This is a genomic window from Streptomyces caniscabiei, from assembly GCF_014930365.1.
Classification (GTDB): Bacteria; Actinomycetota; Actinomycetes; order Streptomycetales; family Streptomycetaceae; genus Streptomyces; species Streptomyces caniscabiei.
Map to the genome: position 1 here is coordinate 346,030 of NZ_JABXWI010000009.1, position 56,134 is coordinate 402,163.

Consider the following 56,134-nt stretch of genomic DNA (forward strand, 5'->3'; position numbering starts at 1 on the left):
ACGCCACCACGTACATCGAGGAAGGTGGCTCGATCCTGCTGCTGACGCCCAAGACCGGGCGCGACGGCTATGTGGAGCCCAGCGACATTTCGGAGGCCGCGACGACTGCGGGGTTGTCCGCGTCGAAGAGTGTCAGCGTGGGCAAGGACTGGAGCGGCAGCCGGCTCGTGACGCCGAAGGCGGCGAAGTCCGGCAAGAGGTGACGTGACGCTGCCGCTGAGGTTCGGCAGGTTCGCCTGATAGCTCGGTGGGTTCTGCGCGACGGCGACCGCAGGTTCGTCGTGGCTTGTCGCGCAGTTCCCCGCGCCCCTCGAAGGTGCCCCTGCGGGGCCCTTCGAGGGGCGTCGTTTTAGGCTGGGTCACCCGAACAGTCCATGAAGGGACTCAGGTAGAAACATGTCGATCCAGGTCGGTGACAAGGCGCCCGACTTCGAACTCAGGGACAACCACGGCGCCACGGTGCGGCTGTCGGACTTCCGGGGCGAGAAGAACGTGGTGGTGCTCTTCTACCCGTTCGCGTTCACCGGGGTGTGCACGGGCGAGCTGTGCGAGCTGCGGGACAACCTGCCGAAGTTCGTCAACGACGAGGTGCAGCTGCTGGCCGTGTCGAACGACTCGATCCACACGCTGCGGGTCTTTGCCGAGCAGGAGGGTCTGGAGTACCCGCTGCTGTCGGACTTCTGGCCGCACGGCGAGGTCTCCCGGGCCTACGGCGTCTTCGACGCGGACAAGGGCTGCGCGGTGCGCGGCACGTTCATCGTCGACAAGGAGGGCCTCGTCCGCTGGTCGGTCGTCAACGCCCTCCCCGACGCCCGCGACCTGAACGAGTACCTCGCGGCCCTCGACACCCTGTGATTCTTCGGTTCCACACCCTGCGGGGAACGGGAACCCGTCACTAGGATCGACACGTTGATCCGACACCAACGCAACGCAGGGGCTCCCCGCCCCTGAAACCAAACGGAGGACTTCGTGGGAGTCAGCCTCAGCAAGGGCGGCAACGTATCGCTGACCAAGGAGGCGCCGGGCCTGACCGCGGTCATCATCGGACTGGGGTGGGACATCCGCACCACGACCGGTACCGACTTCGACCTGGACGCCAGTGCCCTGCTGCTGGACGCGTCGGGCAAGGTCAGCAGCGACGCCAACTTCATCTTCTTCAACAACCTGAAGAGCCCCGACGGCTCGGTCGAGCACACCGGCGACAACCTCACCGGTGAGGGCGAGGGCGACGACGAGCAGATCAAGGTCAACCTCGCGACCGTCCCGGCCGAGATCGAGAAGATCGTCTTCCCGGTCTCGATCTACGACGCCGAGAACCGTCAGCAGTCCTTCGGCCAGGTCCGCAACGCCTTCATCCGCGTGGTGAACCAGGCGGGCGAGGCGGAGATCGCCCGCTACGACCTCTCCGAGGACGCCTCCACCGAGACCGCCATGGTCTTCGGCGAGCTCTACCGGCACGGCGCCGAGTGGAAGTTCCGCGCCATCGGCCAGGGCTACGCCTCGGGCCTGCGCGGTATCGCCCAGGACTTCGGTGTGAACGTCTGAGTCGCGGGGGAGTACCCCCCTGGACTTGCCGACTCACCACACGTCCGGCGCCGCTGTCGTCACCGACGGCGGCGCCGGACGCGCTCGTACGACGGGGGCGGGCCGTCCACGCGCGTACGCACACAACTGAACAGTTGAGCAACTGAAGCTCGAAAATCGGGGAGGACCAGCACCATGGGCGTCACACTCGCCAAGGGAGGCAATGTCTCCCTCTCCAAGGCCGCGCCGAACCTCACGCACGTGTTGGTCGGGCTCGGCTGGGACGTCAGAACCACCACCGGAGCCCCTTTCGACCTCGACGCCAGCGCCTTGCTGTGCCAGGGCGGCCGGGTGCTGGGGGACGAATGGTTCGTCTTCTACAACAACCTCAAGAGCCCGGACGGCTCGGTCGAGCACACCGGCGACAACCTCACCGGTGAGGGCGACGGCGACGACGAGTCGTTGATCATCGACCTGTCGCGGGTACCGGTCAATGTCGACAAGATCGTCTTCCCGGTCTCCATCCATGACGCCGAGAACCGCGGCCAGGCCTTCGGGCAGGTCAGCAACGCCTTCATCCGTGTGGTCAACCAGGCCGACGGCCAGGAACTCGCCCGCTACGACCTCTCCGAGGACGCCTCCACCGAGACCGCCATGATCTTCGGCGAGGTCTACCGCTACGGCGGGGAGTGGAAGTTCCGCGCGGTGGGACAGGGGTACGCGTCCGGTCTGCGGGGCATCGCCCTCGACTTCGGGGTGAACGTCTCGTAGCGCTATATGCGCAAAAGCCGGGGCCGTGTGGGGTGCGAGTGGTGCCCGACTAGACTTCGGGTTCAAAGTTTCGTAAAGCCGCGCGCGGCGCGGGGGAACCCCGTACACACACGATTGGGTAGCCAGTGGTTCTGAAAACCTTCGGCTGGTCGTTCGCGGTCACCGCGCTCGGCTTGGTAGCAGCTGTTCTCTACGACGGATGGACGGCGCTCGGGCTCGTCGCGATCCTGTGCGTCCTGGAGATCTCGCTGTCGTTCGACAACGCGGTGGTCAACGCCGGCATCGTGAAGAAGATGAATGCCTTCTGGCAGAGGATCTTCCTCACCATCGGCATCCTGATCGCCGTCTTCGGTATGCGGCTGATCTTCCCCGTCGTGATCGTCGCCATCAGCGCCAAGCTCGGGCCGATCGAGGCCGTCGACCTGGCGCTGACCGACAAGGACCAGTACCAGCAGTACGTGACCGACGCGCACCCGTCGATCGCGGCCTTCGGCGGTATGTTCCTGCTGATGATCTTCCTGGACTTCATCTTCGAGGACCGGGACATCAAGTGGCTGGGCTGGCTGGAGCGCCCGCTGTCCAAGCTCGGCAAGATCGACATGCTGTCGGCCTGCATCGCGATGATCGTCCTGCTGATCACCTCGATGACCTTCGCGACCCAGGCCCACCAGCACGGCGGCACCCATGCCGACAAGGCGCAGACGGTCCTGATCTCCGGACTCGCGGGCCTCATCACCTACCTGATCGTCGGTGGTCTCTCCGGCTACTTCGAGAACAAGCTGGAGGAGGACGAGGAGCGCGAGCACGAGGAGGAGGAAGAGGCGGCGCGCACGGGCAAGCCGCGTTCGGCCGTCGCCCTCGCCGGCAAGGCCGCGTTCTTCATGTTCCTCTACCTGGAGGTCCTGGACGCGTCCTTCTCCTTCGACGGTGTCATCGGCGCCTTCGCCATCACCAACGACATCGTCCTGATGGCGCTCGGCCTCGGTGTCGGCGCGATGTACGTCCGGTCGCTGACCGTGTACCTGGTCCGTCAGGGCACCCTCGACGACTACGTCTACCTGGAGCACGGCGCCCACTACGCGATCGGTGCCCTCGCCGGCATCCTGCTCGTCACCATCCAGTACGAGATCAACGAGTTCATCACCGGTTCCGTCGGTGTCATCCTGATCGCCTGGTCCTTCTGGTCCTCCGTGCGCCGCAACAAGGCGCTGGCGGCCGAAGAGGGAAAAGCTGACGCCGACGACAAGGCGGAGGTCTCCTCAGGGGTGTGACCACCCGTGAGGTGAGGGCAGGCTCTGAGCGGGGCGGCCGACGAGGATGCGTCCTCGTCGGCCGCCCCGTCGGTGGTTGACGCGACGACACGGCAGGTGTGGGGCGGGCATGAGTTTTCTGGACAACCTGTGGCGCGGGCGGGCCTCGGAGTACGACGCGGGCAACGCGGCGACCAACGCGATCGAGCTGACCAAGCGGCACCAGAAGGTGTCCCTCTCCAAGCAGAACGCGGCGGCCGGGCATCTGCGCGTCAACCTGTCCTGGCGGATGCGGACCTCCGACATCGGCGCGCCCAAGCGGCAGAGCGTGCTGCGCCACCCCTTCAAGGCCCTCAGGCCGGAGGAGGTGCAGGCGCACAGCCAGAGCATGGTGAACGTCGACCTCGACCTCGGCTGCCTCTACGAGCTGGCCGACGGCACCAAGGGCGTCGTCCAGCCGCTGGGCGGCTTCCTCGGCGACATCAACGAAGCGCCGTACATGCGGCTGAGCGGGGACGACCGGTTCGGCTCCGGGTCCGGCGAGACGATGTACATCAACCTGGACCACCGCGACCAGTTCAAGCGGATGCTGGTCTTCGTCTACATCTACGACCAGACGCCGGCCTTCGACCGTACGCACGCGATCGTGACGCTCTACCCGAGCAACGGGCCCCGGATCGAGATAGGCCTCGACGAGCGGCACCCGCAGGCCCGGTCGTGCGCGGTGGTGCTGATCGAGAACGTCAAGGGCGAGATCACCGTCCGCCGCGAGGTGAAGTTCGTCTACGGCTTCCAGGCGGAGCTCGACCGGCTGTACGGGTGGGGCCTGCAGTGGGGCCGGGGGTACAAGACCAAGACCGAGCAGCGCTGACGCGGCTCCCGGCGCCCCCGGGCCCCGTACGGGGCGCCGCTCAGCGGCCGATGAACTGCGGGCCCTGCGGGGGCAGGCGGAAGTTCGGGTCCAGCGCCGCCGCCGTGGGCTGGGGGTAGCCGTAGGCCGGGCCGTTGGTGGTGGCGGGGGTCGGCTGCGGCTGCGGATAGCCGTACCCCGACTGCTGGGTCGCGGCCGCCGGCGGGTAGCCGTACGCGGGCTGGGGCGGGACGCCCGTCGGGGGCTGCTCGGGGGGCAGGGGGGCCGAGACCTCCGGGGCCGGGGTCTGGGTCGTGGCGGTCTCGTCGGCCGCCGCGGCCGCCTCCGACTCGTCGACCGAGATGCCGAAGTCCACGGCGAGGCCCTGGAGGCCGTTGGTGTAGCCCTCGCCCAGGGCCCGGAACTTCCAGCCGCCGCCCCGGCGGTACAGCTCGCCGCAGATGAGCGCGGTCTCGTCGCCGGTCTCGGGCTTGATGTCGAAGTACGCCAGCGGTTCGGCGTCGGACACGGTGGCGTCGTACAGCAGGATGCGCAGGGAGCGTACGCGGTCGAAGGAGACGCCCTCGGCGGAGGCCACGAGCAGAATCTGGCTGATGGCCGACTCGACACCGGCCAGGTCGGTCTGGATGGTGTCCGTGAGGCCTTCGGCCACCCGCTTCTGGCCGAGTCGCCACACCTTGCCGGAGGGGTGGCGTGGCTGGTTGTAGAAGACGAAGTCCTCGTCGGACCGTACGCGGCCGTCGGGACCGAGGAGCAGCGCCGAGGCGTCGACCACCGGGACGCCCTGTCCGGGCGCCCAGCGCAGCACGGCGCGGACCGCCGTGGCTTCGATCGGGACGTTCGACCCCTTCAGCATCGCGTGCGTCATGCGGTCATCCTGCCCTCTCGGTCCTGATCACGACAACGCGGGGGCGGCGAACCGCCGGTGAAACCGTCGAGCGCCGGACACGGCCGGGTTACCAGAACTTCACGCTCGGCGGGAACTGATGTCACACATTTGTACGTACTATTACCGGCCACGATCGTGACCGGAAGCCGAGCAGCCACGGGGGAACCACATGCGTCATTTCGGGCACATCGCCCCTGAGCAGCGGCAACGTCTCTTCTACCGCGAGCCCATGGCCTTCGACGCCGACTCCCCGGCCCGGGTCCTCGCCGCCGCGCTCGGCGCCACGCTCTACAGCCCGGCGACCCGCGAGCGGCTCGCCGACGACATCGTCAAGCAGGCCGGGCGCGGGGTGGTCTCCATGGTGCTGTGCCTGGAGGACTCCATCGACGACGCGGAGGTCGTGGACGCCGAGGAGAACCTCGTCCGGCAGTTCGCCGACCTCACCGGACGGACGGACGTCGAGCTTCCGCTGCTCTTCATCCGGGTCCGCTTCCCCGAGCAGATACCCGACCTGGTCCACCGCTTCGGCCCGGCCGTGCGGCTGCTGTCCGGTTTCGTGTTCCCCAAGTTCACCGAGGAACGGGGCGTGGCCTTCCTGGAGGCGCTCACCGCCGCCGAGGCCGCGAGCGGACGGCGGCTCTTCGGGATGCCGGTCCTCGAGTCGCCCGAGCTGATGTACAGGGAGACGCGCGTAGAGGCGCTCCAGGGCATCGCCCACACCGTCGACAAGTACCGCGACCGGGTCCTCGCGCTGCGCCTCGGCGTCACCGACTTCTGCTCCTCCTACGCGCTGCGCCGGCCACCGGACATGACCGCCTACGACGTCCAGATCGTCGCCTCCGTGATCGCGGACGTGGTGAACGTGCTGGGGCGCGCCGACGGCACCGGGTTCACGGTGACCGGGCCGGTGTGGGAGTACTTCCGGGTCCAGGAGCGCATGTTCAAGCCACAGCTGCGCTCCAGCCCCTTCCTGGCGAACCGGGCCGTGGAGCTGCGCGAGTCGCTGATCGAGCACGCGCTGGACGGTCTGCTGCGCGAGATCTCCCTCGACCAGGCCAACGGGCTGCTCGGCAAGACCTGCATCCATCCCTCGCACGTCCTGCCGGTGCACGCGCTGTCCGTGGTCAGCCACGAGGAGTTCGGCGACGCCCAGGACATCGTGCGGCCCGACCGGAACGGGGGCGGGGTCCTGCGCTCGGCCTCCCGCAACAAGATGAACGAGGTCAAGCCGCACCGCGCCTGGGCGGAAAGGGTTCTGCAGCGCGCCGAGGTGTTCGGTGTCGCCAACGAGGACATCGGGTTCGTGGACCTGCTGGCCGCGGGTCTGCCCGACTGACCGGCCATCCATTGCCGTCGGCCTGCCCGACCGACCATCCACTCGCCGTACCGACAAAGGAATCGATGATCAACACAGCGAACGACACGACCGGGCCGTCCGGCGAGGTCTGGTCCGGGGCCTGGGTCCGTGAGCGGCTCGGGGTCGAACTGGTCGGGGACGAGGAGCTGACGGGGCTGCTGGGGCTCGCGCTGCGGCGCAACCCCAAGCGGGCGCATCTGCTGGTGTCGAACGTCCTCGGCAAGCACGTCCCGCAGTCCCCGGCCGTCGTGTACGGGCACGGGTTCGCGCTGGGCGGCCGGGTGCGGGAGCTGCTGGGGGAGGACGGCGCGCGGGCCGCGGTCGTCCTCGGGTACGCCGAGACGGCCACCGGGCTCGGTCACTCGGTCGCGGACGGGGTGGGCGAGGCGCCCTACCTCCACTCCACCCGGCGCCCCGTCGAGGGCGTCGCCCAGGCCGGGGGCTTCGAGGAGTCCCACTCCCACGCGACCTCGCACCTGCTGCTGCCGGAGGACCCGGCCCTGCTCGCGGGGCCGGGCCCGCTGGTGCTCGTCGACGACGAGTTCTCCACCGGGAACACGGTCCTCAACACCATTCGCGCGCTGCACGAGCGGTATCCGCGGGAGCGGTACGTCGTGGTCGCGCTGGTCGACATGCGCTCGACCGCCGACCAGGGGCGGCTGGCCGCGTTCGCCCGGGAGATCGGGGCGCGGGTGGACCTGGTGACCGCCGCGAAGGGGACCGTGCGGCTGCCGGAGGGGGTCCTGGAGAAGGGCCAGGCGCTCGTGGCGGAACACGAGGGGGGTGCGGGGGCTGCGCCGGGGCGTGCGGCCGGCTGCACGCATCCCGGCGTCACGCGGGTCGAGCTGGGATGGCCCGCCGGGGTGCCCGACGGGGGGCGGCACGGCTTCACCCCCGCGCACCGGGCGCGGCTGGAGAGCGCGCTGCCCGCCATGGCCGCCCGCCTCGCCGAGGCGCTGCCGCCGGGGGCCCGCCGGGTGCTCGTGCTCGGCTTCGAGGAGCTGATGTACGCCCCGCTGGCGCTCGCGCGGGAGCTGGAGCGGTCGGTCGCCCCGGACGGGCCGGAGATACGGTTCTCCACCACGACACGGTCGCCCGTCCTCGCCGTCGACGACCCCGGCTACGCGATACGCAGCCGCATCGTCTTCCCCGCCCACGACGACCCGGCGGACGGCCCGGGGGAGCGCTACGCCTACAACGTGGCCGGCAGCGCCTTCGACGCGGTGATCACGGTCGTCGACTCGGCCGCGGACACCCCCGCGCTCCACGCCCCGGACGGCCTGCTGACCACCCTCGCCGCCCACACGCCGAACGTCCTCCTCGCCGTGGTCCCGGCCTACGTCCCGGCGCCACCGCCCCCGCACCGCCCCGAAAGGTCGTCCATGCTCCCCGAGCCCCTGCGCGGACCCGGTTTCTCCTCCTACGCGGCCGACGAGGTGGGGTGGTTGCTGCAGGATCTGTCGGACGTGACGCTGGAGGCGCCCACCGAGGAGCGGGAGGAGGCCATTCAGAGCGGGGGCGCGCACTACGCGGAGTCGCTGCCGGTCGAGTACCAGCCGAGCGAGCAGTACCAGGCCCTCTTCCACAGCGCCCTCGACGCCTCCGCCGAGCGGATCGCCGCCGCCGTGGGCGTGGTGACCGAGAGCGTGCTGGCCGAGCGGTCGGCGCGGCCCGTCCTCGTGTCGCTGGCCCGGGCCGGGACACCCGTGGGCGTGCTGATGCGGCGGTGGGCACGGCACCGGCACGGGATCGACGTGCCGCACTACGCCGTGTCGATCGTGCGGGGCCGCGGCATCGACGCCAACGCGCTGCGCTGGCTCGCCGCCCATCACGACCCCGCCGACGTCGTGTTCGTCGACGGCTGGACCGGCAAGGGCGCGATCACCCGTGAACTGGCCGCCGCGATCGAGGAGTTCGAGGCGTCCGACGGGATCGCCGGCTTCGACCCCGAGATCGCCGTACTCGCCGACCCGGGTTCCTGCGTGCGGACGTACGGCACGCGCGAGGACTTCCTGATCCCCTCCGCCTGCCTCAACTCCACCGTCTCCGGCCTGATCTCACGGACCGTGCTGCGCGCGGACCTCGTCGGGCCCGACGACTACCACGGCGCCAAGTTCTACCGGGAGCTGGCCGGCGTCGATGTGTCGGTGGCCTTCCTGGACGCCGTCTCCGAGCGGTTCGACGACGTCGTGGACACGGTCGACTCCCGCACCAAGGAGCTGCTCACCGCCGACCGCACCCCCACCTGGGTGGGCTGGGCGGCCGTCGAGCGGATCAGCGAGGAGTACGGGATCCACGACGTGAACCTCGTCAAGCCCGGTGTCGGCGAGACCACTCGGGTGCTGCTGCGCCGGGTACCGTGGAAGATCCTCGCGCGGGCCGGGGCGGGCGCGGACCTCGACCACGTACGTCTGCTCGCCGAACAGAGAGGGGTACCGGTGGAAGAGGTGGCCGAACTGCCGTACACATGCGTGGGGTTGATCCACCCGAAGTACACGCGGGGCGCCACCGGCGCCGACGGCAAGGCGGTGGCCCTCTGATGCCGGGCCCCCGCGTTCTCGTCGCGAGCGATCTCGACCGTACGCTCATCTACTCGTCCGCCGCGCTCGCGCTGACCATGCCGGACGCGCGGGCGCCCCGGCTGCTCACCGTCGAGGTGCACGAGAGCAGACCCCTGTCGTACATGACGGAGACCGCGGCGCAGCTGCTCGCCGAGCTGGGCGACACGGCGGTGTTCGTGCCCACGACGACGCGGACGCGCAAGCAGTACCAGCGGATCAATCTGCCGGGCCCGCAGCCGGCGTACGCGATCTGCGCCAACGGCGGCCATCTGCTGGTGGACGGTGTCACGGACCTCGCCTGGCACGAGCGGGTGACGGCCCGGCTCGCCGAGGAGTGCGCGCCGCTCGCCGAGGTGCGGGAGCACCTGGAGGCCACGGCGGACCCTCTGTGGGTGCGCAAGCACCGGGTCGCGGAGGAGCTGTTCGTCTATCTCGTCGTCGAGCGTGAGCTGCTCCCCGAGGAGTGGGTGAAGGACCTCGCGGTGTGGGCCGAGAACCGCGGGTGGACGGTCTCCTTGCAGGGGCGCAAGATCTACGCCGTGCCGAAGCCGCTCACCAAGTCGGCGGCGATGCGGGAGGTCGCTCGGCGGACCGGGGTGGAGCTGACCTTGGCTGCGGGGGACTCTCTGCTCGACGCGGATCTGTTGCTCGCGGCGGATCGGGCCTGGCGGCCGGGGCACGGGGAGCTGGCGGAGGCGGGGTTCATGGGACCCGGTGTGACTGCGCTGCCCGAGCGGGGGGTGCTGGCCGGGGAGCGGATTCTTCGGGAGTTCTTGCGGGCGTCTCGGGAACGGTGACCCGCCGGGGGACTGTGCCTGGTCAGGGGGTGGGGGTGCGGTGCGTTTCGGGCCGCGGGTCGTTCGTGGCTTGTCGGGCAGTTCCCCGCGCCCCTTGACCCTGGCTCCTGCGGTCCTTTTTCAGGAAGCGGACCAGTGTGAATGCCAGAACCGCTACGGCTGCCGCCCCCAGCACGATCTTCGAGTACGTCGAGACGATCGTCGTGACCTCGGTCCAGTTGGCGCCCAGGAAGTAGCCGGCCAGGACGAAGGCCGTGTTCCAGAGCGCGCTGCCCAGGGTGGTGAGGAGGGTGAAGACGGGCAGGGGCATGCGTTCCACGCCGGCCGGGACCGAGATGAGGCTGCGGAAGACGGGGATCATCCGGCCGAAGAAGATCGCCTTGGTGCCGTGCCGGAGGAACCAGGCCTCCGTCCGCTCGATGTCCGAGACCTTGACCAGGGGGAGCCTCGCGGCGATGGCGACCGTGCGCTCGCGGCCCAGGAGGGCGCCGACGCCGTAGAGGGCGAGGGCGCCGACGACCGAGCCCGCGGTGGTCCACAGCAGGGCGGCGAGGAGGTTCATCTGGCCGGTGCTCGCGGCGAAGCCGGCGAGGGGGAGGACGACCTCGCTGGGGATCGGCGGGAAGAGGTTCTCCAGCGCGACGGCGAGGCCGGCGCCCGGCGCCCCCAGCAGATCCATCAGACCGATGATCCACAGGGGTGCGCCGCTCATCGACTCCGCTTGCATGGCTGTCATGGGTGCACGCTAGGCGAACGAAGCTGAAGGGAGCCTGAGGGTGGTGAACGTTCGGGGGGCGGGGTCCGTTGATCGAGGTGTGTCGATCAACCGCAGCAGCCGCCTCCGCAGCACCCGCCGCCACCACCGCCCGCCCTGGGCGCCGGGGCGGACGCGGCGGCCGTACCTCCGACGGCTACCGTCGACAGAAGTTTGACCGTGTCGGAGTGCCCCCCGGGGCAGTCCGCGGGGGCGGAGGACTCGGCCATGGGGCGGCTCAGTTCGAAGGTGTCGCCGCAGGTCCGGCAGCGGTATTCGTAGCGAGGCATGGGGTCAGGCTAACCGGCGTCCGGGGGGCGGCAAGGGTGCCGCGTTTTGCCTGGTCGGTCACACTGGCCAAATTTTCACGCTACTGACAGAAGCAGTTGTGAAAGTGACTGATAATTTGTGGTCGCTGTGTGGAGACCGGAAGGTCAGGGGAACAGGGGGCTCACTGCCGCGGGTGTGGCGGCCGTGACCATCCGCGCAGCGGTGCCAAGTGGGGAGGGGGGACAGTAGTGACCGCTGTCCTTGGTCGATCGGGATCCACGTGTCCCGGTCGCATAGTCGCCGTGCGCGGGCGAAAGGTTGCCGCGCACCGCCGAATCGTTGCTGGGCATCGCTCGGGCCGTCCGTACCAGGGGGTCCGCCGTGGCTAGCCGGGGGAAGGGTCAGGAGGAGGGGGTGCCGGAGGAGTCCGACCTCACCATGCAGCTGAAGCTCCCGCCGGCCCCGGCGGACGAGACCATGCAGCTGCGGGTGCTCGAGCCGGGTACGTTCGACCTCCCGCAGGAGCCGTCGGCCTCGGGCAGGCGCGGCAGACGCAAGGCGCCCAGGCCGTCCGTTCTGGCCAGGTTCACCGCCGTCGCCGGCGCGCGACTGGCCCCGTTCGCCCCCTTCGCCCGCCGTATGCGTCCGCAGTACCCCCGTCCGGGCCGCGCCGACTGGCGCCGCTGGGTACCGTCCTGGCGGCAGTCGCTGGGGGCCGCGGGGCTGGCCGTGGGCGTCAGCGGCATGTTCCTGTCCGTCGCCTACGCCGCCACGGACATACCGGAGGACCTCAACACCTTCGCCACCCAGCAGGACAACGTGTACTTCTGGTCCGACGGCACCCCCATGGCCCGTACCGGCTGGGTGCGGCGCCAGGCGATGCCCCTGAAGGACGTCCCCGAGGACGTGCGCTGGGCGGTCCTCGCGGCGGAGAACGCGAGCTTCTACTCCGACCCCGGCATCTCGGTGAGCGGCATCACCCGTGCCCTGGTGCGCACCGTCGGCGAGGGAGACACCCAGGGCGGCTCGACGATCACCCAGCAGTACGTCAAGAACGTCTATCTGACCCAGGACCGCTCGCTCGGCCGCAAGTTCGACGAGGCGCTGCTCGCCCTCAAGCTCGACAACCAGATGAGCAAGGACGAGATCCTGGAGGGCTACCTCAACACCAGCTGGTTCGGCCGCGGCACCTACGGCATCCAGCGGGCCTCCCAGGCGTACTACGGCAAGGACGTCAGCCGGCTGAACGTCAGCGAGGCCGCCGTCCTCGCCTCCCTCCTCAAGGGCGCGGGCCTCTACGACCCCACCCTGAGCAAGGCCAACCGGGAGCGGGCGGTCGACCGCTGGGAGTGGATCCTGGACCGGATGGTCGAGATCGGGAAGCTGTCCAAGGCCGAGCGCGCCACGTACACGAAGTTCCCCGAGCCGATCGAGCAGTCGACCCAGTACGACACCGGCAAGCAGAGCGACTACCTGGTGGAGCTGGCCTCCCAGTACGCGAAGAAGGCGGCGAACCTCTCCGATCAGGAGTTCGACCGGGGTGGCTACCAGATCTACACGACCTTCGACAAGGACCGGCAGACCGCGCTGACCGACGCCGTCACCGAGGCGCGCAAGGACGTGCGGAAGGACAGCCCGAAGAAGGCGAGGACCGCGCACATCGGGGCGTCCTCCGTCGGTGCCGACGGGCGGATCCTCGCCGTCTACGGCGGCCCCGACCACCGCCGACAGGGCTTCAACGAGTCGAACGCGACCACCGTCCCGGCCGGCTCGGCCTTCCTGCCCTTCGTCTACGCGGCCGGGCTGGAACACGGTGTCGTCAAGGAACGGGACGGCGAGGCGACACCTGTCACCCCGCAGACGGTCTACGACGGCAACGACGCCGTGCCCGTGACCACCCCCGAGGGGCCCTACTGGGACCGGGACGGCGACCGGGTCTTCGCCCACAACGACGACAAGAAGTCCTGGGGCCCCATCACCCTGCACGACGCGCTCGCCGGATCGGTGAACACGCCCTTCATGCAGCTCGGCATGGACACCGGGCTGGCCAAGGTGCGCGGCACCGCCGAGGCGGCCGGACTGCTCCGCTCCAGCTTCGGCGCCCAGGTGCCGGCGCTCTCCGTGGGCAGCGCCACACCCAGCGCGATCCGGATGGCCAGCGGCTACAGCACCTTCGCCGCCCTCGGCAAGCACACCGAGCCGTACTCCGTGCGGAAGATGACCCACAACGGGTCCAGGGTCGCCCTGAACACCCCGAAGCCGAAGCGCGCGATGAGCGGCAAGGTGGCCGCCGAGGTCACCTCGGCCCTCACCGACGCCTACCGCGCCGCCCACCCCACCTCGCCCGGCGCCGCCTCCTACGAGGTGGCGGCCAAGGGCGGGACCACCCAGGACGACAAGGCCGCCTGGTACGTCGGTACGGCCGACGAGGTGTCGACCGCAGTCGTCGTCTACCGCATCGACCTGACCAAGAGCCTGGAGCCGCTGCGGCTCGACGGGATCGCCGGAACGCCCAATGCCGGGGTCCCCTTCGACGTCTGGTCCAGTGCGATGAGGATCGGCTGACACCGATGAGCACCCGCGCCCGCCACCCTCGCAGAATGAGCCGTACATGAAGTCTGGCAGCAAGCCGCACAAAGGCCGCCGTCGCAAGGCGCGTCCGCCGCGCCGCACCACCCGTCCGCAGTTCCTGACGGTGGCGGCGCTGCTCGTGGTGGCCTCCCTGGTCGGCGGCTACCTGGTGCTGAACCGTTCGGCCGACACCGCGCCGACGGCCTCGTCGGCCGGCAGCGGTGACAAGGGGGCCACGAAGAAGGAACCCGTCTGGGACGGCAAGACGAAGATCATCGGTGACGGCTCCACCTCCTACACGGGCCCCCAGAAGGGGCGGTTGAAGCCCGTGCGGCTCAAGAAGGGCGAGAAGCCGCCGCAGTTCGTCGTCTTCTCCTGGGACGGCGCGCTGGCGGGCGACGACAACCTCTTCGAGCACTACCGGCAGATGGCGAAGAAGTACGACGCCCACATGACGTTCTTCCTCACCGGCATCTACCTGCTGCCCAAGGAGAAGCGCGACCTCTACGACCCTCCGCAGCACGAGCGGGGCGCCGCCGCGATCAGCTACCCCACCGACGAACACGTCCGCACCACCCTGGCGGAGCTCGGCAAGGCCTGGAAGGAGGGCAACGAGATAGGCACCCACTTCAACGGCCACTTCTGCGGGAAGAAGGGCGGCGCCGACTGGAGCGTCGCGGAGTGGAAGCAGGAGATCAAGGAGTTCAACTCCTTCCTCGCCAACTGGAAGACCAACACCGGCGACACCGACCTCGACCCGCTGCCCTTCACCGTCGACGCCGTCAAGGGCGGCCGCGCCCCCTGCCTGGAGGGCCAGGGCAACCTCCTGAAGGCCGTCAAGGACTTCGGCTACCGCTACGACGCCAGCTCCCCGGGCGCCTTCCAGGTGTGGCCCGGCAAGAAGAACGGCATCTGGGACTTCCCGCTCCAGATGCTGCCGTACGACGACGACTACCAGGCCCTGTCGATGGACTTCAACTTCCTCTACAACCAGACCGACGGGCAGACCGAGGGCGATCCGGCCATGTACCCGACCTGGCAGCAGGAGACCATCGACACCTACATGGCCGGCTTCAACCGCGTGTACTACGGCAGCCGGGCGCCCCTGCTCATAGGCAACCACTTCGAGCAGTGGAACGGCGGCATCTACATGAACGCCGTCGACGAGGTCATCAAGACCGTGTGCGTGAAGAAGGACGTGAAGTGCGTGTCCTTCGACGAACTCGCCGACTGGATGGACGTCCAGTCCCCGGAGACCCTGGCCAACCTGCGCGGACTCGACCCCGCCCAGGCCCCGGCCGACTGGGCGACCGTCGTGAAATAGCGCCACAGATACCCATGTTGCGCACTTGTTACTCCCCCCGGCCTCACTTCGCTTGAGGAGGTCATGTAAAGATTCGCTCCCGGGTACGACCAACCCGGGGTCAAGGAGAAAACCAGTGAGATCAAGGACGTTGAGCCTGGCAGGCTCGACCCTCGCGGCGGCCGTCGTGGCCTCCGCTCTGCTGCCCGTCGCCACGGCCGGCGCCGCCGCGTCGACGCCCAAGGTCACCAAGGCGACCAAGGACGCCTTCGGCCGCGTGGCGGACAACGTGCTCACCGACCGGACGGCCGTCCTGCTCGGCAGCAAGGCCGCGCGCAAGTCGCTGAAGCCCACCGGAGGCGTGACGCTGTCCGCCGGCCAGAAGAAGGCCGAGGACGGCAAGCTGTCCGCGCTGAAGGGCACCAAGTCCCGTCTGGCGTCGCTGGGCGAGGCGTACACCTCGGCCGACACGAAGGTCACCGTCGACGGCGCCAAGGTCAAGGGCAAGAAGGCCACGGTCGAGGTCACCGAGACCACGACCCTGAAGTACAAGAAGATACGTGGCGACGAACCCGCCTCCACGGGCTTCGACGCGCACCACGTGCTCACCTTCACCGCCCAGGCGAACGGCACCTGGCAGTTGACCGCGATGCGCTCCACCGACGGCGGTGCCCCGCGCATCAACGAGCCCGTCGCCGCGCCCGCGGACGCCAAGCTCAGCCGTACGCCGATGGCCGTCATCCAGGCGCCCAAGGCGGCCACCACGCCCAATCCGGTGGCCAAGCCCAAGACGCTCACGGGCGGCGCCTACGACTACAAGGCGATGGCGACGTACACCGAGAAGTACTGGAAGAACTACAACCCGGCGTACCGCAAGTACAACGCGGCCGGCGGCGACTGCACCAACTACCTCAGCCAGGGTCTCCTGGCGGGCGGCTGGAAGCAGATCTCCACGGTCACGCCGGAGGAGTACGACACCTGGTACTACGCCTCCAACGGCACCGCCGACGCCTGGATCGGCGTGAACGAGTGGTCCTGGTTCACCCAGACCGCCAAGCGGACCACCGCGCTCGCGAACGTCTACCAGATGGACGTCGGCGACGTGCTCCAGGTCGACTTCAACAAGGACGGGTCCAAGGACCACTCCATGATGACGACCTACCGCAGCTCCAGCGGCGTCCCGTACCTGACGTACCACGACGCGGACACCTACCGCCGTTCGGTCGCGAGCATCATCGCCTCGTACCCGACCGCGAACTACTACGCGTACCGCACCTGAGCCCAGCCCCACGGTGCCTCAACCGGCGCCCTTCCCGTCGTCCGCGGCCGAGTCCGATCCGGTCCCCGCCGAGGCGTCGGGGAGGGCGTCGGTCCGTTCCAGCTTCACCATGCCCATGGCCGCCCTGAGCCGCGTCTCACGCTCCGACTCCTCCGGGTGGCGCGCCCGCCAGTACGGGTTGTCGTGCGGCAGCGCGGTGCCGACCCTGCCGTACATCCCGAACGTCATCAGCAGGATGCCGACGACGAAGCTGAAGAGGACGTTCTGGATCCGGAACGCCAGGAAATTGGAGTCGGTGTCCAGCAGGGCCATGTTGGCGAAGCCGCTGAGGATGAACAGGACGCCCAGTGTCATGTTCAGCGTGGAGGCGAAGTTGCCGCCGATCACCATGCCGACCAGCAGCAGCAGTCCCACGGCGATCGACAGGACGCTCAGCGTGCCGTTGGTGTTCAGGCCCGCGACCGTGTCGCCGTTCGTGTCGAACCAGCCCACCTTGTCGATGAGCCCGAAGATGCCGAAGACGAGCAGGAACAGGCCCATCAGGCCCGCGCCGATCCGGTAGACCCTGCTGAGGCGGTGGTCGACGGGCAGGTGCTCGTCGATCCTGATCCGCCGCCGGGAACCCGCGTGCCGACCCTTGCCAGGACGCAGCGTGTGCGTGGCGTGCGTGGCCATGTCCGCCTCCCATCCGGTGTGAGCGGAGGCCTGCGTACCCCTTCAGCATCCGCCGCGGGGCTCCACCGGGCAACCGGGTCGGGGGCCGCGCCATGGGGGCGCCGGGTGGTGCGGAGGGGGCGCGGGGGAGGGTGTCAGGCTCCGGCGCCGCGGTCCTTGCGGATCTGGTCGACCACCTGAGCCACCGTCTGCCGGACGGCCTCGGTCTCGGTCAGGAAGTGCCAGTAGTCCGGGTGCCGGCCCTCCAGCGTGGCGATCGCCCGGTCCAGCCGTGCCACGGACTCGTCCAGCGGGCGCGCGTGCCGCGGATCCGGGGTCGACCGCCCGGCCATCGCCAGCCGCTGCGCGTCCCGGATCGCGAACCGGGTCCGGTCGATCTCCTGCTGGGGGTCCTTCTGTACGGCGTTCAGCCGCCGCAACCGGTCCCCGGCCGCCGAGACCGCCTCGTCGGTGTGGTTCAGCAGCTCCCGCACGGTCGACAGCAGCGAGGTCGCGTCCGGCCACCGCTGGGCGTCCCGCGCGGCCCGCGCCTCGCGCAGCTTCAGCTGGGCCTGCTCGACGTCCCGCGCGGCCTGGTCCGGCACCTGCTGAAGGTCCTGCCAGCAGGCCGCCACGAAACGCCGCCGCAGCTCGCTCAGCACCCCCGGCACCTGCTCGGCCCGGGTGCCCAGCGCCTCCGCGCGGGTACGCAGCGACACGAGCCGGTGGTCGATCTCGGCGGCTCTCTCCGGTAGCCGCTCGGCCTCGGCCCGCACCGCCTCCGCCTCGCGTACGACCCGGTCGGCCCGCTCCAGCGTCTCCCGTACGCCGTGCTGCCCGGCCCCCTGGTTGAGCTTGGTCAGCTCGGGGGCGAGGGCCGCGAGACGGGCGGCGAGATCGTCCGCCTTCAGCCCGGAACCCCGTACGGCGTCCAGCGCGTCGGTGGCGGCGAGCAGCCCCTGCCGGGCGCGCTCCACCGCCGGGGCCAGCCGCGCCAGCTGGGTCTCGGCCGTGCCGAGCAGCGGCCCGAGCCCCTGGGCGAACCGGTCCAGCTCCTGCTTGACCCGGTCCAGCTCGTCCTTGGCGGCCGTCAGCTCGGCGCGGGCCCGGGACGCCGCGGACGCCTCCAGGTCGTCGCGGTCCAGGTCGTGGGCGTCGACGGCGTTGATGTACTGGCGGCTGACCTCGTCGATCCGCCGCCCCAGCGCCTCGAAGCCGTCGACCGCGCGGCGGGCGCCGGGGGAGTCGTCCACCGCCGTGATCGTCTCTATGGAGATCCGCAGATCCCGCTGCGCGGTGTCCAGCTCGTAGAACGCGGCCGCCGCCGCGTCCTTCGCCGCCTGCGCCTCCGCCCGCTGCCCCTCGGCCCGCCCGCCGAACCACCGCCGCGTCCCGCCTCCGGCGAACGCCGCGGGCAGCACGAGCCCGGCGACGAGCGGCAGAGCGAGAAGAACGACGTGGTCAACAGCCGCCGCCCGCAGCCGGGCCCGCCGGTTCCGCCGGGCGCCGGGGGAGCTCGTCCGTGGGGCGGGGTCGGTGGTTGGTCGTGGTGCACGGCTGTGGGGTTGTGGTGCGCTCGGCACCCTCGGTGTGTACGGCTCTGCAGGTGTCGCCGTCACTTCCCTCTCCCGTGCTGTCATCCACCCTGACCGCTGCCATTCTCCCACCGGTCAAGGACGAAAACACGGGCCGAGCGGTTCGAGGTTCGCGGCCGCCGTTCAGTCGACGTTGCGGACCGTCACCGAGCCGTCCTGGGTGTGGGCGGTCACCACATGGGCGCTGCCCTCGTCACGGGGCACCGAGACGTCCACGGAACCGTCGTCGCTGCCGGTCTCGATCCGGTACGACGTGTCCCGGGGCAGCCCGATGCTGATCGATCCGTCGTCACTGCGCGATTCCACCAGGTCCGGCACGACCCCGAGTTCGAGCGTGACCGAGCCGTCCTGCGTGCTCACCCTGACGCTCCGCGAGGCGACCCCGAGCGCCCGCACGGAGGCGTCGTCGGTGTGCAGCTCCAGCGGCCCGGTGGTGTCGCCGACCCGCACGGCACCGTCGGCCGACCGGACCTCCAGCGGCTCCGCGAAGCCCTTCGCGGTCACGCTCCCGTCGTCGCTCCGCACGGCGACCGCGACCCCGCGCGGGACCTCGATCCTCCGGGTCGCTCCCGGATCAGGGGTGGGGCTAACCGTTCCTGGGGACTGAGCATGAGTGAGCCCGCCCAGCCGCACGCCCCGAACGGTCTTGGGCGCTCCCCCACTGCCTTGAGGGCGTGGGAGGTGCCCCCTGGTCCCCGGCGTACTCAACCCCGGGGCGGCGACACGCATCCTGTGCGTGGTCCGATCCCGGGAGGCCGGTTCTCTCACGACCTGGCCTAGTGGGTACGGACAAAGGGCGACGGAGAGGCCCCAGACCTTCTCTCCGGAGGATAAGGGGGCTCCGCACGCTGGCTCCGTTCCCGGTGTTCACCCTTGTACGCACTCCCCGGCGAGCAGTTGGCAACCCCCGAGCCTGCCCCGATACGGGTTTGCTGGGCACGCCCCCGGGCAATGTAGGCTGTCGACTCGTACTCGGGCGTGTAGCTCAGGGGTAGAGCGCCTGCCTTACAAGCAGGATGTCGGCGGTTCGAAACCGTCCATGCCCACCGAGACGAAGACCCCGGCCGAGCACGGCCGGGGTCTTCGCGTGTCCGGGGCCCAGGGGCCTCAGGAGTCCCGCGCGTGCTTCAGATGGGTCCGGGCCTCGACCCTCTCCTCGGTGGCTGTCTCCGACCAGAAGCGGTGGCAGCTCACGAAGACCGCCAGTTCCCGCTCGCGCTCGCGGAGCTTCTCGACCTCGGCCTGCTCGTCGGGCGTCCAGCCCGGCGAGGCGGGGCGCTCGACCTTGCGCCAGCCGCTGTCGTCGCTGAAACCGTCCAGGGGCTCGACCGACCAGGGCAGCCGCTTCAGCAGCGCCAGGAGCTCGGCCCGGACCTGATGCAGCTCCTCCTGACCGGCGAGAAGGTCCTCTGGGAAGTCATAGGTCTTAGCCACACGGCAATGGTACGCCTGTTCGATTTTGGGATGCGAGTTCCTTCTGCCGCTTCGGGCCGGGGTTCATTCGAACGGGTGGATGGTGTGGAGGGCTCCCTTGGAGTGCAGATCGATACCCAAGGTGAGCCTTGGATATCGTCCTCTTCATGACCCTTGACGATCTCCGTGTCTTCGTCGCCGTCTGCCGGGCCGGGAGTCTCAGCGCGGTGGCCCGGGAGCTGGGGTGCACCCAGTCGGCGGTGAGCCAGCACGTGCGGCGGCTGGAGCGTGAGGTCGGGGTCGGGCTGGTGGAGCGGCAGGCCCGTGGCGTGGTGCCCACCCGGGCCGGCCGGCTGCTCCAGGAGGCGGCGGCCGAGGGCATCACCGGGCTCGACCTCGCGCTGCGCCGGCTGGCCGAGATGGTGCGCGGGGACGGCGGTGTCGTGCGGGTCGCCACCGGCGGCACGACCGTGCGGCACTTCATGGCGCAGGGCATCGTCGACTTCCGGCGCTCGTACCCGGACGTGGGCCTGGAGTTCCAGACCGTGCGGTCGAGCGCGGGCTGCTGTGACGCGCTGGCCGACCCGTCCCGGGACCTCGACCTCTCCTGGCTGACCCTGGGGCCCGCCGTCCGGGGCATCGAACAGCGGGCCGTGGCGGAGCTGCCCTGGGTGCTCGCCGTGCGCGCCGACGACGAACTCGCCGGGCGGGACCGCGTGGAGGGCCGGGAGCTGGACGGGATGCGGCTGATCGGGCTGCCGGAGAACTCCACCTCGTACGCCCATCTCGACGCCGCCTACCGGAAGTTGGGCATCTCCGTCAGCTCCTCCGGGGCCGGGGTCGCCGACTGGGACACCGCGATCCTCCTCGCCGAGCTCGGCGTCGGTCACGCGGTGGTTCCCGCGCTCCCGGGCTGGACGGGCCCCGGCCACCCCGGGCTGCGCTTCGTCCCGGTCCCCGACCTGCCCCCGCTCACCGTCGGCTGGGCCGTACGGCGCTGGGACGCGCTGTCGCCCCCGGCCCGCGCCTTCGCCGACACGGTGGCCCGGCACGCGGTGCGGGTGGGGGGTGGGGTGCGGGCGGTCGAGGGGTGAGGCGGGGGCGTCCGCGCCGGCTCAGTGCTCCGCTGTCCGGGGCTCCTCGGCCGTCCGTCGTTCCGCCGTGCCCCGCGGCTCCGCCGTCGTGCCCCTCGGCTCCGCCGCCGTCCTCAGCTTCGCCACCACCTTCGTCGCCACCGGTACATGTACGCCATGGCGTTCGGCCGCACGGAGCAACGCGCCGCCGATCGCGTCCAGTTCGAGGGGGCGGCCGGACTCGGCGTCGCGCTGCATGGACGACTTGGTGGCGGGCGGGAAGGCGTCGTAGCGGCGGAGCGTCTCGGCCGGGTCGACGGGGGCACCGGCGGCCGTGCCGACCGCCGCCGTCTCCTCGACGAGGGCGGTCAGTTCCTCGCGGTGGCGGGTGCGGATCTCGCCGAGCGGCAGACCGTGACGGGTCGTCAGCAGGGCGAACGGGGCCAGGAACGACATCTTCGCCCACAGCACGGCCGTCTCGTCCGGCAGGACGCGGGTGCCCACACCCGCCCATTCCAGCGCTCCGGCAAGGGAGTTGAGGTGTTGCGCCGGCGCCGTGTCGCCCGTGAGGTCGACCTCCGCGAAGGGGCTGCCGTGTGCGATGACGCCCGGGGCGACACGGGTCGACTCGACGCGGATGGTGGCGGGGGCGATGGGCACGGCGTCGCCGTAGTGGGCGCGGAGGTGTGCGGGGTGCTCGACGCCGTTCAGGAACGGGACGACCAGCGTGTCGGGGCCGAGGGACGCTGCCGGGAGGCGGTCCAGGGAGGCCGTCAGGGTGGTGTGCTTGACCGTGATCAGGGCCGCGTCGACCCGTTCGCGCAGCTCGGTCGCGGTCTCGACGCGGGCGGTGAAGTCGCCGAAGCGGGCGCTGGTGACCTGGATGCCGTTCCGCTCCAGGGTCTCCGCGGTGCGCTCGCCGGCCAGGCAGATCACGCGGTTGCCGGCGCGGGCCAGCAGGGCGGCGAGCAGTCCGCCCACGCCGCCCGGGCCCAGTACCGCCACCGTGAGCCGTTCCTTCGTCATGGTCCCCTCGTTTCCGCCGGGTGGGTCGTCCCGGCCTCGGTGATGATCACAAGGAGTGAGGGAGCAGTCAATCCTCGGGGGAACTTGCCTGTACCCAAGGTGGTGCTTGGGTCGGAGGGAGGCGTGCGCCCGGGTGCGGTCGTGACCTGCCGGGTTCCGGGGGTGGGGCCGGGCGGGCGTGCGCGGGAGACTGGGGACATGTGCCGCAGTATCAAGACGCTTCGACCGCCTGTCCTGCCCGAAGAGGCCACCGAGGACGACATCAGGGCCGCCGCCCTCCAGTACGTCCGGAAGGTCTCCGGCTTCCGTGCGCCCGCCGCCCACAACCGCGAGGTCTTCGAGCAGGCCGTGGACGCGGTCGCGGAGGCGACGGCCGCGTTGCTGGCCGGGTTGGAGGTGCGGGGGGCCGCCCGCCGGGCGGGGTAGAAGGTAAGTTGAACGACTTGCCATCGTGGTGGTGCGAGGGCTACCTTCCCCTCATGGTGAGTCCATTGACTTACCTTACGACTCGGCAAGGATCAATGAACATGACTCGTCTTGCGGGCAAGCGCGCCCTCATCACCGGCGGCACGAGCGGGATCGGTCTGGAGACCGCGCGGCGTTTCCTCGCGGAGGGCGCCGAGGTGCTGGTCACCGGCGTCACCCCGGCCAGCATCGACAACGCGCGGCAGGTCCTCGGGGACAAGGTGCCGGTGGTGCGGGCCGACGCACGCGATCTCGGCGCGCAGCGCGCCCTCGCCGAGCAGGTGGGTGAGCACTTCGGAAAGCTGGACGTGGCGTTCCTGAACGCGGGCGTCTCGGACTGGCGGTCGTTCGAGGGCCACACGGAGGACAGCTACGACCGGCTCTTCGACATCAACGTCAAGAGCGTCTTCTTCCTCACCCAGGCTCTGGTGCCGGTGCTGGCCAACCCGTCCTCGGTCATCCTCAACGCGTCCGCCAGCGTGCACGGCGGCTACGGCCAGGCGAACGCCTACGCCGCCACCAAGGCAGCCCTCAGCTCCCTGATGCGGTCGTGGAACGCGGACCTGCTCACGTCGCACGGCATCCGGTTCAACGCGGTCAGCCCCGGCCCGGTGGACACCCCGCTCTACTCCAAGCTCGGGATCGAGGACCCCGCGGTGCACGCGGCGGTCCTGGAGGGGATCAGCGCCGGCATCCCGCTGGGTCGCATGGGTCTGCCCGAGGAGGTCGCGGAAGCGGTCGTGTACCTGGCCTCCGACGCCTCCGCCTTCGCGGTGGGCCAGGACCTTATCCTGGACGGAGGCCAGACCGTCCTCTGACAGGGAGGACGCGGCGGGTGGACGGGCGAGGGGCGTGGGCATGTCGGTGGCGGACCGAGCGGAAGCCGGTGGCGATACGTGCCGGGCCGGGTATCACGCGCAGGTCAAGGAGGAGAACCGCGTGCGGATCATCCGTGCCGCCCGTGACCTCTTCCTCGCCCGGGGATACGACAAGACCTCCCTCGCCCAGATCGCCAGGGAGGCCCGCGTCTCGACGGGCACCCTCTTCAAGCGGTACCCCTCCAAGGCCGCGCTGTTCGCGGCCGTCACCGCCGAACAGTGGCAGCTGGACGTGGAGTGGGCCGCACCGCCCCCGCCCGGTGATCCCCGGTACGGCCTGGACCACATCGGCCGCGACTACGCCTGCCTGGTCGCGCGGCCCCACACGGCGGCGCTGTGCCGCCTCATCATCACCGAACTCCCCCAGATGCCGGAGCTCGCCGACATCGTCGGGACCGGCTTCGCCATGGACCGCGGGCCGTTCTTCGACCGGCTCCGCGACTACCTGGAGGCCGAGGAGCGGGCCGGCACACTCGACTTCCGTACGGCCGACGGGCAGTCACGGTCGGCTTCCGCGGTGGCGGAGCAGTTCCTCGGCATGATCTCAGGCCAGTTCCTCTGGCCGCAGCTCGTACGGACCGACTTCGTCCCGCCCAACCCGACCGACGCCGCGATCGTGGACGAAGCCGTCGCCCTCATGCTCGCCCGCTACGGCACCGGAGCCTGAACCCGGGAGCATCGCCCCCGTGTCACTCGGGCTGCGGGCGCCGCATGAAGTACGCGGCCGCCGCGCCCGCGCCGAAGAGGGCGGCCAGGGACACCGCTGTGGCGAGCCAGGTGGGGCCGAGCCACTGGGCGCCGAAGTAGCCGAGGGCCACGCTGTACGCGGCCCAGGCGAGGCCGGCCAGGGCGGACCAGGGGAGGAAGTCGCGGGCGCGGTGGCGGGCGGCGCCGGCGCCGAGGGAGACCACGGAGCGGCCGGCGGGGGCGAAGCGGGCGACGACGACCAGCAGGCCGCCCCCGCGTACGAGCGCGGCGCCGAGACGTTCCTGCGCGGTGGTCAGCCGGCGGGAGCGGGCGATGGCGCGGTCGAGTCGTGCGCTGCCGCGCCAGGCCAGCCGGTACGCCACGAGGTCACCGAGCACGGACGCGGTCGCCGCCGAGAGCATCAGCACCAGGATGTCGGGGACCTCGCGGGGCATCGCGCCCGCCGCCGTCTCCGCCGCGGCGGCCGTGGCCACCGCGACCACCAGGACACCGCTCGGGAGGACGGGGAGGAACACGTCCAGCACGATGGACACGCCCACCACGGCGTAGATCCATGGGCCGGCGGCCAGCCAACCCAGACTCTCAAGCACCGAGCACTCTCCTGTTGTCCCCCGACATCACGGCGACCCGTGACAGCCGAACAGCGTACGCCCCGGGTATGACGGACGGCTCACAGGGGCTCATGTGTCCGTCACACCGTGTTCATCGTTCGATCGGGCGGTTCGCGGTCGCGGGTTCGCGGTTCGCGGTGCGTGTTCGTGATGCGCGGTGCGCCGACAGGGGTCGGTGGGGGGAGACGCGCGGGGAGCGGGGCAGGGCTCGGGCCGGCCGCCGGGGTGGGTCAGGCCGTCACGGTGGCCTTGTGCGTGGCGGTGCTGTTCGCGGACGCGGCCTGGCGCTTGGCGAAGAGCTGGTCGAGGCCGAGTGCGCCGGAGCCGGTGAAGATCAGCAGGAACATGGCCCAGCAGAAGAACGCCGCGGCCTCGCCGCCGTTCTCCGCCGGCCACAGGGCCTCCGGCTGGTGGACCTTGAAGTACGCGTAGGCCATGGAGCCCGACGCGACGAACGCCGCGTAGCGGGTGCCGAGGCCGATCAGTACCAGGCCGCCGCCGACGAGTTGGATGACGGCCGCGTACCAGCCGGGCCAGGTGCCGGCGGCGACGGTGCCGCCCTGGCCGTCCGCGCCGCCCAGGACGCCGAAGAGGGTCATGGCTCCGTGGCAGGTGAAGAGCAGACCGACGACGATGCGGAAGAGACCGAGAGCGTATGGCTGGGCGCTGTTGAGGCGTCCGGTCATGGTGGGGGGCTCCTTCGGTAGTGTCACCCGGTCCTCGTGAGACCGGTGGGGACGGTTATTACCGGTGAGTCACCCACGTTAGGCAGGCCTAATCGATGCTTGCAAGTTCAACATCTGGCCAGCTCTTTACCTGCACTTGAGGGGCTTTCGCAGGTGTCGCCGCACGTAGAGCCGCTCGCGCCACGGCATCCGCATCCGAAAGTGTGACCGAATCCACCCCTGGCCGGGCGCCTGCCGCTGTGACCCAGTGCACGCCCTCCGTCGGCACCCCGAACGCGAACCTCCGTGCGTGCACGGCATTTTGACGGTCTATCAGGTGATACGGCCGCGGTGTGACGTCCAGTCCTCCGGTCTCGTAGCCGTTCACCCGGTGCGGACGGCAGCCTCCCTGCGCCAGCAGGTCGGCGAGCAACTCGTCGGCCGTCCTGCGCAGATCCGGCTCCGGGAGGCGCGCCTCGACGACCGTCGTCACACGGACCGCGGACCCCGGCACGTCGGGCGAGTCGGCCACCCAGGCACCGTCCTCCGGGCGCGTCCGCAGTCGGGGGCCCAGCACGGTCAGCACGCCCGCCTCGATCAGCGCGGACATCTCCTCGATACGGCTGCGCGGCGGGCCGATCGACAGGAACGCGTTCAGGGGGGTGTACCAGCGGTCCAGATGCTCCCGGCGTGACGCGCCCGCCAGTCCGCCGTGGTCCACGATCAGCCGCAACTCGTTGCGCAGGTCCCGCAGTACGTCCAGCGCGGCCTTCACCGCGCCCTCGACGTTCCCGAGGGCGGCCTGGGCGGCGTCCTCCCGCAGATACGCCAGCAGCCAGTCCCGCCACTCCGCCGCGCCCGCGAACTCCCGCCCCGCGTAAGGCCGCGAGACCCCTTCCCACGACCAGCGGTCCGCCTCCACGATCCCGAACTCGTCGAGCACGGCGCCCTCTTGGGGGGAGCCGTGGGGTGTGGCGAGGAAACGGTCACGGAAGGGGAGGGCTGCCCCGAAGAGGTCACAGGAGTGCCCGGGGAACGGCCCGTACACCGCACCGCCAACCGCGCCCCGGCCGTCCCGGGTCCAGCCGGGTGCCGGAGCCGATGGTGTCGCGGTCGGTGCCGACCGGTGGGGCGGTCGCGCCAACAGGCCCTCGTAGTAGACCGTTTCGACCTCCTTCGCGACCAGGGGCCATATCTCCGTCAGAAAGTCGGGGGCCTCGCCGGAGTCCGCGCGTTTGCGGAACGCCGCGATGACCTCGGGGGTCAGGACGAGCGGGGCGTGGCGGCCGTAGGGGCCCTTCGCGTTGTCGCCGCGTGCCTGGTACGGGACGCCTCGCCGCGAGCCGGCGTACAGACGCGGCTCACGGCCGGACGGCTCGTACCGCAGGCCCCCCTTTTCGGCGTCGTACACGAAGGAGCCGCCCCGCCCGGTCGTCAACAGGGCCATGTGGTCGAAGAAGTTGAGGCCGAGACCGCGCAGCAGGACGGGCTCCCCGGCGGCGACGGAGGAGAGGTCGAGGTCGGCCGGGTTGGCGGGCGGGAAGTGGCGCAGGCCGTGGCGGGCGGCGTACTCGGTGAGGTCCCGCTCGGCCCGGTCGGGAAGGGCGGGAAGGTGGCCCTGGGTGAGGACCACGGCGGCGAGGCCGGTGAGGACGCGGCCGGAGGCGAGCGTGAGCCGCTGGCCGCCGTCGGGGGCGTCCTCCAGACGGACCGCCCTGGTGCCGTGCACCTCGACCCGGATCCCGGGCGGCGCGCCCCGCACCACCTCGGCGAAGACCCACTCCAGATAGCGGCCGTACTGGGCCCTCGTCGGATAGTCGTCGGGCCCCAACCCGCCCAGCCCCTGAGGCCGGCCCGGCTCACCCGCCCCGCCCGGCGCCTGCGCCCCACCGCCGGCCCGGCCGCTCGCCCACTCGTACAGGCTGGGGCCCCGGCGTATCGGCCCCGAGCACTCCACGCTGTCGTCGGTGAACAGCGTGACCTGGGAAGCCACGGTGTTCATCAGCAGGTGGGGGGACTGGTCGGTGCGCCAGACGCGGCCGGGGCCCGGCGGCGCGGGGTCGACCACATGGACGGTCAGACGGGTGCCGGGGCGGAGCAGTTCGGGCGCGGAGGCGCAGAGGCGTTCCAGGACGCTGGTGCCGCGCGGGCCGGCTCCGACGAGAGCGATGCCGATGTCACTGATCCCTGGCCGTTCGGACAAAGGAGTAACTCCCGTGCGTGTGGGGCGCATCGTGGGGCGCGGTGCGGCGGACCGCCCGCCGGCAAGCGGACGGTCCGCCTCATCATGCCGTCGTACGCGACGGGATCGGAGCGTCGGGGCTCATCGGACGCGCCGGGTGTGGGATGCCTCACGAGCATCTCGGACAACAGGGGCAACAACCGTGCGCAATGGGTGGATTAGCGGGTGAGTACGGACTCCGCCGCCGTTTCGAGGTGGGCCCTGCCGCCCCGCCGGGCCCGTGCGCGGTCCAGCCGCAGCCGTGCCGAACGGCCGTGCAGCGTCAGCGTCATGAGGTGGTTGCCGAACCAGGGGCCGCCCGTCCTGCGCCAGTCGATGGAGGGCCGCGCGCCCCGGCCGTGCCGCCCGAACCACCGGCCGAGCGCTCGCCCCGTGCCGCTCCAGCCGAAGCGGAAGCCGAGCTTTATGGAGAGCGGGATGGAGTTGTGCACGGGGGAGCAGGTGAGCTGGAGCACGCGCGCGTCCGGGCCCCCGGCACCGCCCGGCTCGCCCTCCGGCCACGACGGTTCGGCGACGTACGCGTGGTGGACGTCCCCGGAGAGCACCAGCACGGTCGCCGGCGCGTCGGTGCCGCCGCCCGCTTCGGCGATCAGCCGGGTCAGGGCCTCGAAGGAGTCGGGGAAGGCCGCCCAGTGCTCCAGATCGGCGCCCCGGCGCAGCTTCTCCCCGAACCGGGCCCAGCGGTCCCCGCGCTCGCCCCCGCAGAGCGCGGCGCTCCAGGACTCGGCGTCGTGCACGAGGTGGGGCAGGAGCCAGGGCAGGGAGGTGCCGATCAGCAGATGGTCGTACGAGCCGCGCGCGTCCAGCGCCTGGTCCCGCAGCCACCGCGCCTCGCCGGGGTTCAGCATCGAGCGGCTGCCCTCGTCGAGGACCCGCGCCCCGCGTGAGTCGAGCATCAGCACCCGTACGCGGCCGAAGTCCCGCCGGTAGCTCCAGCGGACCGAGGCCGGGTCCCGGTCGGCCTCGGCGGCGTGGGCGCGCAGCGCGTCCGTGCCGTCCGGGGTGGCGCGCACGGCGGCGTGGACCGGGTCGGCGGCCAGTTCGGCGGGGGAGAGGTTGCCGAGGTGCTGGTAGACCCAGTACGACATCAGGCCGCTCAGGATCCGCTCGCGCCACCAGGGGGTGGCCCGCATGTCGGCGAGCCAGGACGCGCTGGTGTTCCAGTCGTCGATGACGTCGTGGTCGTCGAAGATCATGCAGCTGGGGACGGTGGAGAGCAGCCAGCGGATCTCGGGGTCGAGCCAGGACTCGTCGTAGAGGTGGGTGTACTCCTCGTAGTCCGCCACCTGGTCCCCCGGCGGCTCAGCGAGGTCGCGTCGCGCGGCCAGCCAGCGGCGGGTGGCGTCGGAGGTCTCGTCGGCGTACACCTGGTCGCCGAGGAGCAGGAGGACGTCGGGGCGCTCCGCACCCGGTTCGGCGGCCAGCCGGGCGGCCAGTGTGTCGAGGGCGTCCGGGCCCACCGGGTCCGGCTCCCCGCCGGGCGGCGCGGCCCAGCGGCAGGAGCCGAAGGCGATCCGGACGGTGTCGCCCTCGGCGGGCGTGCGGATCTCGGAGGGCGGGTGGGGGGAGTCGGGGAGGGGCCACACGGGCGTGCCGTCGAGGAGCACCTCGTACGCCGAGGCCGTGCCCGGCGCGAGTCCCGTCACCGGGACCAGCGCGTAGTGGTGGCCGGCGATCTGGAAGGTGCGGGCCTCACCGTGTCCGCCGCCGGCGCAGCGCACCTCGGCGACGCACGGTCGGGCCGTCTCGACCCAGACGGTCGCGGACGAGCCGTCCACGTATCTCAGCAGTGGTCCCAGACGCAGCCCCGTCATGAGCGATCACTCACTCCTTCTCCGCCGGTTCACCTGCGGGGGCGCGCCCTCTGCGGACCCGCCTCCTCCGTCGCCCCGTACGGTACGGAACGACGGAGGGAAACGGCGAGGTTCCCGAGCGGTTTCGCGTGCGAGAGTCAGCAGCTCGCCAGGTAGCTGGTGAGGGCGCTCTTCTCCGCGGAGTCGACCGAGAGGTCGTAGTAGTACTTCACCTGGACCCAGGCGCGGACGTATGTGCAGCGGTAGGCCGTGCGCGACGGCATCCAGGTGGCGGGGTCCTGGTCGCCCTTCGCCTGGTTCACGTTGTCGGTGACCGCGATGAGCTGCGGGCGGGTGAGGTCGTTGGCGAAGGCCTGACGGGTGGCGCTGCTCCAGCTGTCGGCGCCGGAGTCCCAGGCCTCGGCGAGCGGCACGAGGTGGTCGATGTCCAGGTCGGAGGCGAGCGTCCAGGTGGCGCCGTCGTACGGGGAGTACCAGCTGCCGCTGGTGGAGGCGCAGGCGGAGTCGGTGACGACGTTCGTACCGTCGCGCTTGAGGACCGTCTCGCGGGTGTTGCAGGTGCCGCTGATGGTGATCCAGTGGTTGAACAGGTCCCGGTCGTAGCCGGTGCGGTCCTCGGTCGCCACGGTGAGGGTGGCGAGGTAGGAGCGGGCGGTGGCGGCGCTGATGGGGGTGGGGAGGGCGGCGGAGGCGGTGGGAGCGTTGAAGAGCGCGGCGGAGGCTATCAATCCGCTGAGCGCCGCGAGTATGCTGACTCGTCGACGCGCGTAGAACCTGCGCATGTGAACTCCTTGTGGGGCCGGGGGTGTTGGGGAGCGGCGATTGAAGGGTCGCGGCGTGGTGTTACCGGCGGGTGTGCGTCGGGTGAGAAGTTAGTGACGTGCGCATGACACGACAAGGGGTGCGGCCGTGATTGTGGCCGACGCGCTCCGGGGTGGGGTGCGGGTTTCGGCGGCGGGTGCGGGTGCGTGGGGCTTCTCGCGCAGTTCCCCGCGCCCCTGAAAAGCAGGGGCCGCGCCCCGTGCTTTTCGCGGGATCCCCCCTCCCGAGCTGCGACGCGCCCCGCGTACCATGGACCGCGCAGAAGGGGAGTAGCTCTTCGCCGGACCGTCGACATACTGCTCAGCTCGTCTGAGCCGGCGCCCGGAGGCGGGTCCCGTGACCGGGACCGCGCCAGCGAGACCTTCGGCAAGCAGTGCACCGTCCGTGCCAACCGGCACGGGCCGACCGTGTGCTGCCGTGCCGAGGTGTCGCGTCAGCGGATGATTTCTCTCGGTGGGGCAGCCGACCGATTGAGGAACCTTGATCAGCTTCAGTGTCACGGCGCTCGTCTTCGGCGTCGTCTTTCTCGCCGAACTCCCCGACAAGACCGCGCTCGCCGGTCTCGCCCTCGGCACCCGCTACCGCGCCTCCTACGTCTTCGCCGGAGTCGCCGCCGCGTTCGCCGTCCACGTCACGCTCGCGGTGGCGGCCGGCAGCGTCCTCACGCTGCTGCCGCAGCAGATCGTGCACGCGCTCACCGGCGTGCTGTTCCTGGGCGGCGCGGCGGTGCTGCTCATGAAGAAGGACGAGGACGAGGAGGAGATCCGCAGGCCCGAGGACCAGAGCTTCTGGAAGGTCTCGGGGGCCGGCTTCATGCTCATCCTGGTCGCCGAGTTCGGTGACCTCACCCAGATCATGACGGCGAACCTCGCTGCCCGGTACGACGACCCGCTCTCCGTCGGGCTCGGCGCGGTCCTCGCCCTGTGGGCCGTCGCCGGGCTCGGCATCGTCGGCGGCCGGGCGCTGATGAAGCGGGTGCCGCTCGCACTGATCACGCGGATCGCCGCCGTGCTGATGCTGGGCCTCGGTGTGTGGAGTCTGTGGGAGGCCGTGGCGGGATGAGTGCGCTGTCGGGGTGACGGGGTGGCGGGCGCCCCGATTGTTTTGTACCGTAGGGGAACAAAGTGGCTCCCGCCCGCATTCCCTGACCGGTGGGCGGGGCCGCCTTGTTCCCTCCGGGCCGCCTCGCCGGGTGCGACCCCGCCCGCGGCCCCCTTCTCCGCGCCCTGGAGCTGCTGATGCCGGCCACGACCGTTCTGACCGCCCGCGCCCTCCTGCTGGACATGGACGGCACCCTCGTCAACTCGGACGCCGCCGTCGAACGCGTCTGGCGGCGCTGGGCCGAACGGCACGGGCTGGGCGGCGCCGACATCATGAAGGTCGTCCACGGCCGCCAGGGGTACGCCACGATGGCCGTCCTGCTGCCGGACCGGCCCATGGAGCAGAACCTCGCGGACAACGCGCGGATGCTGGCCGAGGAGACCGCCGACGTGGACGGCGTCGTCCCGATACCCGGCGCGCCCGAGTTCCTCGCCTCCCTCGTCGCCGGCGGTGTGCCGCACGCCCTCGTGACCTCGGCGGACGTCGCGCTGTCCACGGCACGGATGGGCGCGGCCGGGCTGGCCCTGCCCGACGTACGCGTCACCGCCGAGTCCGTCGGCGCGAGCAAGCCGGACCCCGAGGGCTTCCTGAAGGGGGCCGCCGAACTGGGCGTCGCGCCCGAGGACTGCGTGGTCCTCGAGGACTCCGAGGCGGGGATCCGGGCGGGGCGCGCCGCGGGGATGCGGGTCGTGGGCATCGGGGAGCGGGCCCGGCCCCACGGGCCGGACGTCGTGGTGCCGGACCTGACCACGGTGCGGGTCGAGACCGCCGCGGGTGGTCTGATCCGGCTCACGGTGGGCTGAGCTTCCTGGCCGGTCCAGGCTCGCTGGTCGGGGCTCGCTCGTGCCGGGGCTCGTGGTGAGTTGCGCTTCGTGATCGGTTGAGCCCCGTGCTCGGCTCAGCCCCGTGTCGCGGTGAGCCCTGCGGGTCGGTCGAGCCCTGTGGGGTCAGCTGTGGTGGTCGAGTACCTCTGTCAGCCTGGTGAAGCCGTCGGTGCCGTGGCCCTGGGCGATGGCGCGGCGGACGAATCCCTCGGCCGATCGCATGACGCTCGCGTCGATCCCGTGGGACTCGGAGACCTCGATGACATGGGTCATGGTCGACAACGCCGAGGTGAGCGGAGAGCCCTCGCCGGAGTGCCGGCCGCTGTCGACCTCCTTCGCGCCCTCCTCGAAGAGCGGCGGCAGGATCGCGGCGATCCCCTGCGCGAACGGGGTCAGCTCCTGAGCGCCGACACCCTCCGCCCGGGCCAGCGCCAGGGCATGGGTGTAACCGGCGATCGACGTCCAGAAGAGGTCGAGCAGCGCCACGTCGTACGCGGCCGCCCGGCCGATCTCCTCGCCCAGGTGGGTGTGGGTGCCGTCCAGCGCGTCCAGGACGGGCCGGTGGGCGCGGTACAGGTCCGCGTCGCCGCTGTAGAGGAACACGCCGTCCGGGGTGCCGATGACCGGCGTCGGCGTCATGATCGCCCCGTCCAGGTAGGCGACACCGTGCTCGGCCGCCCACGCGGCGGTGTCCCGGGCGCGGTGCGGGGTGTCGGCGGTCAGATTGACCACCGTGCGTCCCTTGAGGGCCCCGGTGACCGCCGGGGTGCGCAGCACCGCGTCCGAGGCGTCGTAGTTGACCACGCAGACGACGGTCAGCGGGCTCGCGGCCACCGCCTCCTCCGCCGACCCGGCGCCGATCGCACCGCGCGCCACCAACTCCTCGTCCCGGCCCGGCGTGCGGTTCCAGACCGTGGTCCGCAGCCCGGCGTCCAGGAAGGCGCCGGCGAGGGCCCGGCCCATCGGGCCCAGGCCGAGCACGGTGACGGAAGGGGCCTCGCCGGCGGTGTCGGGGGCGGCGGAGGTGGTGGCGGCGGCGGTGTGCTGTTCGGTGTGTGCGGGCATCGCTCGGTGACTCCTGTGCAGAATAGGTCGGTTCGTCGATTCACGACTGATGCGAGGGGGAGCGGGAATGAGGCGCAGGCGTGCCCAGGACACGAATGTGTGCGGGGTGACCGCGGCGGTCGCCGTGATCGAGGGGAAGTGGAAGCCGTCGTTGCTGTGGCGGCTGGAGTCCGGCCCGCGCCGTCCGGGTGAGCTGCGCCGGCTGCTGCCGGGGCTCACCGAGAAGGTGCTGACGCAGGCGCTTCGCGAGATGGAGACGGACGGGCTCGTGCACCGGGAGGTGCACGATGTGCTGCCGTTGAAGACCGTCTACTCGTTGACCCCGTTCGGCCGCGAACTCTCCGAGGCGCTGGGCCCGTTGTCGGACTGGGGGCACCGACGCCTGGAGACGCTCACCGGAGCGTCACCGTCGGCGACGTCGACGCCGTAGGCCTCACCGTCACGTCATCGTCTTGTCTTCCGCCCTGCTCGGTGGCGCGCGCCCCGTCGGCCGCTCCCTCACCACAAGGATGGTCCGACGCCGGCCGACCGCCAAGTACCCACAAAAAGGTGGGTACTTGGGGTGGGTACTTGCGGGCGCTCGGGGTGGGTGCCGGTGGGCCGCCGGGCAGGCGGCCGAGGTGGTGGGTGCGGCGGAGGGCGGCGTCGACGGGTGGCGGTCGGATGGCCCGATGGATCATCCGTGCCGACGTCGCCGAGGTCGTGGAGGCCTGCGATCAGGGCGACATGGGCGAAGCGCGGGAGGCCACGGCGCTCGTGCTCTCCCGTCTCGACGAGCTGCCGGCTCGCTATGCCAAGGCTCCGCATTCCAACGGCATCCTCTTCCCCTGCCACCAGGCGCCCTGACCCGCCTCGCCTCGGGCCCGGGAGCGCCGGGCCCCCGTCCGGATGCCGTCGCGGCTCGGGCGGGGGCCTTCGCCCCGGGGTGCACGCGGGGGTGCGTGCGTAGGGGGCGTACGGGGGAGGGCGTGTGCGGGGCGGTCAGGAGCCGGTCTTCGGGCCCGTCTGCTGGAGGACCTCGAAGGTCCAGACGGAGGAGTCGGAGGCGGCCGGCCGGGGGCGCTCGCCGCCGCCACCGCCCTGGTGGGCCTGCTTCATGGGGCCCTCCATCCACGCCTGGAAGGCGGCCTCGTCGCGCCAACGGGTGTAGACGAGGTAGTTGTCGGTGCCGTCGACCGGGCGCAGCAGCTCGAACCACTCGAAACCGTCGGAGTTCTCGACCACCCCGGCGCGGGAGGCGAACCGCTTCTCCAACGTCTCGCGCTGCTCGGCCGAAACCGTGAGGACATTGATCTTGACGATGCTCATGGCCTCATCCTGCATCACACGGGAGCATCGGGCACCGGTCGGCCCCGGCGTCACGGCTCCTTCGTCTCGGTCTCCAGGCGTTGGCGGGTCACCAGGCCGTAGACGCCCGGCTCCTCCTTGTCCTTCGTGATGCCGCGGGTGTTCTGGTAGACGATGACGGCCTGCTCGACCTGGTCGTCGAAGTTCTGGTCGATGTCGCCGGTGTAGATGCCCAACTGGCGCAGCCGGAGCTGGAGTTCGGTCACCTCGGGGTCGTCGTCGCCGACCCGGAGCGTCTTGGGGACCACGAGCCGGCTGTCGTCCGCCTCGTTCGCGCCCGCAGCCGAGGACCCGGTCGAGGCGCCCGCGCTCGGCGCGCTCCGCCCGGGGGACGGCGACACGGACGGCGACGGCGAGCCCGACGGCTTGGAGGGTGACGGAGAGGGCGACGACTCCTTCGTGGGGCTCGGCGACCCCGCGCCGCCGCCGCTCGACGGCGCCGGTGCGGGCGCCCCGCCCCCACCGCCGCCCTCCCCGGACGGCTCAACCGGCGACGCCTCCCCGTCGGGCGACGTGTCCGGCACGCTCGCCCGCAGGTCGTCCGGCAGCGCCCGGTCCCGCTCGGGGGCCTCGTACGAGAACAGCCCGCTCGCGAACCCGGCGGCCGCCATCACTCCGGCGGCGGCCGTGCCGGCGAGCGCGACCATCAGCCCCGTACGGCGGCGCCGCCGCCCCCGGGAACGCCCTGCCGACGGTACGGAGGACGGGGAGGAGGGGGAGGGGAAGTGGGTCGGGGGTGCCGCCGAGGTGGCCGGGCCGGCCGCGGCGGGTGAGTGCCATGGGTTCGACCCGCCGGGCGCCGTCGTCCCCGTAGCCACCGGCATCGCCGTCGTCGCCGCCGTCGCCGTGGTCATCGGCATCGCGGTCGTCGGGGTCCGGTCGGGGTTCGGCCCCGAGGCGTCGTGGTCCTCGCCCAGCTCCACGTAAGGGCGTATCCGGAGGGGGTCGAAGTCCTCCGCGGCCGCGGCCTCGGCCGTACGGGTCTCCAGCAGTGCCTCGGAGGCGCGGCGGCCGCACGCGCAGGACGGCGTGCCGTCCGCGGCCCGGGGGGTGAAGCACTCCGGGCATATGTGACTGGTCGGTTCACTCACGTGTCGGTCCTCCCCGCGAAGACTCCAGAGTTTAAGCAAAGCGTCGACACAGAATCTCCCAGGCGCCCCGGGAATCACGGGTTCCGGAAAGCCTCGACAGGCCATAACCGGTCACACCGACCACCATGGAACGGACATGGAGGAAGAGGAAGAAGGAGAGGAGACTGAGGGCGCTGTACGAGGCTCTCGGGTCCTCAGGAGGTCTGCATGACCGACGACACCGGCAACGAGCCCGCGCACGACACCGGGCGCGATCCCGCGCGCCGGGCCACCCGCGCGGACACCCCCGGCGGCCCCGCCGGCACCCCGTCCGGGCCCACACCCCCACCCCGCCCCCGTGGGCACGGAGTCCCCACGTCGGAGCGGGTGGGCGGCGGTGTGATGGTCTCCATCGGGGCCCTGCTGCTGGGCATGCTGCTGGCCGCCCTGGACCAGACGATCGTCTCGACGGCCCTGCCGACGATCGTCAGCGACCTCGGCGGGCTGGAGCACCTGTCGTGGGTGGTCACGGCGTACATGCTGGCGGCGACGGCGGCGACCCCGCTGTGGGGGAAGCTGGGCGACCAGTACGGCCGCAAGCGGCTGTTCCAGACGGCGATCGTGATTTTTCTCATCGGGTCGGCGCTGTGCGGGGCGGCTCAGGACATGCCCCAGCTGATCGGGTTCCGCGCGTTGCAGGGCCTCGGCGGCGGCGGACTCATGGTGCTGTCGATGGCGATCGTCGGGGACCTCGTCCCGCCGCGCGAACGCGGGCGCTACCAGGGGCTGTTCGGCGCGGTCTTCGGTGCGACGAGTGTGCTCGGGCCGCTGCTGGGCGGGCTGTTCACCGAGCATCTGAGCTGGCGTTGGGTGTTCTACGTCAACCTGCCCGTCGGCGCGGTCGCGTTGGTCGTCATCGCCGCCGCGCTGCGCATCCCGCGTCGGGCCGAACGGCACGTCATCGACTACCTCGGCACCTTCCTCATCGCCTCCGTCGCCACCTGTCTGGTCCTGGTCGCCTCGCTCGGCGGCACCACCTGGGACTGGGACTCGCCGCAGATCATCGGCCTGGCCGTGCTGGCCGTGGTGCTGGTCGTGGCGTTCGTGGCCGTCGAGCGGCGGGCCGCCGAACCCGTCCTGCCGCTCAAGCTGTTCGGCGTCCGCACCTTCACCCTGTCCGCCGTGATCAGCTTCGTCGTCGGCTTCGCGATGTTCGGCGCGATGACCTATCTGCCGACGTTCCTGCAAGTGGTGCGCGGCGTGTCGCCCACCATGTCCGGCGTGCACATGCTGCCGATGGTCTTCGGGCTGCTGCTGTCCTCGACGGTCTCCGGGCAGATCGTCAGCCGTACGGGCCGCTGGAAGGTGTTCCCGCTCGCCGGCACGGCCGTCACCACGCTGGGCCTGCTGCTCCTGCACCAACTGGACGCGGACAGCGGCGACGGTGAGATGAGCGCGTACCTCTTCGTCTTCGGTGCCGGGCTCGGCCTCGTCATGCAGGTCCTCGTCCTCATCGTGCAGAACGCCGTCTCCTACGAGGACCTCGGCGTCGCCACCTCCGGCGCGACCTTCTTCCGGTCCATCGGCGCCTCGTTCGGCGTAGCGGTCTTCGGTACGGTCTTCGCCGGGCACCTCGGCGACAAGCTCACCGACGCGCTCGACGGGGCCACGCTGCCCGCCGGCGTCACGGTGGAGGGGCTGAAGGCCGACCCGCGCGAGATCGCCGAACTCCCGGCCGCGCTGCGCCCGCCCGTCCTCGACGCGTACGCCTCCTCCATCACCGACGTCTTCGTCTACGCCGCCCCGGTCGCCCTCCTCGGGTTCGTCCTCGCCTGGTTCCTGCGCGAGGACCGGCTGCGGGCGTCCGTGACGGCGCCGGACGCCACGGAGACGCTCGCCAGCAACCCGGTCGAGCGGTCGTCGTACGACGAGGTGTGCCGGGCGCTGTCGGTGCTCGGGTCCCGGGAGGGCCGCCGCGAGATCTACCGGAAGATCACCGCACGGGCCGGGTACGACCTGTTGCCCGCCACGAGCTGGCTGCTGCTGCGGATCCGGCGGTACGGCTGGGCCGAGCCCGCCGTGCTCGCCGAGCGCAGCACCGTACCGCTCGACGTGATCATGGCCGCGACCCGGCAGGCCGAGGAGCGTCGTCTCGCCCGTCGTGACGGCATCGACCTCGTCCTCACCGACACCGGCCACCAGACCGCCGACCGGCTCGCCAAGGCCCGCGAGGACTCCCTCGCCGAACTCCTCGGCGACTGGTGGGGCCGCGACCGCCCCACCGACCTGATCCGCCTCGTCGAGGAACTCAACGCCGAGCTGTGCGGCTCCGACGAGGAACGCCCGCACGCCGCGGGGGCGATCACCCGCCGGCCGAACGTCGGGCGGGGCTCCGGCACACCGCCCGCACCCCCTGCGGCGCCCGGCCCTCCCGCACCGCCCGGCTCTCCTACGTCGCCCACGTCCCCGTCAGTGCCTTCGTGAACCAGTGGTCCGCGTACATGTGGTCGTTGTGCGGGGCGCTCTCCACGTAGCCGAGCCGTGCGTACAGCGCGCGGGCCTCGACCAGGTCGCCCCGGGTGTCGAGCACCATCCGCTCGGCGCCCAGCGCGCGGGCCGCGTCCTCGGCCGCCGCCACCAGCAGCGCGGCGCCGCCCCGGCCGCGGGCCTCCGGACGTAGGAAGACCCGCTTCAGCTCGGCCGTCGTGGCGTCCGCCAGCCGCACCCCGGCCGTGCCGACCGGCTCGCCCGCGTACCGTGCGACCAGCAGCACCCCGTTCGGCGGTGCCAGGTACTCCCCGGTGTCCGCCGCGACCTCCCGCTCCAGTTCGTCCGGGTCCGTGGCGTGCCCCTCGTGCAGCTGGTACCAGCGGTCGCTGACCTCCGTGTAGTACGCCCGCCAGAGGGCCGCGGCCACGGGGGAGTCGTGGGGCTCGGCGGCCACGGTCCAGCGTGCCGTGGTCGGTGTCGTGAGGGTCATGGCGGTCATTGTCGGGAGCGGGGGCCGGTGGCCCGCAAACGATTTACGCCGCCGTCGTCCCGTACGTCACACCTTCACCCCGCGCCTCGGACCGTCGTGCCGGGCGCCCGCGCCCGCCGGTCGCGCGCGGCCGCTTGCCGTTTGAACGACCGGGTTCGGGCAACCCGGTGCGAAACGGCCCGACGGGGCGAGACGCCCGGGCCGAGGACTCTGGAAGGCATTCATGTCCACAGGATTGATCATCGCTTTGATCGTGATCGTGGCGGTCGTGGTCGTCGTGGCCGCCGTCCTGACCCTGCGCGCCCGTAGGAGCGCGGGTGGCGGCGGCTCGCTGAAGCGGCGTTTCGGGCCCGAGTACGACCGGACCGTGGCCCGCCACGACGGCGACGAGCGGGCCGCGGCCCGGGAGCTCGCGGAGCGGGTGAAGCGGCACGGCTCGCTGGAGAAGCGTCCGCTGCCGAGCGCCGAGCGCGAACGGTACGAGACGCGCTGGGCCACCGCCCAGGAGCGCTTCGTCGACTCGCCCCGTGAGGCGGTCGCCGAGGCGGACCGGCTGCTCTCGGAGGTGGCCGAGGCCCGCGGCTTCCCGGACGGGAACCGCTACGAGACCCAGCTGGAGGCGCTCTCCGTCCACCACGCCCACCATGTGCACGGCTACCGCCGGGTGCACCTCGCGGCGCACACCACCGGCGACACCGCACAGGGCCGAGCGGGTGACGGCAACGGCGTCGCCGTCGGCACCGGCACCGAGGACATGCGCGAGGCCATGATCGAGGCCCGTGCCCTGTTCGAGGACCTGGTGACACCGGACCGCCGGGACGCACGGGCGGACCGTGACGCCTCGGCCGGACAGCAGGGCCGCGCCCACCACGACGGCTCGGCGCGACACGACGGGCGCGACGGTGCGGCCGCCGACGGCCGCCACCGGTCCCATCTGCCATGGGCGCCGGCCAGGCGCCACGCGAAAGGGAGTTGAGGGGGATGACTGACGACGTGACGAAGGGCGAGAGCATCCGCGAACGCGGTCCGCGGAACACGCGGGAAGCCGACGCGAGGCGGGACGGCACGCGGGCGAGCGCCATCCCGCCGGGCACCCGCGCGGCGGACGCGACCGGCGACGCGAAGGGCGGCACCGGCACCGGCACCGGGGCTCCTCTGGTGGCCGGCCACGACACCACCGAGGGCCACACCGGCGGCCGTACCGAGCACAGGACGATGGGCGGCCGCGACGAGCCCGGCCGGGGCCGCGGCGAGGACCCGGCCCGCGCCACCGACGGGGCCGGCTCCCGGTCCGCAGGTGGGGCCGGATCGTCTCTGCTGCCCCACGACGAGAGCGACAAGCTGACGCTGCGGATGCAGCACGCGGTCGGCGGGTTCGTCGACGGGCCCCGGTCCGCCGTCGAGGAGGCCGACCACGTCCTGGAAGAGGTCACCGCCCGCTTCACCGACGCGATGACCCAGCGGCGCCGCACCCTCCGCACCTCGTGGGAGACCACCGGCGACGACCGCGCCACCGACACCGAACAGCTCCGCCTGGCCCTGCGCGACTACCGCGAACTGACCGAACGGCTGCTGCGCCTCTGACGGCGACGGCGGCACACGCCGAGACCGCGCCCCGGGTCGTGCCCCGGGGCGCGGTCTCACGCGTGCCGGCACGGCGCGCCGCAGGGGAACCCCGGGCGGATGGTTGCGTTCCGGGGGCGCATCCACGGTGGACCACGGCCCGGTCGCTCCCGCGCTCCTAACATCCCCTCAGCTGCGTGAAATGTTCGAGGGGGCGGCATGGCACGAGTCGTGGGGATCGACCTGGGCATTAGGGGCGCGGTCGTCGCCGTGCTGGACGGTGGCGCCGGAGGGCAGTGGAAACCCTGCGTGGTCCCCAGCGCCGAGGGGTCCGGCAGCACACCGTCCGTGGTGGCGTTCACGGCGGACGGTACGACGCTGGTCGGCGAGGCGGCCCGGCGGCAGGCCCTCGTCAATGTCGTCGGCACCGTCTCCCGCGTCAAGCGGCACCTGGGCACCGACCGGCTCTACGTCCACGGCGGCAGGACCCGCGGGCCGAGCGGGATCACCGCGTTGCTTCTCGCCAAGCTCAAGCGGGACGCGGAGGCGTACCTCGGCGAAGAGGTCACCGGTGCCGTCGTCACCGTGCCGGCCCACTTCTCGCACGCCGCCCGCCTGGCCGTCAAGGAAGCGGGCGCACGGGCGGGTCTGCCGGTGCCGCGCCTGCTCAACGAGCCCACGGCGGCCGCCCTGTTCGACGGGATCGACCGCGACGACGAGATCGTCCTGGTCGTCCACTGCGGCGGTGGAACAGTCGCCTTCTCCCTGGTGGAGGCCGGGGACGGCGTCACCGAGGTCAAGGCGAGCCGTGGTGACGTCCGGCTCGGCGGTGACGACTGGGACAGGGAGACGGCCCGGCACCTCGCCGCCCGCTTCCGCGCACTGCACGGAATGGACCCGGCGGCCGACCCGACGTCCCTGCGCCGACTGTGCGAGGCCGCCGAGAACGCCAAGATCGAACTGTCGTCGGCCACCGAGACCACGATCGAGGTGCCCTGCGTCGCGATGTCCGCGGCGGGGCCGCTGCATCTGCACGACCGGCTGAGCCGGAACGAGTTCCAGCACGTCACCCGGCCCCTTCTCGACCGGTGCGGGGCAGCCCTGGCGGAGGTGTTCGCCGCTGCGGCCATCTCGGTGTCGGAGGTGTCCCGGGTCGTCATGACCGGAGGGGCGACCCGGATGCCCGCCCTGATCTCCCTGGTCCGGGACCACTTCGGCGACCACACCCCCACCGTGGTGACGCAGCCGGGCGAGGGCGTCGCGTTCGGGGCCGCGCTCCAGGCGGGCGTGCTCACCGGGATCGTCAGCGGCGCCCTGGTACTGGAAGCCGCCTCGCACTCCCTGGGGGTCGCCACCCGGGGCGGTGCGATGAACAGGCTCATCGAGCGGGACACCACCCTTCCGACGCGGCGCTCGGAGCTGTTCACCCCGGTCCGCGACGTGGACGCGGCGGACGGAGCGATCGTCCGGATCCCGGTCTACGAGGGCGAGGAGGAGAACGTGGCCGACAACGCCCTCATCGGCGTCCTGAACCTCACCGACCTGACCGTGCCCCCGGAGGGCCGGGCGCCGGACATCGAGGTGGCGCTCGATGTCGACGGCGACGCCCTGGTGCGCGTCTCGGCGACGGACCACGCCACGCGCACGACCTGGTCGAGGACCCCCGAGGGCACCTGCGCGGTGGAACACACCCCGCCCGTCCAGGGCCCGAACGCCCGCGCCCGCACACTGCTCGGCGTGCTGCTCGGTGTCCTGATCACCCTGACCCTCCTCGGCGGCATCCTATGGGCGTTGTGGTGACCAGCGGCTCACCCCTCCTGGCTCTGCCGTCCCTCGTGACGCTCGCGCCACTGGCGTACGGCCTCTTCGACGTCGTACGGCTTCAGGCCGAGCGGTGGTCCCGGCGGGGGCCTGAACATCATGTCGCGGATCTTGGCGTTGATCTCGGTGAGGATCTTGCGGACGACGCGTTCGGAAGGGGCCTCGGCGGCCGTCGCGAGGGCGTCCTCGGCCTCCTTGCGCAGGGCCAGGGTCGGGGGCAGGACGGACATGCCCTCGCGGGCCATCTTCCTTTTGATCCACCACAGTTCGTCGTACGTGGTGTCGTCGCCCTCCAGGGGCCGGCCCGCGCCCGGGAGGGCCTTGAAGTCGCCGCGCGCCTCGGCGTCGCGGATCTGTTTGTCGACGAAGGACTCGAAGCTGACACCGGGGGGCTTTCGCTCGGTCATGCGTCCATTGTGCCGGAGCCCGCACAACAGGACGATCCGGCGATTTATCATGCGGCGGCGGCGCGCCAAACGCGCCGTGCGCAGCGACAATTGGAGTTTGACCCGTTAGGAGCGGTACGTGCTCGAACTCACCATGGCCTCGGTCTCCGAGGCGGACGCCGGGGCGACGGCCGGCATGCAGATGGCCGACGCGCCCAGCGAGCCGGGCGGCGTGCTCCGGGTGGGCCGCGATCGGGCGGTGTGCCGGCTCGCGACACCGGACGACTGGCTCTTCGTCTCCCGTGTGCATCTGGAGTTCCTGTGCGCCCCCGACGGGAGCTGGCAGGTCACCTGGCTGCGGGGCTCGCACGCCGACCCGTCCTCCGAGGTGCGGCTGACCCTGCTCGGCCACCAGCCCTCGCCCCTGCCGTACGGCGGCACGGCGAAGCTCCCGCACGGCAGCTCCGGCGAACTCGTCATCCTCGACCGCACGGCCCCCCGCAGCGTCAACGTGGGCTTCTACCACGAGGCCTGACAGGGCCCGCCCCGGAGCGGCGGGGCCGATGCGGCGGCGGGGTCAGTCGGTGACCCGGGCCAGCGCGAAGCCGTCGTACCCCTTGGTGCCCACGGTCTGGATCGCCGTGCCGTTCAACCTCGGGTGTGTGGCGATGAGTTCGATGGCGGCCCGGGTGCCGCGGACGTCCGGCTCGGTGCTGTCGGCGTCGGCGACCCGGCCGCCGCGCACCACGTTGTCGACGACGATGACGCTGCCGGCGCGGGTGAGCTTGAGGGCCCACTCCACGTAGTGCGGGTTGTTGGCCTTGTCCGCGTCGATGAAGACCAGGTCGAACGGCTCGGGGTTCTCGTCGGTCAGCTTCGGCAGCGACTCCAGGGCGGGGCCGACGCGTACCTCGACGAGGGTGTCGAGTCCGGCGCGCGCGATGTTGCGGCACGCGACCTCCGCGTGCCGGGCGCTGTACTCCAGGGAGATCAGCCGGCCGTCGGCGGGCAGCGCGCGGGCCAGCCAGATGGTGCTGTAGCCGCCGAGGGTGCCGATCTCCAGGATGCGCCGGGCGCCCTGGATCTGGGCCAGGAGGTGGAGGAACTTGCCCTGGGCCGCGGCGACGTCGATGGCCGGGAGCCCGGCCGCCTCGTTGTCGCGCAGCGCCGCGCCCAGGGCCTCGTCGTTCGGGGCGAGGTGGGTGGTGAAGTAGGCGTCGACGTCGTCCCAGGTCCGTGACTCGCTCATGAAGCTGTGCCTCCCGCGCCTTCCGTCAGGCTGTTTACTTAGAAATGCTAAGTAGGTGCGCTAATGAATATAGGCGCGGGGCGGGCTCTCTGTCAGCGGTTCACCGATGTGTTTCAGCCGTTCGGTGCGGACTTGGGGCCGGCCGGGGCCCCGGGCGCCGGCGGCTGGGCCCCGGGCGGCATCGGAACCCCGGGAGGCATCGAAGCCCCGGGCGGCACCGGCGCTCCCGGCGGCAGATGCGCCCCCGGCGGATAGGCGCCCGGGGCCCCCGGCGCGTAGGCGCCCGGCGGGACGAACGCGCCCGGCGGGGGTACGGGCGGCAGTTGCCGCTTGGCGTTGCGCTTGAGCACGATCGCGACGGCCACCGCCTTGATCGCCAGCACGGCGATGCCGATGCCGAAGGACAGCACCCAGCCGGGGATGCCCCATACGGTCCACATCTCGTCCACGTGGATGACCTCTCGATAGGTGTCGTCGGCCGCGGCCCGCCGCAGCGTGTGGTCGCCGGAGATCCGCTCCGGCCGCGGGAAGTCCTGCTCGACGGCGGTGAGGAAGTCCGTGCCGCCCGCGGTCAGGTCGCCGAGCGCGCCGGCCGGTGCGCCGAGCCGGCCGGCGAACGTCACCTCCGGTTCGTCCCCGCCGATCGCCGAGCCCGGCTCCATCCGGTGCTCGGCGAGCACGTACAGGCCGAGCGCCTGCGGGGTGGCGGCCAGCCGCGACAGCCGCATCGGGTAGACCGGCTCGTCGCTGGCGAAGGTGAGGTGGAGCGGGTCGAGGGTGCCGGAGAGCGGGGCGGAGTCGGCCGTGTCCTCGGGCGCCAGCCGGATGGCCACGTACTCCCACTGCTGCCGGACGTACGGCTCCAGCGCCGTGTCCAGGCGGTCCGGAAGCCGGAAGCCGTTGTCGTCCAGCCAGTCGCCGAGCGCGCCGGAGTCGGTGGCGGTCAGCCGGGCCACGTCGAACGGGCCGAGCCGCTCACGGCCGACGACGTCCACCGAGGACCGCGGGTCCCCGGGCGCGGCGTCGCCCACCGCGCCGTCGCCCTCGAACATGTCGAACGGCCAGTCGTCCGAGCGCGGCCAGAAGTACTCCCGCTTCTCGTACGCGGGCGCGGTCTCCTCGTCGAGCTGGTCGAAGAGGGCCGCGTCGCCCAGCTCGACCGTCGCCCGGTTCGGCACCGGCATGATCCACGCGGCCGTCCGGGCGTCGCCGGAGACCGTCAGGCTCATCACGATCTGTTCCTCGCGGCCGTCCCAGCGCACCACGGACCGCTCGCGGCTCACGTACACGCTCCGCTGGTCGTCCGGCACCATCGCGCCGCAGCCGCAGGCGTACGCCGGTGCCACGAGCGAGGCCAACTGAAGCCCCAGCAGCGCAAGTACGACCACCACGAGCCGTCCGCGCACCCCGCGCTCCTCGTGTGTCCCGCGCGGTCCGTGCGCCTTTCGCGCCGGACGCGCGCGCCCCCGTACGAAACCCTTCATCCCCCGTGCCCTTTCCCTGCCCCGCCGACGTGCCGTACCGCTCGGAGCCATGGTTCCAGGTGTTTGTCAGTGGCCTGTCACCAGCGTGCCCGTGATGCGCATCCGTGATCCGCGTCAGTGATCCGCGTCCGTGATCGGCCTCGTGCCCTGAGCGGGTCGGCGGCCCTGCGCGGACTATCGTCATCCGGACAGAATCGGGGCGACTCACAGGTGAAGCCGGGGTTGCCCGCGTCTCCCCACCGGGACGAGTGCGAGCCTTCTCGGGGGGACGGTCGACGGGGCGGGAGGACGACGGCGCGTGGCGACGGAGCGGAGCGGACCGGGCGGTGCCGTGGGTACGGGTGCGACGGCGGCACGGCTGGGGGCCCTGCGCGCGGTGCTGTGGCTGGTCGCCGGCATCCTGGCGGTGCGTCAGATCGCGCTCGTGCTGCACACGCCCAAGGGCGAGCGGCTGACTGACCTGGAGACCTGGGTCGGGCCCAGCGGCGTCCTCCATGTGAACGGCTCGCTGTACGACTCGACGCGGTTCACCGGCACCCCCTTCGGCGGCCTCGTCCTCAAGCCCCTCACCCGTACGGCCGAACAGGCCCTCGGCTGGGGCTGGACCTTCGGCACCCTCCTGCTGGTCGTCGCCCTCGGCCTGGTCGCCGCCCGCGCCCTGCCCCAGCCCGTCACCCGCCGTACGGCATTGCTCGCCGCGCCCGTCGCGGTCACCCTGCTGATGCTGTCGCTGCCGGTGCGCAACACGCTCTACCTGGGCCAGACCAGCATCATCCCCGTCCTGCTCGTCCTCGCGGGCTGCTTCGCGGTGCGGGGGGAGCGCACCAGCGGGGCCTTCATAGGGCTTGCCGCGGCCTTCCAGCCGACCGTGCTGCTGTTCGTGCCGCTGCTGTGGTTCACCGGGCGCAGGCGGGCCGCCGCGAGCACGGGGATCACGTTCGCCGGGGCCACCGCGCTGGCCTGGGCCGCGATGCCGCACGACTCGTTCACCTACTGGGTGCACCACCTCGCGGGCGTCGGCCTCGGCGGCCGGGCGGACGACCTCGCCAACCAGTCCCTGCACGGCGCGCTGCTCCGGCTGGGCCTCGAAGGTCCGCTGGAGATCGTCGTCTTCTTCGCGCTGGCCGCCGCCGTCGCCGCGCTCGGCATGCGGCGGGCCGTGCGCTACGCCCGCGACGGACAGCTGCTGCTCGCCGTCGCGGTCACCGGCTGTGTCGTGGTCGCCGTCTCCCCGACGTCCTGGAAGCACCAGCTGCTGTGGGTGCTGCTCACGGCCGTCGGCCGGGTCGGCACCCAGGCGTCCTCGCGGTACGTGTGGCCGGTCGCGGTCGTCCTGGTGATGACCCTCCCGGCGAAGATGATGGTCCCGAACGCGGACGTCCTGCACCCGGTCCGTGACAACGTCGTCCTGCTGGCCGCGCTCGCCGCCGCCCTCGTCGTGCCGTTCCTCTCCCGTACCTCGGAGTACTACCGGGCGCCCGTCCCCACGGAGTACGCCCCGAGGACGGAGACCCGCTTCAGCTGGGCCCCGCTCCTGCGCCGGGTGGCCACCCGGCCGAACCTGTTCCTGGAGCTGCTGCTGATCCGCGTCACGTACGCGGCCTACCAGCGCACCCGCCTGGAGGCCACCGGCAGCCGCGGCACCGCCGAGGAGCACGCCCGGCAGATCCTCTCCGTCGAGAAGGCCCTCTTCCTCGATGTCGAGCACTGGTTCAACCACGCCGTGGTCCGGATCGACTGGCTGCGGGCCTTCTTCGACTTCTACTACACGTCGTTCCACTTCGTGGTCCCGCTGACCGTCCTCGGCCTGCTCTACTGGCGCCGGCCCGCCGACTACCGCTGGGCGCGCACGGCCATCGGCTTCACCACGGTCCTCGCGCTCGTCGGTTTCTTCTTCTACCCCCTGGCGCCGCCGCGGCTGATGCCCGGCCTCGGCATCATCGACACCATCCACGGCGTCCAGGACTTCTCCCGGCCGGACTACGGCCGGCTGACCGAACTCACCAACCAGTACGCGGCGATGCCGTCCCTGCACTTCGGCTGGTCCCTGTGGTGCGGGCTCACGATCGCGATCGTCGCCCCCAGGGTGTGGATGAAGGTCCTGGGCCTGCTGCACCCCTTCTTCACGGTCCTGGCGATCGTCGCGACCGGCAACCACTGGGTCCTCGACGCGGTCGGCGGGGCGGCCGTCGTGGGCGCCGGCTTCGGCCTCACCTACCTCCTGACCGGGCCCCGCGCGGACGCGGCCCGCAAGGGCGACGGGGAGCCGGGCGACCGGCCCCGGCCCACCGGCGAACTCGCCCCGGCCGCCCGGCGGAGGGAGGGATGACGTCGGTGGACACCGGGTCGCGGCACTAACCTGCCGTGGTGACCGGAAACGAGCTGGACGAGTTGATCGTCGCTGACGCCGCGGCGCTGCGCGCGTGGCTGCTGGACAACCACGCCTCTTCCCCTGGCGTGTGGCTCGCCCTGACCAGGAAGGGCGGCTCGGTCACCACGCTGACCTGGCAGCAGGCGGTCGACGAGGGGCTGTGCTTCGGCTGGATCGACGGGCAGGCCCGCAAGCGCGACGAGGGCAGTTCCTGGCGGCGGTTCACCCCGCGCCGGCCCCGCAGCGTGTGGTCCCGGCGCAACGTCGCCAACGTGGCCCGGCTGGAGGCGGCCGGCCTGATGCTGCCCGCCGGCCGCGCCGCGGTGGACGCGGCGAAGGCCGACGGGCGGTGGGCGGCCGCCTACGCGCCGTCGTCGGAGGCGGAGGTGCCGGCCGACCTGCGCGCCGCGATCGCCGCCGACCCGGCGGCGCAGGCCATGTTCGAGGTACTCACCAAGACCAACCGCTTCGCCCTCGTCAACCGGGTCAACGCTGTCAAGCGGGCCGAGACGCGCACCCGGAAGATCGCCGAGTACGTGGCGATGCTGGCCCGCCACGAGACGCTCCACCCGCAGCGCGCCAAGCCGGCGGACCCGCCGACGTCGTGACCGGCCGACGGCGCGGGGACGGGCTGGGCGGGGACGGGCCGACGGCGCGGGGGGACGGGCCGACGGCGCCGGGAGGCCGTCGGCCCGAGTACGGAGGGCTGTGGTCAGGTGGTGACCTGGAGGTGCTTGACCCCGTTGATCCAGGCCGAGCGCAGCCGGTCCGGTTCACCGGCGAGTCTGAGGCCCGGCATCGCGTCGGCGATCGCGTTGAAGATCAGGTCGATCTCCAGCACCGCGAGGGACTTGCCGAGGCAGAAGTGCGGGCCTCCGCCGCCGAAGCCGAGGTGCGGGTTGGGGTCGCGGGTGATGTCGAAGCTGTCGGGGTGGTCGAAGACGTCCGGGTCGTGGTTGGCGGAGGCGTAGAAGATGCCGACGCGGTCGCCCTCCTTGACGAGCTTGCCGCCGAGTTCCACGTCCTGGGTGGCGGTGCGCTGGAAGGCGTTGACCGGGGCCGCCCAGCGGACGATCTCCTCGGCCGCCGTCGCGGGGCGCTCGCGTTTGTACAGCTCCCACTGGTCGGGGTGGGTGAGGAAGGCGTGCATGCCGTGGGTGATGGCGTTGCGGGTCGTCTCGTTGCCCGCGACCGCCAGCATCAGCACGAAGAAGCCGAACTCGTCGGAGGCGAGGTTCCCCTCGTCCTCGGCGGCCACCAGGGTGGTGACGATGTCCTTCGCCGGGCACTGCTTGCGGTCGGCGGCCATGTTCATGGCGTAGGCGATGAGTTCCATCGCCGACTGCTGGCCGACCTCCTCGGTGATGGCGTACTCCGGGTCGTCGTAGGAGATCATCCGGTTCGACCACTCGAAGATCCGGATGCGGTCCTCCTGCGGGATGCCGATCAGTTCGGCGATGGCCTGGAGGGGGAGTTCGCAGGCGATCTCGGTGACGAAGTCGAAGGGGCCGGAACGGGCGACGGCCTGGCGGGCGATGGTCAGGGCGCGGTGGCGCAGGTTGTCCTCCAGCGCGCGGATCGCCCTCGGGGTGAACACGCGCTGCACGATCTGGCGGACCCGGGTGTGCTCCGGCGGGTCCATGTTCAGCAGGATCAGGCGCTGGGCGTCGATGGCGTCGCGTTCGATGTGCTCGTTGAAGCGGATGATCGCGGTGTTGACCGTCGAGGAGAACAACTCCGGGTGCGTGGAGACGTACTTGACGTCCGCGTGCCGGGTGACGGCCCAGTAGCCCTCGTCCGCGAAGCCCGCGAGGCCGGGTGCCTGCGGGATCCAGTGGACCGGTTCCGTGCGGCGCAGTTCGGCGAACTCCGGGAGGGGGACACGGTGGTGCAGCAGATCGGGGTCGGTGAAGTCGAACCCGTCGGGCAGCGCTGGACAGGGCATCGGCAACTCCTGACGGAGCATCAGATAGCAGGAATTGCGGTGACGGTAGTAACGGGTTCCAGAACAAGCAAGGGGTGCGCGCTCCTCAATCGGCTTCCAATTGCCGCACGCCCCTTGCGGTGCCGGAGCGCCCCTCCGCAGACTGCTGAAGAGAACTAGAACGCGTACTAGTTCTGCGTGGCGGGACGGGCCGGGACGCCCCGCGCCGCGCGGGTAACCGTCGAGAGGATTCCCATGGCCGCGGAACCCGTGATCGTCGAAGCCGTACGCACCCCCATCGGCAGGCGCGGCGGCGCGCTCGCCCATCTGCACCCCGCCTATCTCCTGGGCGAGACCTATCGTGAACTCCTCGGCCGCACCGGCATCCCCGCCGACTGCGTCGAGCAGATCGTCGGCGGCACGGTGACCCACGCCGGCGAACAGTCCATGAACCCAGCGCGCACGGCCTGGCTGACCATGGGCCTGCCGTACGAGACGGCCGCGACCACCGTCGACTGCCAGTGCGGCTCCTCGCAGCAGGCCTCGCACATGGTGGCCAACATGGTCGCGGCCGGCGTCATCGACGTCGGGATCAGCTGCGGGGTCGAGGCCATGTCGCGGGTGCCGCTCGGGTCGGGCTCCAAGCACGGGCCGGGCAAGCCGTTCCCCGACGAGTGGAACGTCGATCTGCCCAACCAGTTCGAGGCCGCCGAGCGGATCGCCCGGCACCGGGGCCTCACCCGGGAGGACGTCGACGCACTGGGCCTGCTCTCCCAGGAGCGGGCCGCCGCCGCGTGGGCCGAGGAGCGGTTCAAGAAGGAGACGTTCGCCGTCCAGGTCCCGACGACCGAGGCGGAACAGGGCGCCGGGCAGGGCATGTGGCGGCTCGTCGACCATGACGAGGGGCTGCGCGACACCTCGGCCGAGGCGCTGGCGCGGCTGAAGCCGATCATGCCGACGGCCGTCCACACCGCGGGCAACTCCTCCCAGATCAGCGACGGCGCGGCGGCGATCATGTGGGCGTCCAAGCGGATGGCGCGGGCGCTGAAACTACGGCCGCGGGCCCGGATCGTCGCCCAGGCGCTGGTCGGCTCCGACCCCCACTTCCACCTCGACGGACCGATCGACGCCACCAAGGCCGTGCTGGGCAAGGCCGGGATGACGCTGCGGGACATCGACCTGGTCGAGATCAACGAGGCCTTCGCGTCGGTGGTGTTGAGCTGGGCGCGGGTCTTCGACCAGGACCTGGCGAAGGTGAACGTCAACGGCGGCGCCATCGCCCTCGGCCACCCGGTGGGCGCGACCGGAGCGCGGCTCATCACGACCGCGCTGCACGAGCTGGAGCGTACGGACAAGGAGTTCGCGCTGGTGACGATGTGCGCGGGCGGCGGGCTGGCGACCGGGACGATCATCCAGCGGCTCTGACGGGCGGGGAGGAGAAAAGGGCCCTGCTGGTCGTCCCGCGGCCAGCAGGGCCTTCCCCCGTGGCGACAGTTCCCCCGTGCCGCCGTGTTCCCCCGTGGCGGCAGATCCCCCGTGCCGCCGTGTTCCCCCGCGGGCGGTCGGTCGTACCGCCCGTTCCCCCGGTGTGCGCGGCCCCCGTACCGCCCACACCACTGATTTCACCGGGTCGCGCATTGTCAGGCAGGGGGGTTCCGGCTGCCAAACAATGGCCGGACGCGATCTCTCCGCTTGGGCGGCCGACTGCGTACGTTGGTGGCGGACGGTGTGGGTGTGCTCAGAGGGGAACAGCGCGGTGGCGGGTCGTCGTGAGGTGCCGGTCGATCCGGGGGCCGGGCCGGTGCAACGGTTCGCGTTCGAGTTGCGCAAACTGCGGACCGGGGCCGGGGGCCTCACCTACCGGGCGATGGCCGGACGGGCGGGCTACTCGATCACCACCCTCTCCCAGGCCGCGGGCGGCGAGCAGTTGCCCACCCTGCCGGTGGCACTGGCCTTCGTACGGGCCTGCGGGGGTGATCCTGCCGAGTGGGAGGCCCGCTGGCACCAGGCGGTAGAGGAGGCCGCCGCCTTCGACCCGGACGGCGACGAGACGGCCGCGGAACCGCCGTACCGGGGCCTCGCCCGGTTCGAGACCGGCGACAGCGGCCTCTTCTTCGGCCGGGACCGCCTCACCGCCGACCTCGTGGACCTGATGCGCCGCCGACGGTTCGCGGCGGTCTTCGGCCCTTCCGGCATCGGCAAGTCCTCCCTCCTGCGCGCCGGTCTGATCCCCGTCCTCAGGCAGTCCGAGGAGCCGGGCCTGCGCCCGTCCGCGATCCGCATCCTGACCCCCGGCGACCACCTGGCCCGCACCCACGAGCTGCTGCGCGAGGCGAGCGGCGGCGGCACCGGCGGCGGTGGTGACACGCTCGTCGTCGTCGACCAGTTCGAGGAGGTCTTCACGCTCTGCCACGACGCCGCCGAACGCGCCCGGTTCATCGACCTGTTGCTCACCGCGCGCGAACCGGCGAGCGGACTGCGGGTGCTGCTGGCGGTGCGCGCGGACTTCTACGGCCGGTGCGCCGAGCACCGGGCGCTGGCCGAGGCGCTCGGCGACGCCAACCTGCTGGCGGGGCCCATGAGCCCGGCCGAACTGCGCGAGGTCGTCGTCAAGCCGGCCGCGGCCGTCGGGCTCACCGTGGAACGCGCGCTGACCACCCGGCTGGTCGAGGAGATCACCGACGCGCCCGGCGGACTGCCGCTGCTGTCGCACGTCCTGCTGGAGACCTGGCGCCGCCGCCGGGGCAAGACCCTGACCCTCGCCGGGTACGAGGCGGCCGGCGGCCTGGACGGGGCGATCGCCAAGACCGCCGAGGACGTCCACGCCGGGTTCACCGTGAGCGAGGCGGCCACCGCCCGCCGGGTGCTGCTGCGGCTCATCTCGCCCGGCGACGGCACACCCGACACCCGCCGGCCGGCCGAACGGGCCGAGCTGGAGACCACCGGCACCGGACGGGAGGAGGTCGCCCGGGTCCTGGAGGCGCTCACCCGGGCCCGCCTCCTCACCCTCGACGGCCCCACCGTGGACCTCGCCCACGAGGCGCTCATCACCGCCTGGCCACGGCTGCGCGGCTGGATCGAGGAGGACCGGGACCGGCTGCGCGCCCACCGGCAACTGACCGAGGCCGCCCGTTCCTGGGAGGAGCTGGGCCGCGACGCGGGCGCGCTGTACCGGGGGAGCCGGCTCGTCAGGGCGCGGGAGTACTTCGCGGGTCCGGGCCACACCGACGACCTGACCGACCAGGAGGCCGCCTTCCTCGCGGCCGGACTCGGCGCGCTGGAGGAGGAGGAGCGTGCCAAGGCCCGCACCACCCGCCGGCTGCGCGTCCTCGTCACCTCCCTGGCCTGCCTACTCGCCCTCGCCCTGACCGCGACCGCCGTCGCCTACTGGCAGCGCCAGAGCGCACTGGACGCGCAACGCGAGGGCCTCTCCCGCCAGTTGGCCGCACAGTCCGCCGCCCTGCTGGACAGTGACACCGACCTCGCGTCGCTGCTGGCCATCAAGGCGTACCGCACCAGCCCCACCAGGGAGGCCACCCGGAGTCTGTACGCCGCCGCGGCCGTTCCGCTCGAACGCCGGCTGACCGGACACACCGGGACCGTCTCCGCGCTGGTCTACAGCCCCGACGGGAAGACCCTCGCCGGCGGCAGCTACGACGGCACGGTAAGGCTGTGGGACACCGGGACCGGACGGACCCGGAAGGTGCTCGCCGGCCGTGCGGACGCGGACGACCCCGATCTCGTCCGCACCGTGGCCTTCGGCCCGGACGGCAGGACCCTCGCCACGAGTCACAACGACGACGCGCGGCTGTGGGACCTGGACACCGGACGCGTACGGGACACGGTCGCCCTGCGGAAACCCGACGACGACAACATGGCTGCGGTCGGCTTCGACCGCTCCGGCCGCGCGCTCGCCGTCGCCGAGAGCGGACAGGTGCGGGACGTGGCCACCGGCCGGGTCACGACCACCCTGAAGGGGCCCACCGGGCTGGAGATGGCGGTGGCGTTCAGCCCCGACGGCCGCACCCTCGCCACCAGCACCCGCGACCGCACCGCCCAACTCTGGGACCTGCGGACCGGGAAGGTCTTCGCCACCCTCAGAAGCAGTACCGGCGTGGTCAGTTCACTGGCCTTCGACGCGGCAGGGAAGACGCTCGCCACGGGCACCGAGGACGGCACCGTCCACCTGTGGGACGTGGCCGACGGCAGCCGGCGCACCACGCTCACCAGCGCCAGCAGCAGGGTCGAGTCCATGGCGTTCGCCCCCGACGGCACAACCCTGGCCGCCGGCAGCTACGACGGCACGGTACGCCTCTGGGACCCGGCCACCGGCCGCGCCCGCTCCACCCTGACCGGGCACACCAGCCCCGTCATGTCGGTGGCGTTCGCTCCCGACGGGCGCGAACTGGCCGCGGGCAACGAGGCCGACGTCTTCGGCGGCGGTGACGTCGCGGTCCGGCTGTGGAAGGTGGGCACGGACCGGCCCCGGGCGACGCTGCGGGTCCCCGGCGGCGACCTGCGGTCGGTGGCCTACAGCCCCGACGGCGACACCATGGCGACCAGCAGCCTCCGGATGTCCGACGACCCGAGGGACGAGACCGGCTCGGTGCGGCTCTGGGACACGGCCACCCGCCGCACGCGCGCCGTGCTCGACGAGGGGCTCACGCATGTCGAGGAGGTCCACTTCAGCCCCGACGGCAGGACGCTCGCCCTCTCCGACGACGCCGGGGCCGAGCTGTGGGACGTCCGCACCCGCCGGCCGCGGGTCACCCTGCCCGCGCGGTTCGTCAACGGGATGGCGTTCAGCCCGGACGGCCGCACCCTGGTCACAGTGGGGGACGGCCTGGTCCTGTGGGACCCCCGGACGGGGCGCCCGCGCGTCGAACTCCCCAAGGCCGAGGAGGGCTCTCCGGTGGCGTTCAGTCCCACGGGCGAGGTGTTCGCCACCACCGGCGGGCAGGAGGCGGAGATCCGGCTGCGCGATCCCGCCACCGGGCGCGTCGTGCGCAGGCTCACGGAACCGGCGGGCGGCGCCGCGTCCGAGGGGGCGCGGGACGACCCGGTCATGATGTTCCGGCAGGTGGAGTCGATGGCGTTCAGCCCGGACGGCCGCGTCCTCGCCTCCGCCGACTCCGACGGCACGGTACGGCTGTGGGACACCGGCACCGGAGACCTCGACGCCACGCTCACCGTCAGCCTCACGCAGGGCCCGGTCACGGTCGCGTTCAGCCCCGACGGCCGGACGCTCGCCACGGCCGGGGGAAGCACGGTACGGCTGTGGGACACCACCACCAGGTACGTCCGGGCGACGCTCCCCGGCGGCGGCGGCGCACGGCTGGCGTTCAGCCCCGACGGCCGCACCCTCGTGGTCGGCGACCAGGGCGACCGTCTCCGCCTGTGGGACGTCGACCTGCCCCTCCCCGCCGAAGTGATCGACCACATCTGCCGCGCCGTCCACCGCGACCTCACCCAGCAGGAACGGGCCCTGTATCTGCCGGATCAGGAGCCGGGCCGAGTGTGCTGAACTCGCGGACGCATTGACCCTGAGGGCACTGCCCCAAGAGTCAATTTCGCCCGACTGGCCTCACCCGTAACGTCGTTGCACGTAACACCGAACTCCAGTTCCCGCAGGGGCGTTTCGCACGGCGACCGCCCCTTGGCACGGAAGGACGGTCGTCTGCGTGTCCACGACTGCAACAGTCCGCAGAACACCACTGATAGCCATGGCGGCGGCCCTCTTCCTCACCGGGTTCGCCGCCGAGTCCACCCCGGCGGCGGCCTCCCAGAGCGGTGAACAGCTCCGTACGGTCGCCGCGTTCGGCACCGTCGCCTCCGCCGGCACGGTCGAGGCGACCGCCGCGAAGGCCAGGACCAGCTACACCCGCACCCGGGGCAGCACCAGCGAGCCCTTCGTGCTCACGGTCGTCGACACCAAGGGCAAGGTGCGCGGCACGATGGGCGGCACCGCGAGCCAGTCGGAGAAGCTGAACTCAAAGTCGCACGACTGGACCCGCACCCTCAAGATCAAGATCACCAGCGCCACCGGCGCGGCCAAGAACGGCGCGAAGATCAACACGAAGATCTCGTGCGGCAAGGGCGCCCGCCGCTGTCAGCCCTCCGCCGCGGTCAAGGGCACCCTGAAGACGGGCCGGACCTACACCGCGACCTGGAAGATCCACTCGCCGGGCAAGAAGACCGTCATCCACAAGCCGGTCCCCGTCGCCACGATCAGCGTGACCGGCGCGACCCCGGACAACAGCTCCCCGGTCACCATGCGCGGCGTCCGCTGCGACAGCGTGTCGTACCTGGGCAAGCCCGGTTGCGTCTACGCCTCCTGGCTGCCGAGCTTCACCCTGTCCCGCAAGGACAGCGCGGTGAAGGAGGCCGCCCAGCACGTCTACGACGCCCAGCGCAAGGTCAAGGGCAAGCCGGGCCTGTCCAAGCCCCTGCACCGACTGACCGGCAAGAAGAAGATCGACAAGAACCGCTCGATCGTCTGCAAGAAGTCGTACAAGCGGCCCAAGGGCAAGTCCTGCGACGAGTACCCCATGGCGTCCACCCGCGAGGGCGGCGGGCAGGAGTCCAAGGGTCTGAGCAGCCACCGCATGATCAACGCCAAGCAGAACAGCAAGGCGGGGACCCGGCTCAACCAGTTCTACGGCCAGAACCGGATCATCGACGGTGACGGGTTCTTCGTGAAGGTCAAGTAGCGAGTAGTACGGGGCAAGTGGCTGACGTAGCCTCGTACGCCCTGTACGAAACGAAGTGGGAGGGTATCCGCGATGA

53 protein-coding genes and 1 tRNA gene (2 of these 54 running past the window's edge) are annotated in these 56,134 nt (G+C 71.7%); 33 read left to right on the forward strand and 21 right to left on the reverse strand.

What is annotated here, in order from left to right:
• From HW837_RS25800 to HW837_RS25825, 6 genes are all read left to right on the forward strand, one after another.
• A protein-coding gene (locus tag HW837_RS25800) for a DUF3052 domain-containing protein (RefSeq protein ID WP_033527287.1) crosses the window boundary here: on the forward strand, positions 1–203 show its 3' portion. The gene continues 238 nt to the left of window position 1, outside the view; only the last 203 of its 441 coding nucleotides appear in the window; its start codon lies off the left edge, out of view; its stop codon occupies positions 201–203.
• A 193-nt stretch (positions 204–396) separates the two neighbouring features.
• Positions 397–855: a peroxiredoxin gene (locus HW837_RS25805; RefSeq protein ID WP_045557931.1), complete on the forward strand. Its 459-nt coding sequence runs from the start codon at positions 397–399 to the stop codon at positions 853–855.
• 114 nt (positions 856–969) lie between these two features.
• Positions 970–1,545 carry a calcium homeostasis/redox stress adaptation protein gene (locus tag HW837_RS25810; RefSeq protein ID WP_005478762.1) on the forward strand — a complete coding sequence of 192 codons (576 nt, stop codon included), beginning with the start codon at positions 970–972 and terminating at the stop codon, positions 1,543–1,545.
• Positions 1,546–1,719: 174 nt separating this feature from the next.
• Positions 1,720–2,295: a TerD family protein gene (locus HW837_RS25815; RefSeq protein WP_045557932.1), complete on the forward strand. Its 576-nt coding sequence runs from the start codon at positions 1,720–1,722 to the stop codon at positions 2,293–2,295.
• Positions 2,296–2,420: 125 nt separating this feature from the next.
• Positions 2,421–3,566 (forward strand): DUF475 domain-containing protein, encoded by a 1,146-nt coding sequence (locus HW837_RS25820; RefSeq protein WP_045557933.1) that lies wholly within the window; start codon positions 2,421–2,423, stop codon positions 3,564–3,566.
• Between the two features lie 109 nt (positions 3,567–3,675).
• On the forward strand, positions 3,676–4,416 hold the full coding sequence (locus tag HW837_RS25825; RefSeq protein WP_045557934.1) for a TerD family protein: 741 nt from the start codon (positions 3,676–3,678) through the stop codon (positions 4,414–4,416).
• A gap of 40 nt (positions 4,417–4,456) precedes the next feature.
• Here the strand turns inward: HW837_RS25825 and HW837_RS25830 are convergent, their stop codons facing one another.
• Positions 4,457–5,284, reverse strand: coding sequence for a TerD family protein (locus tag HW837_RS25830; RefSeq protein ID WP_045557935.1), 828 nt, complete (start codon positions 5,282–5,284; stop codon positions 4,457–4,459).
• 190 nt (positions 5,285–5,474) lie between these two features.
• Between HW837_RS25830 and HW837_RS25835 the strand changes: the two genes are divergently transcribed.
• The 3 genes from HW837_RS25835 to HW837_RS25845 all read left to right on the forward strand — a co-directional run bounded on the left by HW837_RS25835 (position 5,475) and on the right by HW837_RS25845 (position 10,020).
• Positions 5,475–6,641: an HpcH/HpaI aldolase/citrate lyase family protein gene (locus tag HW837_RS25835; protein WP_045557936.1), complete on the forward strand. Its 1,167-nt coding sequence runs from the start codon at positions 5,475–5,477 to the stop codon at positions 6,639–6,641.
• Between the two features lie 65 nt (positions 6,642–6,706).
• The gene (locus tag HW837_RS25840; protein WP_193380026.1) at positions 6,707–9,202 is read left to right on the forward strand and encodes a phosphoribosyltransferase; all 2,496 of its coding nucleotides are present in this window, start codon (positions 6,707–6,709) and stop codon (positions 9,200–9,202) included.
• Entirely contained in the window at positions 9,202–10,020 is an 819-nt protein-coding gene (locus HW837_RS25845) for an HAD family hydrolase (RefSeq protein ID WP_045557938.1), read from the forward strand. The genes HW837_RS25840 and HW837_RS25845 overlap by 1 nt, the downstream gene beginning before the upstream one ends.
• 22 nt (positions 10,021–10,042) lie before the next feature.
• On the opposite strand, the gene HW837_RS25850 is transcribed toward HW837_RS25845, so the two are convergent.
• The gene (locus HW837_RS25850) at positions 10,043–10,747 is read right to left on the reverse strand and encodes a DedA family protein (protein WP_193380100.1); all 705 of its coding nucleotides are present in this window, start codon (positions 10,745–10,747) and stop codon (positions 10,043–10,045) included.
• Positions 10,748–10,842: 95 nt separating this feature from the next.
• A complete protein-coding gene (locus HW837_RS25855) occupies positions 10,843–11,064 on the reverse strand; it encodes an FmdB family zinc ribbon protein (protein ID WP_045557940.1) in 222 nt (73 codons plus the stop codon).
• Positions 11,065–11,482: 418 nt separating this feature from the next.
• Between HW837_RS25855 and HW837_RS25860 the strand changes: the two genes are divergently transcribed.
• From HW837_RS25860 to HW837_RS25870, 3 genes are all read left to right on the forward strand, one after another.
• Positions 11,483–13,609, forward strand: a complete 2,127-nt coding sequence (locus tag HW837_RS25860) for a transglycosylase domain-containing protein (RefSeq protein WP_045558056.1) — start codon at positions 11,483–11,485, stop codon at positions 13,607–13,609.
• 46 nt (positions 13,610–13,655) lie between these two features.
• Positions 13,656–14,939 (forward strand): polysaccharide deacetylase family protein, encoded by a 1,284-nt coding sequence (locus tag HW837_RS25865; protein ID WP_045557941.1) that lies wholly within the window; start codon positions 13,656–13,658, stop codon positions 14,937–14,939.
• Positions 14,940–15,054: 115 nt separating this feature from the next.
• On the forward strand, positions 15,055–16,197 hold the full coding sequence (locus HW837_RS25870; RefSeq protein WP_045557942.1) for an amidase domain-containing protein: 1,143 nt from the start codon (positions 15,055–15,057) through the stop codon (positions 16,195–16,197).
• Between the two features lie 18 nt (positions 16,198–16,215).
• On the opposite strand, the gene HW837_RS25875 is transcribed toward HW837_RS25870, so the two are convergent.
• The 3 genes from HW837_RS25875 to HW837_RS25885 all read right to left on the reverse strand — a co-directional run bounded on the left by HW837_RS25875 (position 16,216) and on the right by HW837_RS25885 (position 19,175).
• Positions 16,216–16,872 (reverse strand): DUF4383 domain-containing protein, encoded by a 657-nt coding sequence (locus HW837_RS25875; RefSeq protein WP_045557943.1) that lies wholly within the window; start codon positions 16,870–16,872, stop codon positions 16,216–16,218.
• Between the two features lie 134 nt (positions 16,873–17,006).
• Positions 17,007–18,470: a hypothetical protein gene (locus HW837_RS25880; RefSeq protein ID WP_045557944.1), complete on the reverse strand. Its 1,464-nt coding sequence runs from the start codon at positions 18,468–18,470 to the stop codon at positions 17,007–17,009.
• 99 nt (positions 18,471–18,569) lie between these two features.
• Positions 18,570–19,175, reverse strand: coding sequence for a DUF4097 family beta strand repeat-containing protein (locus tag HW837_RS25885; protein WP_390623578.1), 606 nt, complete (start codon positions 19,173–19,175; stop codon positions 18,570–18,572).
• Between the two features lie 245 nt (positions 19,176–19,420).
• On the opposite strand from HW837_RS25885, the gene HW837_RS25890 reads away from it, so the two are divergent.
• Positions 19,421–19,492: transfer RNA gene (locus tag HW837_RS25890), tRNA-Val, on the forward strand.
• A 61-nt stretch (positions 19,493–19,553) separates the two neighbouring features.
• Here HW837_RS25890 and HW837_RS25895 read toward each other — a convergent pair.
• Positions 19,554–19,880 carry a hypothetical protein gene (locus HW837_RS25895; protein WP_045557945.1) on the reverse strand — a complete coding sequence of 109 codons (327 nt, stop codon included), beginning with the start codon at positions 19,878–19,880 and terminating at the stop codon, positions 19,554–19,556.
• Between the two features lie 146 nt (positions 19,881–20,026).
• Here HW837_RS25895 and HW837_RS25900 point away from each other — a divergent pair, with 146 nt between their 5' ends.
• Positions 20,027–20,953 carry a LysR family transcriptional regulator gene (locus tag HW837_RS25900; RefSeq protein WP_045558058.1) on the forward strand — a complete coding sequence of 309 codons (927 nt, stop codon included), beginning with the start codon at positions 20,027–20,029 and terminating at the stop codon, positions 20,951–20,953.
• A gap of 21 nt (positions 20,954–20,974) precedes the next feature.
• Here HW837_RS25900 and HW837_RS25905 read toward each other — a convergent pair whose 3' ends face one another.
• Positions 20,975–21,958, reverse strand: a complete 984-nt coding sequence (locus tag HW837_RS25905; RefSeq protein WP_193380025.1) for a ketopantoate reductase family protein — start codon at positions 21,956–21,958, stop codon at positions 20,975–20,977.
• Between the two features lie 198 nt (positions 21,959–22,156).
• Between HW837_RS25905 and HW837_RS25910 the strand changes: the two genes are divergently transcribed.
• The 3 genes from HW837_RS25910 to HW837_RS25920 all read left to right on the forward strand — a co-directional run bounded on the left by HW837_RS25910 (position 22,157) and on the right by HW837_RS25920 (position 23,968).
• Positions 22,157–22,384: a DUF2277 domain-containing protein gene (locus tag HW837_RS25910; protein ID WP_045557946.1), complete on the forward strand. Its 228-nt coding sequence runs from the start codon at positions 22,157–22,159 to the stop codon at positions 22,382–22,384.
• A gap of 101 nt (positions 22,385–22,485) precedes the next feature.
• A complete protein-coding gene (locus HW837_RS25915; protein ID WP_045558060.1) occupies positions 22,486–23,241 on the forward strand; it encodes an SDR family oxidoreductase in 756 nt (251 codons plus the stop codon).
• A gap of 121 nt (positions 23,242–23,362) precedes the next feature.
• Positions 23,363–23,968: a TetR/AcrR family transcriptional regulator gene (locus HW837_RS25920; protein ID WP_313895582.1), complete on the forward strand. Its 606-nt coding sequence runs from the start codon at positions 23,363–23,365 to the stop codon at positions 23,966–23,968.
• 22 nt (positions 23,969–23,990) lie between these two features.
• On the opposite strand, the gene HW837_RS25925 is transcribed toward HW837_RS25920, so the two are convergent.
• The 5 genes from HW837_RS25925 to HW837_RS25945 all read right to left on the reverse strand — a co-directional run bounded on the left by HW837_RS25925 (position 23,991) and on the right by HW837_RS25945 (position 30,123).
• Positions 23,991–24,599 carry a DedA family protein gene (locus HW837_RS25925; protein WP_045557948.1) on the reverse strand — a complete coding sequence of 203 codons (609 nt, stop codon included), beginning with the start codon at positions 24,597–24,599 and terminating at the stop codon, positions 23,991–23,993.
• Between the two features lie 251 nt (positions 24,600–24,850).
• Positions 24,851–25,306 carry a DoxX family protein gene (locus tag HW837_RS25930; RefSeq protein ID WP_045557949.1) on the reverse strand — a complete coding sequence of 152 codons (456 nt, stop codon included), beginning with the start codon at positions 25,304–25,306 and terminating at the stop codon, positions 24,851–24,853.
• An 88-nt stretch (positions 25,307–25,394) separates the two neighbouring features.
• Positions 25,395–27,518, reverse strand: a complete 2,124-nt coding sequence (locus HW837_RS25935) for an FAD/NAD(P)-binding protein (protein WP_193380023.1) — start codon at positions 27,516–27,518, stop codon at positions 25,395–25,397.
• A 167-nt stretch (positions 27,519–27,685) separates the two neighbouring features.
• Entirely contained in the window at positions 27,686–29,341 is a 1,656-nt protein-coding gene (locus tag HW837_RS25940; RefSeq protein WP_093789243.1) for an alkaline phosphatase D family protein, read from the reverse strand.
• A 137-nt stretch (positions 29,342–29,478) separates the two neighbouring features.
• Positions 29,479–30,123 (reverse strand): HNH endonuclease family protein, encoded by a 645-nt coding sequence (locus tag HW837_RS25945; RefSeq protein WP_045557952.1) that lies wholly within the window; start codon positions 30,121–30,123, stop codon positions 29,479–29,481.
• A gap of 520 nt (positions 30,124–30,643) precedes the next feature.
• Between HW837_RS25945 and HW837_RS25950 the strand changes: the two genes are divergently transcribed.
• Positions 30,644–31,225, forward strand: a complete 582-nt coding sequence (locus HW837_RS25950; protein WP_045557953.1) for a TMEM165/GDT1 family protein — start codon at positions 30,644–30,646, stop codon at positions 31,223–31,225.
• 176 nt (positions 31,226–31,401) lie between these two features.
• On the forward strand, positions 31,402–32,067 hold the full coding sequence (locus tag HW837_RS25955) for an HAD family hydrolase (RefSeq protein ID WP_177261775.1): 666 nt from the start codon (positions 31,402–31,404) through the stop codon (positions 32,065–32,067).
• Between the two features lie 144 nt (positions 32,068–32,211).
• Here the strand turns inward: HW837_RS25955 and HW837_RS25960 are convergent, their stop codons facing one another.
• Positions 32,212–33,153 carry an NAD(P)-dependent oxidoreductase gene (locus HW837_RS25960; protein WP_093789244.1) on the reverse strand — a complete coding sequence of 314 codons (942 nt, stop codon included), beginning with the start codon at positions 33,151–33,153 and terminating at the stop codon, positions 32,212–32,214.
• A 67-nt stretch (positions 33,154–33,220) separates the two neighbouring features.
• Between HW837_RS25960 and HW837_RS25965 the strand changes: the two genes are divergently transcribed.
• Together HW837_RS25965 and HW837_RS25970 are read left to right on the forward strand one after the other, a co-directional pair.
• Positions 33,221–33,583 carry a winged helix-turn-helix transcriptional regulator gene (locus HW837_RS25965; protein ID WP_045557955.1) on the forward strand — a complete coding sequence of 121 codons (363 nt, stop codon included), beginning with the start codon at positions 33,221–33,223 and terminating at the stop codon, positions 33,581–33,583.
• A gap of 233 nt (positions 33,584–33,816) precedes the next feature.
• Positions 33,817–33,999, forward strand: a complete 183-nt coding sequence (locus tag HW837_RS25970; RefSeq protein ID WP_193380022.1) for a DUF6959 family protein — start codon at positions 33,817–33,819, stop codon at positions 33,997–33,999.
• Between the two features lie 135 nt (positions 34,000–34,134).
• Here the strand turns inward: HW837_RS25970 and HW837_RS25975 are convergent, their stop codons facing one another.
• Both HW837_RS25975 and HW837_RS48865 read right to left on the reverse strand, forming a co-directional pair.
• Entirely contained in the window at positions 34,135–34,461 is a 327-nt protein-coding gene (locus HW837_RS25975) for an antibiotic biosynthesis monooxygenase family protein (RefSeq protein ID WP_093789245.1), read from the reverse strand.
• Between the two features lie 50 nt (positions 34,462–34,511).
• Positions 34,512–34,748 carry a peptidoglycan-binding domain-containing protein gene (locus HW837_RS48865; RefSeq protein WP_052682870.1) on the reverse strand — a complete coding sequence of 79 codons (237 nt, stop codon included), beginning with the start codon at positions 34,746–34,748 and terminating at the stop codon, positions 34,512–34,514.
• Here HW837_RS48865 and HW837_RS48870 point away from each other — a divergent pair.
• The gene (locus HW837_RS48870) at positions 34,738–35,427 is read left to right on the forward strand and encodes a hypothetical protein (protein WP_237270394.1); all 690 of its coding nucleotides are present in this window, start codon (positions 34,738–34,740) and stop codon (positions 35,425–35,427) included. The genes HW837_RS48865 and HW837_RS48870 overlap by 11 nt on opposite strands.
• Before the next feature lie 371 nt (positions 35,428–35,798).
• Entirely contained in the window at positions 35,799–38,054 is a 2,256-nt protein-coding gene (locus HW837_RS25985; protein ID WP_045557959.1) for an MDR family MFS transporter, read from the forward strand.
• Here the strand turns inward: HW837_RS25985 and HW837_RS25990 are convergent.
• Positions 38,020–38,550 carry a GNAT family N-acetyltransferase gene (locus HW837_RS25990; RefSeq protein WP_193380020.1) on the reverse strand — a complete coding sequence of 177 codons (531 nt, stop codon included), beginning with the start codon at positions 38,548–38,550 and terminating at the stop codon, positions 38,020–38,022. The genes HW837_RS25985 and HW837_RS25990 overlap by 35 nt on opposite strands.
• 223 nt (positions 38,551–38,773) lie before the next feature.
• Here HW837_RS25990 and HW837_RS25995 point away from each other — a divergent pair, with 223 nt between their 5' ends.
• The 3 genes from HW837_RS25995 (at position 38,774) to HW837_RS26005 (ending at position 41,913) form a co-directional block, all read left to right on the forward strand.
• Positions 38,774–39,526 (forward strand): hypothetical protein, encoded by a 753-nt coding sequence (locus HW837_RS25995; RefSeq protein WP_045557960.1) that lies wholly within the window; start codon positions 38,774–38,776, stop codon positions 39,524–39,526.
• A 5-nt stretch (positions 39,527–39,531) separates the two neighbouring features.
• Positions 39,532–40,134 carry a hypothetical protein gene (locus tag HW837_RS26000; protein WP_193380019.1) on the forward strand — a complete coding sequence of 201 codons (603 nt, stop codon included), beginning with the start codon at positions 39,532–39,534 and terminating at the stop codon, positions 40,132–40,134.
• A 198-nt stretch (positions 40,135–40,332) separates the two neighbouring features.
• A complete protein-coding gene (locus tag HW837_RS26005; protein WP_193382443.1) occupies positions 40,333–41,913 on the forward strand; it encodes an Hsp70 family protein in 1,581 nt (526 codons plus the stop codon).
• Positions 41,914–41,921: 8 nt separating this feature from the next.
• On the opposite strand, the gene HW837_RS26010 is transcribed toward HW837_RS26005, so the two are convergent.
• On the reverse strand, positions 41,922–42,341 hold the full coding sequence (locus HW837_RS26010) for a DnaJ family domain-containing protein (protein WP_060884886.1): 420 nt from the start codon (positions 42,339–42,341) through the stop codon (positions 41,922–41,924).
• Positions 42,342–42,459: 118 nt separating this feature from the next.
• Here HW837_RS26010 and HW837_RS26015 point away from each other — a divergent pair, with 118 nt between their 5' ends.
• On the forward strand, positions 42,460–42,855 hold the full coding sequence (locus HW837_RS26015) for an FHA domain-containing protein (RefSeq protein ID WP_045557963.1): 396 nt from the start codon (positions 42,460–42,462) through the stop codon (positions 42,853–42,855).
• A gap of 42 nt (positions 42,856–42,897) precedes the next feature.
• On the opposite strand, the gene HW837_RS26020 is transcribed toward HW837_RS26015, so the two are convergent.
• Positions 42,898–43,569, reverse strand: a complete 672-nt coding sequence (locus HW837_RS26020; RefSeq protein ID WP_093789249.1) for an O-methyltransferase — start codon at positions 43,567–43,569, stop codon at positions 42,898–42,900.
• Positions 43,570–43,682: 113 nt separating this feature from the next.
• Positions 43,683–44,975, reverse strand: a complete 1,293-nt coding sequence (locus HW837_RS26025) for a DUF2330 domain-containing protein (protein ID WP_313895583.1) — start codon at positions 44,973–44,975, stop codon at positions 43,683–43,685.
• Positions 44,976–45,351: 376 nt separating this feature from the next.
• Between HW837_RS26025 and HW837_RS26030 the strand changes: the two genes are divergently transcribed.
• Positions 45,352–47,382 (forward strand): bifunctional glycosyltransferase 87/phosphatase PAP2 family protein, encoded by a 2,031-nt coding sequence (locus tag HW837_RS26030; RefSeq protein WP_045557965.1) that lies wholly within the window; start codon positions 45,352–45,354, stop codon positions 47,380–47,382.
• A gap of 35 nt (positions 47,383–47,417) precedes the next feature.
• Complete coding sequence (locus HW837_RS26035; protein WP_045557966.1) at positions 47,418–48,032, forward strand: YdeI/OmpD-associated family protein; 615 nt, start codon at positions 47,418–47,420, stop codon at positions 48,030–48,032.
• Positions 48,033–48,136: 104 nt separating this feature from the next.
• Here the strand turns inward: HW837_RS26035 and HW837_RS26040 are convergent, their stop codons facing one another.
• Positions 48,137–49,369: a cytochrome P450 gene (locus HW837_RS26040; RefSeq protein ID WP_045557967.1), complete on the reverse strand. Its 1,233-nt coding sequence runs from the start codon at positions 49,367–49,369 to the stop codon at positions 48,137–48,139.
• 234 nt (positions 49,370–49,603) lie between these two features.
• Between HW837_RS26040 and HW837_RS26045 the strand changes: the two genes are divergently transcribed.
• The 4 genes from HW837_RS26045 to HW837_RS26060 form a co-directional block, all read left to right on the forward strand.
• Entirely contained in the window at positions 49,604–50,773 is a 1,170-nt protein-coding gene (locus HW837_RS26045) for a steroid 3-ketoacyl-CoA thiolase (RefSeq protein WP_045557968.1), read from the forward strand.
• Between the two features lie 331 nt (positions 50,774–51,104).
• The gene (locus tag HW837_RS26050; RefSeq protein ID WP_313895584.1) at positions 51,105–54,872 is read left to right on the forward strand and encodes an nSTAND1 domain-containing NTPase; all 3,768 of its coding nucleotides are present in this window, start codon (positions 51,105–51,107) and stop codon (positions 54,870–54,872) included.
• A 157-nt stretch (positions 54,873–55,029) separates the two neighbouring features.
• The gene (locus HW837_RS50090) at positions 55,030–56,058 is read left to right on the forward strand and encodes a NucA/NucB deoxyribonuclease domain-containing protein (protein ID WP_143110692.1); all 1,029 of its coding nucleotides are present in this window, start codon (positions 55,030–55,032) and stop codon (positions 56,056–56,058) included.
• 72 nt (positions 56,059–56,130) lie between these two features.
• On the forward strand, positions 56,131–56,134 hold the 5' end (the start) of the coding sequence (locus tag HW837_RS26060) for a hypothetical protein (RefSeq protein WP_193382446.1). The gene runs 959 nt beyond the window's last position; 4 of the gene's 963 nt are visible here — the first part of the coding sequence; it begins with the start codon at positions 56,131–56,133; its stop codon lies off the right edge, out of view.

Bases quoted from the DNA above. Each gene is read 5' to 3' on its own strand.
- HW837_RS25805 (WP_045557931.1), top strand. From the start codon at position 397: ATGTCGATCCAGGTCGGTGACAAGGCGCCCGACTTCGAACTCAGGGAC.
- HW837_RS25830 (WP_045557935.1), bottom strand. From the start codon at position 5,284: ATGACGCACGCGATGCTGAAGGGGTCGAACGTCCCGATCGAAGCCACG.
- HW837_RS26005 (WP_193382443.1), top strand. From the start codon at position 40,333: ATGGCACGAGTCGTGGGGATCGACCTGGGCATTAGGGGCGCGGTCGTC.
- HW837_RS25945 (WP_045557952.1), bottom strand. From the start codon at position 30,123: ATGCGCAGGTTCTACGCGCGTCGACGAGTCAGCATACTCGCGGCGCTC.
- HW837_RS25995 (WP_045557960.1), top strand. From the start codon at position 38,774: ATGTCCACAGGATTGATCATCGCTTTGATCGTGATCGTGGCGGTCGTG.
- HW837_RS25860 (WP_045558056.1), top strand. From the start codon at position 11,483: ATGCAGCTGAAGCTCCCGCCGGCCCCGGCGGACGAGACCATGCAGCTG.
- HW837_RS25935 (WP_193380023.1), bottom strand. From the start codon at position 27,518: ATGCGCCCCACACGCACGGGAGTTACTCCTTTGTCCGAACGGCCAGGG.
- HW837_RS26040 (WP_045557967.1), bottom strand. From the start codon at position 49,369: ATGCCCTGTCCAGCGCTGCCCGACGGGTTCGACTTCACCGACCCCGAT.
- HW837_RS25930 (WP_045557949.1), bottom strand. From the start codon at position 25,306: ATGACCGGACGCCTCAACAGCGCCCAGCCATACGCTCTCGGTCTCTTC.
- HW837_RS25855 (WP_045557940.1), bottom strand. From the start codon at position 11,064: ATGCCTCGCTACGAATACCGCTGCCGGACCTGCGGCGACACCTTCGAA.
- HW837_RS26000 (WP_193380019.1), top strand. From the start codon at position 39,532: ATGACTGACGACGTGACGAAGGGCGAGAGCATCCGCGAACGCGGTCCG.
- HW837_RS25885 (WP_390623578.1), bottom strand. From the start codon at position 19,175: ATGCGTGTCGCCGCCCCGGGGTTGAGTACGCCGGGGACCAGGGGGCAC.
- HW837_RS25900 (WP_045558058.1), top strand. From the start codon at position 20,027: ATGACCCTTGACGATCTCCGTGTCTTCGTCGCCGTCTGCCGGGCCGGG.
- HW837_RS25910 (WP_045557946.1), top strand. From the start codon at position 22,157: ATGTGCCGCAGTATCAAGACGCTTCGACCGCCTGTCCTGCCCGAAGAG.
- HW837_RS25875 (WP_045557943.1), bottom strand. From the start codon at position 16,872: ATGGCCACGCACGCCACGCACACGCTGCGTCCTGGCAAGGGTCGGCAC.
- HW837_RS25815 (WP_045557932.1), top strand. From the start codon at position 1,720: ATGGGCGTCACACTCGCCAAGGGAGGCAATGTCTCCCTCTCCAAGGCC.
- HW837_RS25915 (WP_045558060.1), top strand. From the start codon at position 22,486: ATGACTCGTCTTGCGGGCAAGCGCGCCCTCATCACCGGCGGCACGAGC.
- HW837_RS25970 (WP_193380022.1), top strand. From the start codon at position 33,817: ATGGCCCGATGGATCATCCGTGCCGACGTCGCCGAGGTCGTGGAGGCC.
- HW837_RS25965 (WP_045557955.1), top strand. From the start codon at position 33,221: ATGAGGCGCAGGCGTGCCCAGGACACGAATGTGTGCGGGGTGACCGCG.
- HW837_RS25955 (WP_177261775.1), top strand. From the start codon at position 31,402: ATGCCGGCCACGACCGTTCTGACCGCCCGCGCCCTCCTGCTGGACATG.
- HW837_RS26010 (WP_060884886.1), bottom strand. From the start codon at position 42,341: ATGACCGAGCGAAAGCCCCCCGGTGTCAGCTTCGAGTCCTTCGTCGAC.
- HW837_RS25985 (WP_045557959.1), top strand. From the start codon at position 35,799: ATGACCGACGACACCGGCAACGAGCCCGCGCACGACACCGGGCGCGAT.
- HW837_RS25940 (WP_093789243.1), bottom strand. From the start codon at position 29,341: ATGACGGGGCTGCGTCTGGGACCACTGCTGAGATACGTGGACGGCTCG.
- HW837_RS25975 (WP_093789245.1), bottom strand. From the start codon at position 34,461: ATGAGCATCGTCAAGATCAATGTCCTCACGGTTTCGGCCGAGCAGCGC.
- HW837_RS25825 (WP_045557934.1), top strand. From the start codon at position 3,676: ATGAGTTTTCTGGACAACCTGTGGCGCGGGCGGGCCTCGGAGTACGAC.
- HW837_RS25960 (WP_093789244.1), bottom strand. From the start codon at position 33,153: ATGCCCGCACACACCGAACAGCACACCGCCGCCGCCACCACCTCCGCC.
- HW837_RS25905 (WP_193380025.1), bottom strand. From the start codon at position 21,958: ATGACGAAGGAACGGCTCACGGTGGCGGTACTGGGCCCGGGCGGCGTG.
- HW837_RS26020 (WP_093789249.1), bottom strand. From the start codon at position 43,569: ATGAGCGAGTCACGGACCTGGGACGACGTCGACGCCTACTTCACCACC.
- HW837_RS25990 (WP_193380020.1), bottom strand. From the start codon at position 38,550: ATGACCCTCACGACACCGACCACGGCACGCTGGACCGTGGCCGCCGAG.
- HW837_RS25835 (WP_045557936.1), top strand. From the start codon at position 5,475: ATGCGTCATTTCGGGCACATCGCCCCTGAGCAGCGGCAACGTCTCTTC.
- HW837_RS25840 (WP_193380026.1), top strand. From the start codon at position 6,707: ATGATCAACACAGCGAACGACACGACCGGGCCGTCCGGCGAGGTCTGG.
- HW837_RS25845 (WP_045557938.1), top strand. From the start codon at position 9,202: ATGCCGGGCCCCCGCGTTCTCGTCGCGAGCGATCTCGACCGTACGCTC.
- HW837_RS26045 (WP_045557968.1), top strand. From the start codon at position 49,604: ATGGCCGCGGAACCCGTGATCGTCGAAGCCGTACGCACCCCCATCGGC.
- HW837_RS25850 (WP_193380100.1), bottom strand. From the start codon at position 10,747: ATGCAAGCGGAGTCGATGAGCGGCGCACCCCTGTGGATCATCGGTCTG.
- HW837_RS25865 (WP_045557941.1), top strand. From the start codon at position 13,656: ATGAAGTCTGGCAGCAAGCCGCACAAAGGCCGCCGTCGCAAGGCGCGT.